Source organism: Streptomyces sp. M2CJ-2, from assembly GCF_016757295.1.
In the GTDB taxonomy this organism is placed as follows: Bacteria; Actinomycetota; Actinomycetes; order Streptomycetales; family Streptomycetaceae; genus Streptomyces.
In genome coordinates this window covers 1-56,985 of sequence record NZ_JAESIF010000043.1, presented here as the reverse complement: position 1 = coordinate 56,985, position 56,985 = coordinate 1, and the positions used below count along the sequence as shown (strand labels likewise).

The 56,985-nt window shown below is 71.1% G+C and carries 51 protein-coding genes and 2 pseudogenes (1 of these 53 only partly in view); 38 read left to right on the top strand and 15 right to left on the bottom strand.

What is annotated here, in order from left to right; all coding sequences use genetic code 11:
• The 6 genes from JL475_RS26715 to JL475_RS26690 form a co-directional block, all read left to right on the top strand.
• Nucleotides 1-570 carry the final stretch of an acetoin utilization protein AcuC gene (locus JL475_RS26715; RefSeq protein WP_202280490.1) on the top strand. The gene continues 603 nt to the left of window position 1, outside the view, so only the last 570 of its 1,173 coding nucleotides appear in the window; its start codon lies off the left edge, out of view; it ends in the stop codon at nucleotides 568-570.
• A 125-nt stretch (nucleotides 571-695) separates the two neighbouring features.
• Nucleotides 696-1,547, top strand: a complete 852-nt coding sequence (locus tag JL475_RS26710; RefSeq protein ID WP_307825170.1) for a phosphatase — start codon at nucleotides 696-698, stop codon at nucleotides 1,545-1,547.
• Between the two features lie 129 nt (nucleotides 1,548-1,676).
• Entirely contained in the window at nucleotides 1,677-1,889 is a 213-nt protein-coding gene (locus tag JL475_RS26705) for a helix-turn-helix domain-containing protein (RefSeq protein WP_157842153.1), read from the top strand.
• 155 nt (nucleotides 1,890-2,044) lie between these two features.
• Nucleotides 2,045-2,143 (top strand): AURKAIP1/COX24 domain-containing protein, encoded by a 99-nt coding sequence (locus tag JL475_RS26700; protein ID WP_003948845.1) that lies wholly within the window; start codon nucleotides 2,045-2,047, stop codon nucleotides 2,141-2,143.
• A 186-nt stretch (nucleotides 2,144-2,329) separates the two neighbouring features.
• Nucleotides 2,330-3,394 (top strand): NAD-dependent epimerase/dehydratase family protein, encoded by a 1,065-nt coding sequence (locus JL475_RS26695; RefSeq protein ID WP_202280489.1) that lies wholly within the window; start codon nucleotides 2,330-2,332, stop codon nucleotides 3,392-3,394.
• Between the two features lie 14 nt (nucleotides 3,395-3,408).
• The gene (locus tag JL475_RS26690; RefSeq protein WP_202280488.1) at nucleotides 3,409-4,548 is read left to right on the top strand and encodes a lysophospholipid acyltransferase family protein; all 1,140 of its coding nucleotides are present in this window, start codon (nucleotides 3,409-3,411) and stop codon (nucleotides 4,546-4,548) included.
• Between the two features lie 114 nt (nucleotides 4,549-4,662).
• Here JL475_RS26690 and JL475_RS26685 read toward each other — a convergent pair whose 3' ends face one another.
• The 3 genes from JL475_RS26685 to JL475_RS26675 form a co-directional block, all read right to left on the bottom strand.
• Complete coding sequence (locus JL475_RS26685; protein WP_202280487.1) at nucleotides 4,663-5,910, bottom strand: DUF5667 domain-containing protein; 1,248 nt, start codon at nucleotides 5,908-5,910, stop codon at nucleotides 4,663-4,665.
• 253 nt (nucleotides 5,911-6,163) lie between these two features.
• On the bottom strand, nucleotides 6,164-6,973 hold the full coding sequence (locus tag JL475_RS26680; protein ID WP_202280486.1) for an ECF subfamily RNA polymerase sigma factor, BldN family: 810 nt from the start codon (nucleotides 6,971-6,973) through the stop codon (nucleotides 6,164-6,166).
• A gap of 458 nt (nucleotides 6,974-7,431) precedes the next feature.
• A complete protein-coding gene (locus JL475_RS26675; RefSeq protein WP_202280485.1) occupies nucleotides 7,432-8,343 on the bottom strand; it encodes an HAD family phosphatase in 912 nt (303 codons plus the stop codon).
• 198 nt (nucleotides 8,344-8,541) lie between these two features.
• Between JL475_RS26675 and JL475_RS26670 the strand changes: the two genes are divergently transcribed.
• From JL475_RS26670 to JL475_RS26650, 5 genes are all read left to right on the top strand, one after another.
• Nucleotides 8,542-8,820 (top strand): glutaredoxin family protein, encoded by a 279-nt coding sequence (locus JL475_RS26670; RefSeq protein ID WP_202280484.1) that lies wholly within the window; start codon nucleotides 8,542-8,544, stop codon nucleotides 8,818-8,820.
• Nucleotides 8,821-9,159: 339 nt separating this feature from the next.
• The gene (locus JL475_RS26665) at nucleotides 9,160-9,960 is read left to right on the top strand and encodes a redox-sensing transcriptional repressor Rex (protein WP_202280483.1); all 801 of its coding nucleotides are present in this window, start codon (nucleotides 9,160-9,162) and stop codon (nucleotides 9,958-9,960) included.
• Nucleotides 9,957-11,768 (top strand): glutamyl-tRNA reductase, encoded by a 1,812-nt coding sequence (locus tag JL475_RS26660; protein ID WP_202280482.1) that lies wholly within the window; start codon nucleotides 9,957-9,959, stop codon nucleotides 11,766-11,768. Before JL475_RS26665 ends, JL475_RS26660 begins: the two co-directional genes overlap by 4 nt.
• Nucleotides 11,765-12,724: a hydroxymethylbilane synthase gene (gene hemC / locus JL475_RS26655; protein WP_109377610.1), complete on the top strand. Its 960-nt coding sequence runs from the start codon at nucleotides 11,765-11,767 to the stop codon at nucleotides 12,722-12,724. The genes JL475_RS26660 and hemC overlap by 4 nt, the downstream gene beginning before the upstream one ends.
• Nucleotides 12,721-14,436, top strand: a complete 1,716-nt coding sequence (locus JL475_RS26650) for a bifunctional uroporphyrinogen-III C-methyltransferase/uroporphyrinogen-III synthase (RefSeq protein WP_202280481.1) — start codon at nucleotides 12,721-12,723, stop codon at nucleotides 14,434-14,436. Before hemC ends, JL475_RS26650 begins: the two co-directional genes overlap by 4 nt.
• A gap of 143 nt (nucleotides 14,437-14,579) precedes the next feature.
• Here JL475_RS26650 and JL475_RS26645 read toward each other — a convergent pair whose 3' ends face one another.
• Genes JL475_RS26645 through JL475_RS26635 form a run of 3 tightly spaced genes read right to left on the bottom strand, consistent with a single transcriptional unit; the run spans nucleotide 14,580 to nucleotide 16,312 of the window.
• Entirely contained in the window at nucleotides 14,580-15,197 is a 618-nt protein-coding gene (locus JL475_RS26645; protein ID WP_202280480.1) for a nucleotidyltransferase family protein, read from the bottom strand.
• A gap of 60 nt (nucleotides 15,198-15,257) precedes the next feature.
• A complete protein-coding gene (locus JL475_RS26640) occupies nucleotides 15,258-15,482 on the bottom strand; it encodes a DUF397 domain-containing protein (RefSeq protein WP_202280479.1) in 225 nt (74 codons plus the stop codon).
• Nucleotides 15,479-16,312: a helix-turn-helix transcriptional regulator gene (locus tag JL475_RS26635; protein WP_202280478.1), complete on the bottom strand. Its 834-nt coding sequence runs from the start codon at nucleotides 16,310-16,312 to the stop codon at nucleotides 15,479-15,481. Before JL475_RS26635 ends, JL475_RS26640 begins: the two co-directional genes overlap by 4 nt.
• A gap of 153 nt (nucleotides 16,313-16,465) precedes the next feature.
• Here JL475_RS26635 and JL475_RS26630 point away from each other — a divergent pair, with 153 nt between their 5' ends.
• The 3 genes from JL475_RS26630 (at nucleotide 16,466) to JL475_RS26620 (ending at nucleotide 17,831) form a co-directional block, all read left to right on the top strand.
• Entirely contained in the window at nucleotides 16,466-16,897 is a 432-nt protein-coding gene (locus tag JL475_RS26630; protein ID WP_202280495.1) for an ATP-binding protein, read from the top strand.
• A 228-nt stretch (nucleotides 16,898-17,125) separates the two neighbouring features.
• Nucleotides 17,126-17,326 carry a helix-turn-helix transcriptional regulator gene (locus JL475_RS26625; protein WP_237408358.1) on the top strand — a complete coding sequence of 67 codons (201 nt, stop codon included), beginning with the start codon at nucleotides 17,126-17,128 and terminating at the stop codon, nucleotides 17,324-17,326.
• A complete protein-coding gene (locus tag JL475_RS26620) occupies nucleotides 17,319-17,831 on the top strand; it encodes a hypothetical protein (protein WP_202280476.1) in 513 nt (170 codons plus the stop codon). The genes JL475_RS26625 and JL475_RS26620 overlap by 8 nt, the downstream gene beginning before the upstream one ends.
• Before the next feature lie 220 nt (nucleotides 17,832-18,051).
• Here the strand turns inward: JL475_RS26620 and JL475_RS26615 are convergent, their stop codons facing one another.
• Both JL475_RS26615 and JL475_RS26610 read right to left on the bottom strand, forming a co-directional pair.
• On the bottom strand, nucleotides 18,052-18,579 hold the full coding sequence (locus JL475_RS26615) for an SMI1/KNR4 family protein (RefSeq protein WP_202280475.1): 528 nt from the start codon (nucleotides 18,577-18,579) through the stop codon (nucleotides 18,052-18,054).
• A 75-nt stretch (nucleotides 18,580-18,654) separates the two neighbouring features.
• Nucleotides 18,655-19,269: an RraA family protein gene (locus JL475_RS26610; protein ID WP_202280474.1), complete on the bottom strand. Its 615-nt coding sequence runs from the start codon at nucleotides 19,267-19,269 to the stop codon at nucleotides 18,655-18,657.
• A 529-nt stretch (nucleotides 19,270-19,798) separates the two neighbouring features.
• On the opposite strand from JL475_RS26610, the gene JL475_RS26605 reads away from it, so the two are divergent.
• Nucleotides 19,799-20,419, top strand: coding sequence for a lamin tail domain-containing protein (locus JL475_RS26605; protein WP_202280473.1), 621 nt, complete (start codon nucleotides 19,799-19,801; stop codon nucleotides 20,417-20,419).
• A gap of 93 nt (nucleotides 20,420-20,512) precedes the next feature.
• Here the strand turns inward: JL475_RS26605 and JL475_RS26600 are convergent, their stop codons facing one another.
• Nucleotides 20,513-21,847: an NAD-dependent succinate-semialdehyde dehydrogenase gene (locus tag JL475_RS26600; RefSeq protein ID WP_202280472.1), complete on the bottom strand. Its 1,335-nt coding sequence runs from the start codon at nucleotides 21,845-21,847 to the stop codon at nucleotides 20,513-20,515.
• A gap of 126 nt (nucleotides 21,848-21,973) precedes the next feature.
• On the opposite strand from JL475_RS26600, the gene JL475_RS26595 reads away from it, so the two are divergent.
• Both JL475_RS26595 and hemB read left to right on the top strand, forming a co-directional pair.
• On the top strand, nucleotides 21,974-22,612 hold the full coding sequence (locus JL475_RS26595) for a TetR/AcrR family transcriptional regulator (RefSeq protein WP_202280471.1): 639 nt from the start codon (nucleotides 21,974-21,976) through the stop codon (nucleotides 22,610-22,612).
• Nucleotides 22,613-22,675: 63 nt separating this feature from the next.
• Complete coding sequence (gene hemB, locus JL475_RS26590; RefSeq protein WP_202280470.1) at nucleotides 22,676-23,671, top strand: porphobilinogen synthase; 996 nt, start codon at nucleotides 22,676-22,678, stop codon at nucleotides 23,669-23,671.
• Nucleotides 23,672-23,867: 196 nt separating this feature from the next.
• Here the strand turns inward: hemB and argS are convergent, their stop codons facing one another.
• The gene (gene argS / locus JL475_RS26585) at nucleotides 23,868-25,625 is read right to left on the bottom strand and encodes an arginine--tRNA ligase (protein ID WP_202280469.1); all 1,758 of its coding nucleotides are present in this window, start codon (nucleotides 25,623-25,625) and stop codon (nucleotides 23,868-23,870) included.
• A 276-nt stretch (nucleotides 25,626-25,901) separates the two neighbouring features.
• Between argS and lysS the strand changes: the two genes are divergently transcribed.
• Complete coding sequence (gene lysS, locus JL475_RS26580) at nucleotides 25,902-27,647, top strand: lysine--tRNA ligase (protein ID WP_202280468.1); 1,746 nt, start codon at nucleotides 25,902-25,904, stop codon at nucleotides 27,645-27,647.
• Nucleotides 27,648-27,723: 76 nt separating this feature from the next.
• Here lysS and JL475_RS26575 read toward each other — a convergent pair whose 3' ends face one another.
• From JL475_RS26575 to JL475_RS26560, 4 genes and pseudogenes are all read right to left on the bottom strand, one after another.
• Nucleotides 27,724-29,145, bottom strand: a complete 1,422-nt coding sequence (locus JL475_RS26575; protein ID WP_202280467.1) for a DUF2637 domain-containing protein — start codon at nucleotides 29,143-29,145, stop codon at nucleotides 27,724-27,726.
• Between the two features lie 149 nt (nucleotides 29,146-29,294).
• Nucleotides 29,295-29,837: pseudogene (locus tag JL475_RS26570) on the bottom strand (DUF3558 domain-containing protein); the annotation flags it as partial.
• Nucleotides 29,838-29,887: 50 nt separating this feature from the next.
• Nucleotides 29,888-30,544, bottom strand: a pseudogene (locus JL475_RS26565) (transposase family protein); the annotation flags it as partial.
• Between the two features lie 46 nt (nucleotides 30,545-30,590).
• The gene (locus JL475_RS26560; protein WP_202280466.1) at nucleotides 30,591-31,346 is read right to left on the bottom strand and encodes a 4'-phosphopantetheinyl transferase superfamily protein; all 756 of its coding nucleotides are present in this window, start codon (nucleotides 31,344-31,346) and stop codon (nucleotides 30,591-30,593) included.
• A 591-nt stretch (nucleotides 31,347-31,937) separates the two neighbouring features.
• On the opposite strand from JL475_RS26560, the gene JL475_RS26555 reads away from it, so the two are divergent.
• The 19 genes from JL475_RS26555 (at nucleotide 31,938) to JL475_RS26465 (ending at nucleotide 48,922) form a co-directional block, all read left to right on the top strand.
• Nucleotides 31,938-32,426, top strand: coding sequence for a response regulator transcription factor (locus JL475_RS26555; protein WP_202280465.1), 489 nt, complete (start codon nucleotides 31,938-31,940; stop codon nucleotides 32,424-32,426).
• Nucleotides 32,427-32,696: 270 nt separating this feature from the next.
• Nucleotides 32,697-33,617: an ACP S-malonyltransferase gene (locus JL475_RS26550; RefSeq protein ID WP_202280464.1), complete on the top strand. Its 921-nt coding sequence runs from the start codon at nucleotides 32,697-32,699 to the stop codon at nucleotides 33,615-33,617.
• 19 nt (nucleotides 33,618-33,636) lie between these two features.
• Nucleotides 33,637-34,389, top strand: a complete 753-nt coding sequence (locus tag JL475_RS26545) for a thioesterase II family protein (protein WP_202280463.1) — start codon at nucleotides 33,637-33,639, stop codon at nucleotides 34,387-34,389.
• A 226-nt stretch (nucleotides 34,390-34,615) separates the two neighbouring features.
• A complete protein-coding gene (locus tag JL475_RS26540; RefSeq protein ID WP_202280462.1) occupies nucleotides 34,616-34,870 on the top strand; it encodes an acyl carrier protein in 255 nt (84 codons plus the stop codon).
• Between the two features lie 61 nt (nucleotides 34,871-34,931).
• Nucleotides 34,932-36,197, top strand: coding sequence for a beta-ketoacyl synthase (locus tag JL475_RS26535; protein WP_202280461.1), 1,266 nt, complete (start codon nucleotides 34,932-34,934; stop codon nucleotides 36,195-36,197).
• Entirely contained in the window at nucleotides 36,194-37,336 is a 1,143-nt protein-coding gene (locus tag JL475_RS26530; protein WP_202280460.1) for a beta-ketoacyl synthase N-terminal-like domain-containing protein, read from the top strand. The genes JL475_RS26535 and JL475_RS26530 overlap by 4 nt, the downstream gene beginning before the upstream one ends.
• Before the next feature lie 2 nt (nucleotides 37,337-37,338).
• Nucleotides 37,339-38,286 (top strand): beta-ketoacyl synthase N-terminal-like domain-containing protein, encoded by a 948-nt coding sequence (locus JL475_RS26525; RefSeq protein ID WP_202280493.1) that lies wholly within the window; start codon nucleotides 37,339-37,341, stop codon nucleotides 38,284-38,286.
• A 65-nt stretch (nucleotides 38,287-38,351) separates the two neighbouring features.
• Nucleotides 38,352-39,131: an alpha/beta fold hydrolase gene (locus JL475_RS26520; protein ID WP_237408342.1), complete on the top strand. Its 780-nt coding sequence runs from the start codon at nucleotides 38,352-38,354 to the stop codon at nucleotides 39,129-39,131.
• Nucleotides 39,128-40,099 (top strand): hypothetical protein, encoded by a 972-nt coding sequence (locus JL475_RS26515; RefSeq protein WP_202280458.1) that lies wholly within the window; start codon nucleotides 39,128-39,130, stop codon nucleotides 40,097-40,099. The genes JL475_RS26520 and JL475_RS26515 overlap by 4 nt, the downstream gene beginning before the upstream one ends.
• Nucleotides 40,100-40,211: 112 nt before the next feature.
• On the top strand, nucleotides 40,212-41,315 hold the full coding sequence (locus tag JL475_RS26510; RefSeq protein ID WP_202280457.1) for a beta-ketoacyl synthase N-terminal-like domain-containing protein: 1,104 nt from the start codon (nucleotides 40,212-40,214) through the stop codon (nucleotides 41,313-41,315).
• A gap of 54 nt (nucleotides 41,316-41,369) precedes the next feature.
• A complete protein-coding gene (locus JL475_RS26505) occupies nucleotides 41,370-41,609 on the top strand; it encodes an acyl carrier protein (RefSeq protein WP_202280456.1) in 240 nt (79 codons plus the stop codon).
• Nucleotides 41,609-42,034: a 3-hydroxyacyl-ACP dehydratase FabZ family protein gene (locus JL475_RS26500; protein ID WP_202280455.1), complete on the top strand. Its 426-nt coding sequence runs from the start codon at nucleotides 41,609-41,611 to the stop codon at nucleotides 42,032-42,034. Before JL475_RS26505 ends, JL475_RS26500 begins: the two co-directional genes overlap by 1 nt.
• Complete coding sequence (locus JL475_RS26495) at nucleotides 42,031-42,510, top strand: 3-hydroxyacyl-ACP dehydratase FabZ family protein (protein WP_202280454.1); 480 nt, start codon at nucleotides 42,031-42,033, stop codon at nucleotides 42,508-42,510. The genes JL475_RS26500 and JL475_RS26495 overlap by 4 nt, the downstream gene beginning before the upstream one ends.
• 10 nt (nucleotides 42,511-42,520) lie before the next feature.
• Nucleotides 42,521-43,267, top strand: coding sequence for a 3-oxoacyl-[acyl-carrier-protein] reductase (gene fabG / locus JL475_RS26490; RefSeq protein ID WP_202280453.1), 747 nt, complete (start codon nucleotides 42,521-42,523; stop codon nucleotides 43,265-43,267).
• A gap of 79 nt (nucleotides 43,268-43,346) precedes the next feature.
• Nucleotides 43,347-43,982 (top strand): 2-hydroxychromene-2-carboxylate isomerase, encoded by a 636-nt coding sequence (locus JL475_RS26485; RefSeq protein WP_202280452.1) that lies wholly within the window; start codon nucleotides 43,347-43,349, stop codon nucleotides 43,980-43,982.
• A 31-nt stretch (nucleotides 43,983-44,013) separates the two neighbouring features.
• Nucleotides 44,014-44,235: an MbtH family protein gene (locus JL475_RS26480; RefSeq protein WP_202280451.1), complete on the top strand. Its 222-nt coding sequence runs from the start codon at nucleotides 44,014-44,016 to the stop codon at nucleotides 44,233-44,235.
• Between the two features lie 157 nt (nucleotides 44,236-44,392).
• Complete coding sequence (locus JL475_RS26475; RefSeq protein ID WP_202280450.1) at nucleotides 44,393-45,091, top strand: thioesterase II family protein; 699 nt, start codon at nucleotides 44,393-44,395, stop codon at nucleotides 45,089-45,091.
• Between the two features lie 14 nt (nucleotides 45,092-45,105).
• On the top strand, nucleotides 45,106-45,930 hold the full coding sequence (locus JL475_RS26470; protein ID WP_202280449.1) for an SDR family oxidoreductase: 825 nt from the start codon (nucleotides 45,106-45,108) through the stop codon (nucleotides 45,928-45,930).
• 82 nt (nucleotides 45,931-46,012) lie between these two features.
• Complete coding sequence (locus JL475_RS26465; protein ID WP_202280448.1) at nucleotides 46,013-48,922, top strand: amino acid adenylation domain-containing protein; 2,910 nt, start codon at nucleotides 46,013-46,015, stop codon at nucleotides 48,920-48,922.
• A gap of 160 nt (nucleotides 48,923-49,082) precedes the next feature.
• Here the strand turns inward: JL475_RS26465 and JL475_RS26460 are convergent, their stop codons facing one another.
• Nucleotides 49,083-49,619 carry a hypothetical protein gene (locus tag JL475_RS26460; RefSeq protein WP_202280447.1) on the bottom strand — a complete coding sequence of 179 codons (537 nt, stop codon included), beginning with the start codon at nucleotides 49,617-49,619 and terminating at the stop codon, nucleotides 49,083-49,085.
• 136 nt (nucleotides 49,620-49,755) lie between these two features.
• On the opposite strand from JL475_RS26460, the gene JL475_RS26455 reads away from it, so the two are divergent.
• The coding region (locus JL475_RS26455; protein ID WP_202280446.1) for a non-ribosomal peptide synthetase at nucleotides 49,756-56,985 on the top strand (7,230 nt) is incomplete at its 3' end.

Sequence of the window (56,985 nt, the reverse complement as noted above, 5' to 3'; positions counted from 1 at the left end):
GGCTGGCCGGAGGAGACGGGGGCGGACAGCGCGGAGGGCAGCGCGGTCAATGTGGCCCTGCCGGCCGGGACCGGGGACGCCGGGTGGCTGCGGGCGTTCCACGCCGTGGTGCCGGAGCTGCTCGAGGACTTCCGGCCGCAGGTGCTGGTGACCCAGCACGGCGCCGACACGCACTTCGAGGATCCGCTGGCGCATCTGGCGGTGTCGCTGGACGCACAGCGCGCGGTGCAGGTGGCGTGCCACGAGCTGGCGCACGAGCACGCCGACGGGCGCTGGGTGGCCCTGGGCGGCGGCGGGTACGCGGTGGTGGAGGTCGTGCCGCGGTCCTGGACCCATCTGGTGGCGATCGCGGCCGAGCGACCGATGGACCCGGCGACGGTGATCCCCGAGAGCTGGCGGCAGGAGGTGTACGCCCGGACCCGGCAACTGGGTCCGGCGCGGATGACCGACGGCCGGTGGCCCGTGTCCTGGGCGCCCTGGGAGGCCGGCTACGACCCGGCGGACCGGCTGGACCAGGCGGTACTGGCGGCCCGCCGAGCGGCGTTCCCGCTGCGGGGGCTGCTGGCGTGAACGGGGCGGAGCCGGGCTCCGCGGCCTGGCTCCGAAGCGGATCCCGCTCGGGGCTCTTACGCCGACCGTGCGGTGTTTCCCGTTTCCCGGGGCGCCCGGGCTCCGGGTCGCGCACCATCGCTCCCGTGCCGACCACCACCGACCTCATCGACCCCATCGACTTCGCCGATCGCGCCGACCTCCGCAGGCATCTGCTGGCCGCCGGGCTGGCCGGGATCGTGGCCACCACGCGGGAGGAGAGCCTGCGGAGTTACCGGCTGTTCGCCGCCCGGGATCCACGCCTGCTGATCGGCCTGGACCCGGAACGGGTGTGGAGCCAGCGGGAATTGATCGAGTTGATGGCGGACAGGTGTGGTGTTTCGGCCGATCCTCACCACGTTTCCGGGCATGATGTGATCGACCCGGAGCGGACCCTGGCGGCCCTGGACGTCTGTGCGGAGCGTCTCGCGGTCGCCGCCCGAAGCGGTGTGCCCGTGCTGCTCGGCACCGGCCACCCGCACCGGCTGCTCGGTTTCTACGCCGCTCTGGCAGACGCCCTGTCGGCGGCGGGATGTGACGTCCTCACCCCGGCGCGGGGTCGCTCTGTCGACATAACGACCCGGTTCGGTCTACGCACGCACCGCCTCGACTACGTCCGGGGAGTCGCGCTCGTCCGGGGCGCGGATCCCGAACACCCCGGTGGTGAGCCCGGCGCACACACGCACTCCCCGCTCCCGGTTCGGACCGCGCTCGCCGGGGCCGCCGAGGCCGGCGGGCCGCTTCCCGGGCTGGTGATCGGAGACCACGGCTGGGCCTGCGGGGCAGGTCAGCTGGGGTTCGAGGTCATCGCGCTGGCCGATGTGAACGACCCCGCCCCGTTCGTGGGGGAGGCCGAGGGGTGTGTGTCGGTGGTGGTTCCACTTGATGACGGCGTGCGGTCCGATCACTATGCGCCGCTGAGCCGCTACGTACTCAATCGGGCCCGTCTGTCACAGTAGGCCGCCGATGGGTACACCTCTTCCCCACTCGCATCACCCGCCCCTACATTGGGGAGTGAGCACGCAACGACGAAGAGTCACCGGAAGGGGAAGCCGGTGGCCGTCGAGTGCGGAAGGTTCAGGTGTGTCATGGCTGCAGCTGGCGAAAGGCCTCTGAACGAGGTTCAGTTCCTTACCGTGGCGGAGGTCGCCTCGGTGATGCGAGTGTCGAAGATGACCGTGTACCGGCTGGTGCACAGCGGTCATCTGCCCGCGATCCGGGTGGGGCGGTCCTTCCGCGTCCCGGAGCAAGCGGTTCACGAGTACCTCCGCGAGAGCTATGTGGGGGTGGACACCGCCTGACGGCGAACCGGGGAGGACCCGTACGGGACACTCGCGGGCCTCCCTGATCTCCTCGATTACGACCTCAGCGCTCGGGCGGGTAGGCTGGCCCCTCGTAGGTCGTGTGGGCCCATGGCGCCCAAACACCGAGTGATGAGAAGTGAGCGAGGGTAGTCGTGGGCTCTGTTATCAAGAAGCGGCGCAAGCGGATGGCCAAGAAGAAGCACCGCAAGCTGCTCAAGCGCACGCGCGTTCAGCGTCGCAACAAGAAGTAAGCGACGTCGCGGAAGCGTGTCCAGTGGCCCCCCACCGGTGAGGTGGGGGGCCGCTGTCTTTACGTCTGGCCGGGTCTGTTCGCCTCTCCCCGGTCGTCGTCACTTCAGGTATCGAGTGGGTACCACAGAGCGACCTCGACCCGTTAGGTTGGCGGGCAGGACGTAGGCAAGAGGAAGGCGCTGGTCTTGGGAAAGGTCGTGCTCGTGACGGGAGTGGCCCGCCCTTTGGGGGGCCGTTTCGTCCGACGGATCCAGCGTGACCCGGATGTGGAACGGGTCGTCGCCGTGGACGCGGTCCGGCCCGCGCACCATCTGGGCGATGCCGACTTCGTCCAGGCCGACATCCGGCAGCCCACCGTCGCGCGTGTGCTCGCGGAGGCCGGCGCCGACACCGTCGTGCACCTGGACGTCACGGGCACGCCGCTCGGCAGCGGCAGCAGCCGGACGGCGCTCAAGGAGACCAACGTCATCGGCACCATGCAGCTGCTCGGCGCCTGTCAGAAGTCCCCGCGCGTCGAACGTCTGGTGGTGAAGTCCAGTACGAACGTCTACGGCTCCGCGCCCCGCGACCCGGCGGTCTTCACCGAGACGACTTCGCCCAAGTCCCTGCCCAGCGGCGGGTTCGCGAAGGACGCGGTCGAGGTCGAGGGTTATGTGCGGGGCTTCGCGCGCCGCCGCCCGGACGTCGCCGTGTGCGTGCTCAGGTTCGCCAACATCCTGGGCCCCGCCGCGGACAGCCCGCTCGCCTCGTACTTCTCGCTGCCGGCCCTGCCGACCGTGTTCGGCTACGACCCGCGGCTGCAGTTCGTGCACGAGGACGATGTGCTCGAGGTGCTGCGCCTGGCCGCGCGCGAGCCCCGGCGCTCCACGCTCAACAGCGGCACCTTCAACATCGCCGGCGATGGTGTCCTGCTGCTGTCCCAGTGCGCGCGGCGGCTCGGCCGGCCCACCGTGCCGCTGCTGCTCCCGGCGGTCACCTGGGCGGGCTCGCTGGTGCGTACGCTGGGGATGTCGGACTTCTCACCGGAGCAGATCCGGCTGCTCACACACGGCCGGGTGGTGGCGACGGACCAGATGCGCGAGACACTGGGTTTCACACCGAAGTACACGACTGCAGAAACGTTCACGGACTTCGTGCGCAGCCGTGGCCCCGGACTGCTTCCGCCGGAGGTCCTCGCGAGGACCGTCGACCGGATCGCCGCACTGCCCCTGCCGGGCAGCGGTCACCCCCCGAAGCAGAGCGCCAACTGAGGAGCGCAGCAACGATGGCGGACGCCAAGGTCATTCCGTTCGACGACGACCGTTCCCGCGGGGGTGCGGGGGGCACAGGCGGTGCCGGGGACGCGGCGCAGCGCCCGTCGCGCCGCCGTGGCGCGGGCAGCCGACGCAAGGGCGCCGGGGCCGCCTCGATGGGCGAGGTCCAGCCCCTGCCGGGCCGGGCGTCCGCGAAGGACGACGCTCCTATGCCCGGCGAACACCGTGAACCCCGCGAACACCGGCCCCGGGAGCCGGTCACCGGCGGCGGTGACGCGGGCGACGGCGCACGCCCGGACACAGGCGACGGAGGCGACCTGGACCGGCGTGTCGCCAGTGGCCTGGCCTTCCTGCGCCGCCGGCTCACGGGGGACTACGCGGTCGACGACTTCGGCTACGACGAGGAACTCACCGACCAGGTTCTGATGTCGCTGCTGCGTCCGGTGTACGAGAAGTACTTCCGGGTCGAGGTGAAGGGCATCGAGAACATCCCCTCGGAGGGCGGCGCCCTGATCGTCGCCAACCACTCCGGGACGTTGCCGATGGACGGTCTGATGATGCAGGTCGCCGTCCACGACAGCCACCCGGCCGACCGGCATCTGCGGCTGCTCGCGGCGGACCTGGTGTTCATGCTGCCGGTGGTCAACGAACTCGCCCGCAAGCTCGGCCACACCCTGGCCTGTGCCGAGGACGCGGCACGGCTGCTGGAGCAGGGGGAGCTGGTCGGGGTGATGCCGGAGGGCTTCAAGGGCCTCGGCAAGCCCTTCGCCGACCGTTACAAGCTCCAGCGCTTCGGGCGCGGCGGTTTCGTGTCCACGGCGCTGCGCGCGCGGACGCCGATCATCCCGTGCTCGATCGTCGGGGCGGAGGAGATCTACCCGATGATCGGCAACGGCCGGACCATCGCCCGGCTGCTCGGCCTGCCGTACTTCCCGCTGACACCGACCTTCCCGTGGCTCGGCCCGCTCGGCGCGATCCCGCTGCCGACGAAGTGGACGATCCAGTTCGGCGAGCCGATCCACACGGAGAACTATCCGCCGGAGGCGGCCGAGGACCCGATGCTGATGTTCAACCTGACCGACCAGGTCCGGGAGCAGATCCAGCACACCCTCTACAAGCTGCTGGTCCAGCGGAGGTCGGTGTTCTTCTAGAGAGCGGACGGACGTGCGTACGCGGATGGACGTGCGTACGTGGTCGGGGGCCCTTGTCGCAAGGGGCCCCCGACCACGTACGGCCTGCCGCTCAGTCCGCTGCGGTCGACGGTCCTAGTCGACGGTCTCGCCGTCGATGCCCAACCCCGGGAGCAGGCCCGGCAGGAGGGGCGGGAGGGTGACGTCGGGCCGGGCGGGCGAGGTGGTGCCGCCGGTGGACGGCGGTGTGGTGCTGACGCCGGTCTCCTCCGGCGGGTCGAGCAGCCCGCCGCTGCTGCCGCCGAGCAGGCTGTCGCTCTCGTCTTCGGAGTCGGCTGACCTGCTGGGGTCGCTGCTGCTGGTGCTGTCCTGGTCGGGGCTGTCGGTGCCGGTGCCGGGCGCCTGGGAACGGTCGGCACCGGACGGGGCGCCGGGTGTGGCCCCGGAGTCGTCCTGCGTCTCGCCGTTGTCGCCGCTGTCCCGGGCCGGTGGGCGGGGGAGCAGGGACTGCAGCGGGGCGACGTCCTCGTCTATGGCGTCGAACACCGACGACACCTGCTCGCTGACGTCCCCGAGCTGCGCGGGCAGTCTGTCGCGCAGGGAGCCCCAGGTCTGCCGGTGCGAGTGGGAGAAGGAGGAGAGGGCCTGCATGGGACCCAGGGAGTCCGGGTCGAGGCGGTACGCCTCGCGCAGCAGCCGATGGCCCTCGGACGCGTCGTGCCGCATGCCGGACAGGGCGCGGCGGATCTCGCCGACCGATTCGTGGTCCAGGGAGCCGCTGCGTTCGCGCTCCATCAGTCGGCGGGCCTCGCTGAGCCGGGTGGAGGCGTGGTCGAGGAGGACGCGGCCACGCTCGTCGTTGCCGTCGGCCAGGCCGAGCTTGACGTCCTCTATGCCGCGCTTGAGGCCGTAGAGCGAGTCACCGGGCAGGGCGTCGGAGCTGGCGGCGGAGACTCCGCCGAGGGCGCCGGCGGCCACGGTGATGCCGAGCCCGCCCGCGGTGAGCCCCTTGGCCAGCCGTGAGCGCGGTCTCAGCTTCCCCAGGGGGGTCGCCCGGTGAGCACCCCGGGCGCGGTGTGAACGCTGTTCGGGCGCGGACGTATCCGCTGCCTCGCCCGCGGCGCTGCCTTCCTGGAGCATGGCCTCGAAGGCGGCCACCAGTCGGGCCCGCTGGACGACCTTCACCTCGGGATCCAGCTCCGGCTTGGGCAGCGCGCCGAGACCGGCGGCGAGCGTGAGCAGCCGCTCCTGTTCCGTCTCCGCGGCGGCCGGTCCCGGTGCCGATCCTTCGGGCTGCTCGGCCGCTGTGACCCGGTCGGACTGCTCCTCCAGGGCCTGGGCGAAGGCGTTCGCCCGCCGGTGCGCCGATACCTTCGCGATCACTGGCGGCACCTCCTCTCGTCATGACGATCGACTCCCCAGGGGGTCCTGAGGGTTCCGCTCCCCGACCATGTCCACACGATCGAGTGATCGGAGTCGGTGGGGGAGCGACCACAGGGAGCCTGTATCCCGCACAACGAGCGGCGCGGTACTTGGGTTACGCGTGCCGGAGGATCGGTTGGGGGAGTCAACGGGGTATCACTGAAGGTGAGTTGGCTGTCACGGAAGGTGCTTCGTCGATGCGGGTCCGTTCCGCTCAGCGCGCGTCCTCCGGGAGGAGCCGGGCGAGGGTGCGGACGGCCCGGTACTGGAGGGTCTTGATCGCCCCCTCGTTCTTTCCCATCACGCGGGCGGTCTCCGCGACGGAGAGGCCCTGGAGAAATCGGAGCGTGACGCATTCGCGCTGTTGGGGGTTGAGTCGTCGTACGGCATCGAGGAGGGCGGCGTTGGAGAGGTATTCGAGGACGGAGTCCTCCGGGGAGCGTTCGACCTCGTTGGCGTCGAGCATCTCCCCGGTGGTGACCTCGAGGCGGAAGCGGCTGGACTTGAAGTGGTCGGCGACCAGGTTGCGGGCGATGGTGACGAGCCAGGCGCCGAAGTCGCGCCCCTGCCAGGTGAAGGTGCCGATGCGGCGGAGCGCCCGCAGGAAGGTCTCGCTGGTGAGGTCCTCGGCGGTCGCCTTGTTGCCCACGCGGTAGTAGATGTAGCGGTACACGGTGTCGCTGTACTGGTCGTAGAGCCGTCCGAAGGCGTCGGCCTCGCCGGCCTGGGCGCGCTCCACGAGGTCCATCATCCGGGCGCTGTCGCTGTCCGCGGCGGGACGGCGCGCGGTGGCCGCGCCGGACGAGCGTCCGCGCCCGGCCACCGCGGCGCTGTCGTCGGTGAGGGCGTAGCTGGGGCCGACGGGCGGGTCGGCGAGTGCGTAGCAGGGGCCGACGGTGGCGGTGGCGAAAGCGGGGACGGCGTACGCGGTGGGGACGAAGCCGCGCAACAACTCCCGGGCCGTGACGACTGCGGTGCGCAGTGCGGTCAGGCCCGAGTCGTCAACCCCGACGTGTGGGTACACGGGACTCCCAGAGGCAGAGCTTCCATCACGTGCAGTACGGGCCGTTCACCCGTCGTAGCGACGGAGGGGTGCCCGAATGCGTCTGAGGAGAATAACGCTTCGTGCAGGCACTGCTACACCGGGTTGCTCAAATCACCGATTACGTCGCTTCCGTGGCCTGTTGACGCACATTCAAGTAACCGATGTTGACCGAATGCTGACTGAAAAGCTTCGCTTCCCGGTTCGGTACGGGGCATGTTGTGGCCGTGTGCAGCCAAGAGGACTGGGCAGCGAGGTTCCGGGGTACAGCAGCTGGATTGGCCGGGTTGCGGGCGGGGCGCCACTTTTGTTCCCCACTGATCAGGCCTGCGGCCGTACGGGTGTCCGTCGCCGCCGAGTTGACCGGTCACCCGGTGCGCGCGGGAGCACCGCCGGGCTCGGAGTGGCCGGGAGCACCGCCGGGCTCGGGGCGGCCGGGCTCAGCGCCGGCGGCGGTGCATCGCGATGGCCGCCGCCGTGCCGCCGGCCACCGCGCCCACACCCGCGGCCGCCGGGATGCCGACCTTCGCCGCCTTGCGGCCCGTCCGGTAGTCGCGCAGGCGCCAGTCCATCGCGCGGGCGTGCTTGCGCAGCTTGGAGTCCGGGTTGATCGCGTACGGGTGCCCGACCAGCGAGAGCATCGGGATGTCGTTGTGCGAGTCGCTGTACGCGGCGCAGTGGTCCAGGTCCAGGTTCTCCGCCGCCGCCAGCGCGCGCACCGCCTCCGCCTTCGCCGGGCCGTGCAGCGGCTCGCCCACGAGTTTGCCGGTGTACACGCCGCCGATGGACTCGGCCACCGTCCCCAGCGCCCCGGTCAGGCCCAGGCGCCGCGCGATCACCTGGGCGATCTCCACCGGCGCCGCCGTGACCAGCCACACCCGCTGCCCGGCGTCCAGGTGCGCCTGGGCCAGTGCCCGCGTACCCGGCCAGATCCGCCCGGCCATGTACTCGTCGTAGATCTCCTCGCCGATGGACTTCAGCTCGGAGACCCGGTGGCCCTTGACGATGGAGAGCGCCGAGTCGCGCGCGTCCTGCATGTGCTCGGGATCCTCGACGCCGGCCAGCCGGAACCACGTCTGCTGCCACGCGAACCGCGCGAGGTCGCGCGTCTCGAAGAACTTCCGCTTGTACAGGCCCCGCCCGAAGTGGAACAGGGCCGCGCCCTGCATCACCGTGTTGTCCAGGTCGAAGAACGCGGCGGCCCGGTCGTCGCCGTGAACCGGGAACTCCGGTTCACGGGCGGAAACCTCCTGAGTGGATTTGCGGGCAGCCTCCGCCGAGGCCTCGCCTGCCAACACGCTCCGCGCCGTGGCGGAGCGCCTACGGGGGGTGAGCCATCCGAGAGCGGCCATGGCGTTGAGCATAACCAGTCCGGTCGACGGTTCCGGACCCGAGAGGTTTGGACACCGTGAACTCTGCACGTCCGTGTCGTTGAAGTACCCCTCCCGGCGGACGGGACCGGCCCTGGGCGGTCCGCGGCGCGGGCCCCGCGCCGCACTCGGCGTCACAGTGGCCGCAGAGGGGTTCCCCTGCACCGCCGCAGGGTGAGAATGGCTGGCATGAGTCCGCTCTTTCGCCGTAAAGCCCCGCAGGATCGCCTCGTCACCCTCATCCGCAAGCCCGGCTGTCACCTGTGCGACGACGCGCAGGCCGTGGTGGAGAAGGTGTGCGGTGATCTCGGGGTCGCGTGGGAGGGCAAGGACATCACCGAGGACCCGGAACTGCACGAGCGGTACTGGGAGCAGATTCCCGTCGTTCTCGTCGACGGCCGCCAGCACACGTTCTGGCGCGTCGACGAGGGCCGCCTTCGTAAGGCCCTGACCGGCTGACCGGCTGACCGGCCGGCCGGGGGTGGCCAGGACCACTGATCGACAACTGACCGACCAGTCCAAATTGGCGGAAAAGTCGCTTAGAATCGATGGCGGCTTGGTCTCGGGGGCGGGATACACAGAGGAGGGTGTGCTGTTTTGCCCCCAGAACAAAGGGAGCGATGGTGCTCGTGCGCCGGTTCCATGTGGCTGTGCCGGGGACGCGTGACCCCGGTCACGTTGGGTGGGCAAATCGGACACCATCTTTGTGCACGCGTTCACAAAGACATAGCCTGCACTCGACGGGGCGGTCCGGGGACGTATGACCGCCTGAAGCCCCGCTCTACCCGCAGGAGCACCGTGGCAACTGGCCGATCTCACCGACCGGCGACCCGTAGCCGAGGGATTCCCGAGGCCACCGTCGCCAGGCTTCCGCTGTACCTCCGCGCCCTCACCGCGCTCTCCGAGCGCTCGGTGCCCACAGTCTCCTCGGAGGAGCTGGCGGCGGCCGCGGGCGTCAATTCCGCGAAGCTTCGTAAGGACTTCTCCTACCTGGGTTCCTACGGGACCCGGGGCGTGGGCTACGACGTCGAGTATCTCGTGTACCAGATCTCGCGTGAACTCGGCCTCACCCAGGACTGGCCGGTTGTGATCGTCGGTATCGGTAACCTCGGTGCCGCGCTCGCCAACTACGGCGGGTTCGCCTCCCGCGGTTTCCGGGTCGCCGCGCTCATAGACGCCGACCCCGCGATGGCCGGAAAGCCCGTCGCCGGCATCCCGGTGCAGCACACCGACCAGCTCGAGGAGATCGTCCGGGGCGAGGGCGTGTCGATCGGCGTGATCGCGACCCCCGCCGGTGCCGCCCAGCAGGTCTGCGACCGGCTGGTGGCCGCCGGTGTCACCTCCATCCTGAACTTCGCGCCGACCGTGCTGTCCGTCCCGGACGGTGTCGACGTGCGCAAGGTGGACCTCTCCATCGAGCTGCAGATCCTCGCCTTCCACGAGCAGCGCAAGGCCGGCGAGGTGGCCGCCGGGACCGTCGTCCCGCCTGACGGTTCCCGCCCGGAGCCCGTCGCCGCGCGCCGGGCATCCGCCGGCGGACAGGAGTCCGCCGCGGACCAGGGGCCCGACGGGGACGTACCCGCGGTGATGCCGACATGAGCCTCCTCGTCGTCGGACTGAGCCACCGCAGCGCGCCGGTCAGCGTGTTGGACCGGGCCTCGCTGAGCGTGGACGCGCAGGTCAAGCTGCTGCAGGACACGGTCGCCGCCGAACCGGCCACCGAGGCCGCGGTGCTCGCCACCTGTAACCGCATCGAGCTGTACGCCGACGTGGACAAGTTCCACGCCGGTGTCGCCGAGCTGTCCACGCTGCTGGCCCAGCACAGCGGGGTCGGCCTGGAGGAGCTCACGCCCTACCTCTATGTGCACTACGAGGACCGCGCCGTCCACCACATGTTCTCGGTGGCCTGCGGACTGGACTCGATGGTGGTGGGCGAGGGGCAGGTCCTCGGCCAGATCAAGGACGCCCTGGCGCGTGCGCAGGAACTGCACACCGCCGGGCGGCTGATGAACGACGTGTTCCAGCAGTCGCTCCGGGTGGGCAAGCGCGCCCACACGGAGACCGACATCGACCGCGCCGGGCAGTCCCTGGTCACCTTCGGCCTGGAGCAGCTGGCCGCCGGCTCGCCCGTCGACAGCTGGGCGCGGGGCAAGAGGGCACTGGTCATCGGTGCCGGATCGATGTCCTCGCTGGCCGCGGCCACGCTCGCGCGGGCCGGTGTCGCCGAGATCGTGATCGCCAACCGCACCGCCGACCGCGCCGAGCGCCTCGTGCAGATCCTCACTGAGGCCGCGAACGCCGAGAACGCCGAGAACACGGGCTTGTCGGCCCGCGCGATACCGATGGGGTCGGTGGCGGACGAACTGACACGTGCAGACGTCGTCGTCTCCTGCACCGGCGCGACCGGCCTCGTCCTCACGGCCGACGCGATCGCCGCCGGTGTCGAGGGCCGCGTCGGACAGCAGCCGGAGACGGTACGCGCCGGAGCCACCCCCGGGACCGTCGGAGCCACGGAGGCGTCGGCGCACGACGTGCGCAAGGCGCCGACCGCGCGGACGACGCCCCTGCCCCCCGCCCCCATGGCCGCCACCAGCACCGACGAGGACTACCCGCTGGACCTGGCCTCCGTACCGCCCGGTTTCTCCGTGATGGGCGAGGCTGCCGTCGCCGGTATGGACGCGGCGACGCTGGAGCAGCACGCGGCATGGACCGTGAGCGGCACCGTCGACCGCCGCCAGGGCGGCCGACGCGGTGCCGAGGTGGACACCGAACTGATCGGCGCGCTGGCCGCGACCGCGGCGAGCGCCGGCCGGATCCCCGAGCGGCGCCGTCCGGAGCCGGTGGTCGAGCCGCCGCGCCCGGAGCCCGTGCTCTTCCTGCTGGACCTCGCGATGCCGCGCGACATCGACGCGGCCACGCACCGCATCCCCGGGGTGCGGCTGGTCGACATCGAGGCGCTCGCGGAGGCGTCGGCGGACGCTCCGATGGCTGCCGACGTGGACCAGGTCCGGCGTATCGTTTCCGACGAGGTCGCGGCATTCGGGGCGGCACAGCGGGCCGCGCACATCACGCCGACCGTGGTCGCCCTGCGCACCATGGCCGCGGACGTGGTGGCCGGTGAGATGGCCCGCCTGGAAGGGCGGCTGCCCGGCCTGGACGACAAGCACCGTGCGGAGATCACCCAGACCGTGCGGCGGGTGGTCGACAAGCTGCTGCACTCGCCGACCGTGCGGGTCAAGCAGCTCGCGGCCGAACCCGGCGGCGCCGGCTACGCGGACGCGCTGCGCACCCTGTTCGACCTCGACCCGGAGACGGTGGCCTCCGTCTCCCGCGCCGGGGAAAGCACCGAGAAGAACGCGAAGACCGCAGAGAACGCGGCCGACGCAGAAAACCGAGGGCCGGCATGACTGAGAAGGCACTGAGGCTCGGGACCAGGCGGAGCAAGCTCGCCATGTCCCAGTCCGGGCAGGTGGCGGATGCCGTGAGCCAGGTGACCGGACGGCCTGTCGAGCTCGTTCCGATCACCACGTACGGCGACACGTCACGCGAGCATCTCTCGCAGATCGGCGGCACGGGCGTCTTCGTGGCCGCGCTGCGCGAGGCACTGGTGCGCGGCGAGGTGGACTTCGCGGTGCACTCGCTGAAGGACCTGCCGACCGCACCGCACGACGAGCTGGTCCTGGCCGCCGTACCGGAGCGCGAGGACCCGCGGGACGTGATCATCGCGCGTGACGCGCTCAAGTTCACCGACCTGCCGCGCGGCGCCCGCATCGGCACCGGTTCGGCGCGTCGCATGGCCCAGCTGAACGCGTACGCACGCGGCCACGGCATGGAGATCACGACCGTGCCGATCCGCGGCAACGTCGACACCCGGATCGGGTACGTCAAGAGCGGTGAGCTGGACGCCGTCGTGCTGGCCGCCGCAGGGATGAACCGGGTCGGCCGCAGCGACGAGGTGACCGACTTCCTGTCGGTCGACACGATTTTGCCCGCTCCCGGCCAGGGGGCCCTGGCGGTCGAGTGCACCGTGCGCAACACGGAGCTGACCGCCGCGCTCGCCGAACTCGACGACCCGTTCACCCGGGCCGCCGTGACGGCGGAGCGGTCACTGCTCGCCGCCCTGGAGGCCGGCTGCACCGCCCCTGTGGGGGCGCTGGCCGACCTTTTGGCCGACGGGCCGATTGTCAAGGAAATGCGCCTGCGGGGTGTCGTCGGCACGACCGACGGCACCACGCTGGTGCAGCTGTCCACCACCGGTCCCGTGCCCGAGACGCATGAGGCGGCGATGGCGCTCGGTCGCGAACTCGCCACCGAGATGCTCGCGCAGGGCGCGGCCGGTCTGATGGGGGAGCGAGCACATTGAGCCCCACCACCCTTCCACCCCCTCCGGAACACGGGCACGTCACCTTCCTCGGTGCCGGACCCGGGGATCCGGGACTGCTCACTCTGCGCGCCGTGGAGGCGCTGGCGAACGCGGACGTTCTCGTCGCCGAGCACGATGTGCTCGACGTCGTACGCCGGCACGCCAGGCAGGGCGTGGCCGAAGTGCCGACGGACACGGACGCGGCGGGTTCCTCCGCGCCGTCCGCTCCGGGCACAGGCACGCCTCAACTGAAGGTTGTTGACAGCACGTCAACAACCGTCGGCGCCCCCGCGGTGCGGGATGCCGCACATCTTGTCATGGAGGCCGCGCGGGGCGGCAGGCGGGTCGTGCGTGCGGTGTCCGGTGATCCCGGCCTCGACGCGTACACCGCCGAGGAGATGCTGGCGTGCGCGGCGGCCGGGGTGACCTTCGAGGTCGTCCCCGGTATCGCTGCCGCGGTCGGCGTGCCCGCGTACGCCGGTGTGCCGCTGCGGGACGCCGAGGGCGCGGACGTGCGGTTCGTGGACGCGCGTACCGCGTCGGACCGGTGCTGGACCGAGGTCGGGGCGTCGGACGGCACGGTGGTCGTCTCCGCCACGCTCGACTCGGTGGCCGCCGCGGCGGGCGAACTGGTGTCCGCCGGTCGCAAGCCCGACACACCCCTGACGGTGACCGTCGCCGGTACGACGACCCGGCAGCGGACCTGGACGGCGACGCTCGGCACGATCGCGCAGACGCTGAAGCAGGCGAAGGCGCTGCCGTCGCCCGACGGCGGCCGGCCGGTGATAGCCGTGGTCGGTGAGCGTTCCGCCCCCGCCCAGCGCGACCGGCTCGCGTGGTTCGAGTCCAAGCCGATGTTCGGCTGGAAGGTGCTCGTGCCGCGTACCAGGGAGCAGGCGGCGTCGCTCTCCGACCAGCTGCGGTCCTACGGCGCGGTGCCGCACGAGGTGCCGACCATCGCCGTCGAGCCCCCGCGCACCCCGCAGCAGATGGAGCGCGCGGTCAAGGGCCTGGTGACGGGCCGCTACGAGTGGATCGCCTTCACCTCCGTCAACGCGGTCAAGGCGGTGCGGGAGAAGTTCGAGGAGTACGGCCTCGACGCCCGCGCCTTCGCCGGGATCAAGGTCGCCGCGGTCGGCGACCAGACCGCCAAGGCGCTGATCGACTTCGGCGTGCGGCCGGACCTGCTCCCGAGCGGTGAGCAGTCGGCCCGCGGGCTGGTGGAGGACTGGCCGCCGTACGACCCGGTCTTCGACCCGATCGACAGGGTGTTCCTGCCCCGCGCGGACATCGCCACCGAGACGCTGGTGGCGGGTCTCATCGACCTGGGCTGGGAGGTCGACGACGTCACGGCGTACCGGACCGTGCGCGCCTCGCCGCCGCCCGCGGAGACGCGGGAGGCCATCAAGGGCGGCGGCTTCGACGCGGTGCTCTTCACCTCGTCGTCGACGGTCCGGAACCTGGTCGGCATCGCGGGCAAGCCGCACAACGTGACGGTCATCGCCTGCATCGGTCCGGCGACGGCGAAGACGGCCGAGGAGCACGGGCTGCGCGTCGACGTCATGGCCCCGGAGCCGTCGGTGCACAAGCTGGCGGCGGCCCTGGCGGACTTCGGTGCGCGGCGCCGGCTGGCGGCGATCGAGGCGGGCGACCCGGTCACCCGGCCGAGCGAACGCCGCCCGGGAGCCCGGAGACGCCGGTCGACGACGTGAGGCCGTGCGGCGGCGTCAGGTAGGACGCGTGAGGTGGTGGCGGGGCGCGCCGTGGGCTGCGCACCGCCACCGCGCGTTGCGGCCGGGCCCGGCCGCCGGACGCACGACGGTGGGGCATGCCGAGCGCGGTTCCGCTCACGGGCTCAGCCCGAGGGCCACTCCAGTACGGTCAGCTCGGGCCACTGTTGACGCCAGCGTGCCGCCTTGGCCTCGTACACGGCACGCGGCGCGAGCACCGGATTGGGACGCACGACGAGCCGGAACACGTCGGAGAGTCCGTGCGGCGCGTAGACACGCCACCGGCCACCGGGCTCCAGACGCACGCCCAGGCAGCAGGTGGTCGCGGCGAAGCTGTCGATCGCTGCCTCGGTCGACGTGTGCGGGGGACACGGGACGCCGAACTTCCGCTCGTACCAGAGGTGGACGCGGGCCTCGTTGCGGAGCTCGACATCGACCTTGCCCGCGGTCTCGGTCGGCAGGTCGGCGAAGGCCCGCGCCGCCGCGCTGATCACCGCGTCCTCCGCCTCCCACGACAGGTCGCTGTCGTCGAAGTAGAAGACGTCGTAGTCCTTGATCCCCTCGGTGGGAGGCCTGCCCGTGACGACGTTCCACACGGTCTGGAAGAGACAGCCCGCCGTCAGGTACCAGCCGGGCAGGTTCAGTGCCGCGGTCCGGTCGAGCACCTCCAGCAGGGTCTCGTTGCGGGACAGCGTGGTTTTCAGGGCAGCGAGTTGCTCGTCCAAGGGGAGGCGACCGGTCACCGCACATGCCTACCACGACGAAAGAGGGTGCCCTGCGGGCGGCAGGGCGGCCCGTGCGCGTCAGCCCTCCGAGGCATCCGAGGCATCCGAGGCGTACGGCAGGAAGGTCACCCAGGTGGTGGGGGTGAGGGCGAGGCGGGGGCCGTTCGGAATCTTGGAGTCGCGGACGTGGATGATTGCCGGAGTGGTGGCGACCTCGACGCAGGACGGACCGTCGTCCGAGCTGTAGCTGCTCTTTATCCACTCCAGCTTGCTATCGGCTCCGTCAGAGGGCTTGAGGGTCATGACTCTCCCAGCACTTTCTCGATGAAGGCCAGCGACTCTCGTGGTGTGAGAGCCTGCGCCCGGATGATCCCATAACGCATGTCGAGGACCGTGGTCTCCTTGGGCTCGGTGATCACCCGGTTGGTGAGCTGGATTTCGTTCAGACCCACGGCCGCTCCGTCCTTGAGCTTGAGCAGTCGGAAGGGGCCGCCGAGACCTGAGTTCTCCTCCCGACTCAGAGGCAACACTTGTAGATCGACGTTCCGTAGCCGGGCCACTTCCGACAACCGTTCGAGCTGATTGCGCATCACCATCTTGCCTCCGATCAAGCGGCGTAGCGTCGCTTCGCACAGCACAAAGCTGAGGAGTGGACGAGTTGTTGGAGCGCAAAGGATCTCTTGACGATCCAGGCGAGCGGCTACACGCTGCTCCAACTCCTCTTCCGCGAACTGCGGTCGCCGGGAGCCGAACACAGCTCGCGCGTATGCCTCGGTCTGCAATAGCCCGTCGACGACGGAGTTGTTGTAGGAGCAGATCTCGACGGCTTCCGCCTCCAGGCGCTTCACGTCCCGCACCTTCTTCGGGTACCGGGCTTCCGCCACGTCTCCCTTCATCGCAGCGATCTTGCCGCCCGCGCCCAATACCTCATCCGCTGCGTCCAGGTACTCCGGCCGGGGAATCCTCCGCCCCCGCTCCACCGAGGAGACCAGTTCCTCCCCGTACCCGATGGCCGTACCGAACTCGGCCTGGGTGAGGCCGGCTGCCTCGCGCCACAGCTTCAACTGCCGTGTGACAGTGCGCATCACAGCCCCGGCTTCTTCGTCGTCCGGTCCCGCTTCCCACTCGCTCATGTCCGCCGCCTCCCGCCTCGCGCCCTTCCCCGGACCAACTCCGGCCGTCCGTGCCCGGTCACCCCGGGCAGCCCGGACGGAACCGGACACCTCACGGACAGCCGCCGGTCGCACGGGCCGTCCGACTTCACACGGTACGCATGTGTGAACACGCTGGGTGACGTGAATCGGGAAATCGCCGCTCCGAGCGCCTCGCTCCGCCAGTTCACCGTGCCGCTCTCCACCACACGTCGGGGCGCCCGTCTCGCCCGGTTGCTCGCCACGGAGCAACTGCGTTCCTGGGGGCTGCCGTTGGATCCGGCCCGGTTGATCGTCGCCGAACTCGCGACGAACGCCGCCGTGCACGGCCGCGTCCCCGGCCGCAGCTTCCGGCTCGGCCTCACCGTCACCGCGCGCGGGGTGTTGCGCATCGAGGTGACCGACACCCGGGGCGAGCACCTGCCCGCGCGCCGGAGCGCCCCTGTGGAGCCCGCCGAGTCCGGCTACGGACTGCTGCTGGTCGAGGAGCTGGCCGACCGCTGGGGCGTACGCAGCGGCCCGGTGCCGGCCAAGACGGTGTGGGCGGAACTGGACCTCACCCGGTGACGGCCGCTCGGTCGCCCGTGGGAAGAGCCCTGCCGGGGCGGTGCGCCATGGGCACGGGTTCCAGGTCCGGTCCGGCCCTGTCGCCTGCGGTTCCGTGACGGCGCCCGACTGCGTGACCACCCCGGCCCGTCCTCAAGGAGTGTCTTGTATATGCGACATCGTGTCGGGTATACATGACACATGGCCGCGACTCGAAGCGCCCGCGAGCCTCGGCGCGTGAACACGCGCATGAAGCTCAAGCGGGTGGCACTCGGCATGACCCAAGCCGACCTGCCCGGACAGGTCGGGGTCACCCGGCAGACGATCTCCATGATCGAGGCGGGTACTCACAACCCGACCCTCAGCCTGTGTGTCGCCATCTGCCGGGCACTGGACACCGATCTCAACTCCCTGTTCTGGGAAGAAGGAGCGCACGGACACCATGGATGAGCGTCAGCACCTCAAGGCGGGCAGGTCAGCCCTCGTCGCCCTGGGCGCCGTCATGTTCGCAGCCCTCGGGGTGCTCGTCTGGGAGTACATCCGGACCAAGGAGGTGACGAACACCGCGGCGATCCTGGTCCTCGTCGGCGGCGCGGGAGTGTTCGCGCTGGTGCAGCGCGTGCTGGGCGCCGAGGCCCCCCGCTCCCTCATGGGGGTCGAGCTTCCCACCGGCGCGGACGCACCCAGCCGTCGCCAGAGGCGGCGCGCCTACCTGCGCGGGGCGCTCCTGTTCGCCGCGGTTCTCACCGGCCTCAGCCTTGCCGGCCTGGCGCTCGGGGACACGCAGGAGCTGACCTCCGCCCTCCCCTTCGCGGTCCAGGGCACGCTCGGGCTGGTGGCCCTCCTCGGTGTCGAGTTCCTGGCGCTGTTCGCGGTTTCCTATGCGATCGACTGGGCGCTGGGAGAGTGGAGCGCGAAGGCCGTCGAGCGGCAGTACGCGCGCCTGGAGGGCTGACCGTCGAGCCCCGTCGCCCACGTCGGCGTCGAGTTGCCGCTCGGCCCGGGCGCCGACGCCCACTGCATCGGCTGCGTCGCCACCTGGGGCGAGGGGAACCTGACATTGGCGTGTACGGCCGGGGGCGAGTACCTCTTTGGAAAGCGTGAGCAGTTGGCAGGAAAGTGTCACGTGCTCGGGTGGTCACAGGCGGGCACCTCGTGCGAGGTTCCTCACCGGCTCAGCGGCAGAGTTCGTCGATGTCGTCGGTGAAGGTGGGGAATTCGGTGCGGGCCCCGGTGATGATGTCCCGGGCCGGGCGGCGCGGGGTGGTGGCGTGGCGTTCGGCGAGTTCGGTGAGCTCCGGGTTCGGGCGTGCCTCGTGGTCGTCGTACAGCACGGACTCCAGCGGTCCGATGCCGTCGGCCAGCACCCACAGGAATTCGGACAGGTTCCCGGCCACCACGCCGCACTGGCCCTCCGAGCCCATGAACACCACGGGTTGCTCGGTGAGGGGTCGGCCGGGCCGCCCGTACCAGACGGCCGCGAGACCGCCGGTGCCGTCCTGGCCGAAGACCCGGTAGGCGTCGCCGTCGAGTTCGGGGTTTCCGGTCCACTGGCGCAGCCAGTCGGTGGTCTCCTCGGCCGAGCAGAAGGCGTGGTAGGGCTCGAAGTCGATCCCGTCACCATCGGCGTAGTCGAACGCGACGCGGGCCACGTCGGCGAGGGCGGGCGGAAGGCGGCGGTCGTCACCGGTCGTCTCGTTCACAGGCGTACCGTAGCCGCCCGCACTGACATTCGACCTTTGCATCGGTGCGCCGGGCGGGCGGCCCATCGGGGCCGGTCAGCCGGTGAAGCCCTGGGCGGTCAGGGCTTTTTCTATGCGGGCGCGGTGGTTTTCCTGCCAGGTGTCGAGGGATTCCTCGGCCTCCTGGGCCAGCTTCGTCCGAGCTGCCGCGAGGATCTCCTCCTCGCGTGCGGCGGGGACGACGACGATGCCCTCCTCGTCGGCGACCACGATGTCCCCGGGGTGCACCAGGACACCGCCGACCCGGGCCGGCTCACCGAGCGCACCGATCTTCTCCTTGGTGCCGGGGATCGGGATGACGCCGCGCGCGAAGACCGGGAAGCCGGCCTCGCGCACCTCGCCGAGGTCGCGGATGACGCCGTCGACCACGAAGGCCGCGACGCCCCGGCGCTGGGCGACGGCACAGACGTTGCCGCCGGCGAGGGCGTGGTCCACGTCGCCCGACTCCACGACGATGACCGAGCCAGGCTCGGCCCGGTAGATCGCGGCGTGCAGCATCAGGTTGTCGCCGGGCTCGCACCGCACCGTGTACGCGGGCCCCGCGACGCGCGGTGAGTCCCACAGCGGGCGGATGCCGATGTCCATGACCTGCGCGCGGCCCAGCAGGTCGGCGAGGGTGGTGGGGGGAACGTGCGTGAATGCCTGGTTCATGGATTCCTCTGTTTCCAAGACGCCGCGGTCAAGGATCGGAGCGTACGGGAACCGGTCACGGCGTCAGGTGGGGATGACGGGTTGTCGGGTGTCCGGGACGACGAGGACCGCCAGGTCGAACTCCAGGCTCTGGGACAGTTCCGAGGGCAGTGACCGGACGTGGGGCGTGGACCGGAACGTGGGCCTGTGCCCTGTCGGCCCCGTTACCCACTTTCGGGCGAAGGGCGGGGTGGCGCGTGTGGTGGCGTGCCGGGGCGTGAGTCTGGCTGAACGGTGGCGGACCCGGACGGGACACGGGTCGATGCGTGATGCACCGATTCTGACTCCGTATTCGAACGGTATGTGTGCATCCGGCAACCGACTGTTCCGGACATGTCTGTATTGAGTCACCCGTGGAGGGACTTCCTGCGAAAGGGCCTGTCGCGGCGGCAGGGTGTGAGACCTCGGCAGCCAGCCGGGACGTACCACTCGGAGAGCGCCGCCCGCCCGTACCCGGGGTGGGCCGGCGCACGAATGCGAAGGGGACCGCATGTCTGCTTCTTCCGCCGCTCGCCGTCTGACCGCTGTCGCCCTGGTGACCGGTTCCGTCGTGGCGGCCGCCGCCCTGCCGGCGTCCGCCGTCCAGGACAGGAACCCCGATCGCCGGCAGGTCGTCATCAGCGACGTCCAGTACAACGCTCCCGGCCCGGACACCCGCAGCAACCGTTCGCTGAACGGCGAGTGGGTGAACATCACCAACCGGTCCCGCCACAGCGTCGACCTGAGGGGCTGGACCCTGCGCAACAGCAAGGGCGACAAGTACACCTTCCGCCACCTGCGGTTGAACGGCCGCTCGACGGTCAAGGTGCACACGGGATCCGGCCGTGACACCCGCCATGACGTCTACCAGGACCGCCGCCACCACATCTGGGACAACCGCTCCGACCGGGCCACCCTGTCGGACCGCCGCGGCTCGGTCGTCGACACCGAGAGCTGGGGTCGTGGCCGCGGCCACGACCGTGACCGTGACCGCGGCTACGACCGTGACCGCGGCTACGACCGTGGCCACGACCGTGACCGCGGCTACGACCGTGGCCACGACCGTGACCGTGGCCACGACCGTGGTAACGACCGCGACCGTGGTAACGACCACGGGCGCCACCAGCGCTGACTCACCGCCCCGAGGGCGTGTCACGGCAGCCGGCCGTGACACGCCCTCGGGCGTTTTCCGGGCCGGGGCCCGGGCCCACGGCCGGCAGCGTGGTCAGGCCACTGTGCGGATCAGCTTCTTGTTGACGAACTCCTCGGTGCCCGGGCGGCCGAGTTCGCGGCCGAAGCCGGAGCGCTTGATGCCGCCGAAGGGGAGCTCCGCGCCCTCGGCGCCGACGCCGTTGACGAAGACCATGCCGGCCTCGATGCGGTCGGCGACGCGTTCCGCCTGGGCGGGGTCGGTGGTGAAGACGTAGGAGCCGAGGCCGTAGGGGGTGTCGTTGGCGATGCGTACGGCGTCGTCCTCGTCGGTGGCCGGGAAGACCATGGCGACCGGGCCGAAGAGTTCCTGGCGGGCGGCGGTGTGGTCGGTGGTGAGGCCCGTGAGGACTCCGGCGGGGAAGTACGCGCCGCGCCGCTCGCCCTCGGTGTGCAGGACGGCCCCCTCGGCGACGGCCCCGTCGACCTGGCAGCCCAGGTTCTCGGCGGCGGCGGCCGACGACAGGGGAGCGCCCGTCGCGCCGGCGAGCAGGCGGGCGGTGAACTTCTCGACGAACGCGTCGTAGAGGTCCTGGACGACGACGAACCGCTTGGCGGCGTTGCAGGCCTGGCCGGTGTTGTCCAGGCGGGCGGCGACGGCGGCGTCGACGACCGCGTCGAGGTCGTCGGTGGACAGCACGATGAACGGGTCCGAGCCGCCGAGTTCGAGGACGACCTTCTTCAGGTGGCGTCCGGCGATCTCGGCGACGGCGGAACCGGCCCGCTCCGAGCCGGTGAGCGAGACGCCCTGGACGCGCGGGTCGGCGATGACCCCGGCGATCTGCTCGTTGGTGGCGTAGACGTTGACGTACGCGCCGGAGGGGAAGCCCGCCTTGGTGAACAGCCGTTCCAGCAGCGCCGCGGTGGCCGGGCACTGCGGGGCGTGCTTGAGGACGATGGTGTTGCCGAGGGCGAGGTTCGGGGCGGCGAAGCGGGCCACCTGGTAGGCCGGGAAGTTCCACGGCATGATCCCGAGCAGGACGCCCAGCGGGCTGCGCCGGATGACGGCGCTGCCCGGGCCGGAGGCGACGTCGAGCGGTTCGTCGGCGAGGAACTCCTCGGCGTGGTCGGCGTAGTAGCGGTAGATGTCGACGCAGAAGTCGATCTCGCCCTCGGCTTCCGCGAGCGGCTTGCCCATCTCGCGCACGATGCTCGCCGCCAGCTCGGCCCGGTGCTCCGCGTGGAGGTCGCCGAGCCGGCGCAGCAGGGTGGAGCGTTCGGCGACGGTGCTGGTACGGCCCCACCCGGTGGCGGCGTGGGCGGCGGTGACGGCCGCCTCGACCTCGGCGTCACCGGCGGTCGGGTAGAGCTCGGCGACTTCGCCGGTGGTGGGGTCGGTGACGGCGTACATCAGTGCTCCAGTGCTCCGGGGAAGAGTGGGGTGCGGGTGGGGGTAGGGCTTTCCGGCCGCACGCGGTGGGCGCGCGCCTCATTGCCCGATTGTCTTATTGGCCGCTCACTCAATAACATCCCCGGCATGACGTCAAGGGGTCCGGAAAAGCGTGTTCGCAAGGCGCCGGCCGAGCGCCGCAGCGAGATGGTCACCGCCGCCGCGCGGGTCGGGCTCGCCGAAGGACTGGAGTGCGTCACCCTGCGCCGGGTCGCCGACGAGCTCGGCGTCCGGCCCGGACTCGTCGGCCACTACTTCCCCGCGGCCGACAGGCTCGTCGCCGAGGCCTTCACCAGTGCCACCGGGGCGGAGCTCGACAGTCTGCTGCCGGAGCTGCCCGCCGACCCCGGTCCCGGCGGTGCGGTGCGTGCGCTGCGGCGGCTCTTCTCGCTCACCTCGAGCGCCGACTTCGACGACGTCAGCAGGCTCTGGCTCAACGCCCGGCACCTGGCGCGCTACCGGCCCGTGCTCCGCGAGCACGTCGTCGAGCAGGACCTGCTCTGGTGCCGGCGTATCGAGCGGGTCGTCGCCGCCGGGGTGGCGGCGGGGGACTTCCGCTGCGCCGACCCCTGGGCGGCCGCCGTCCGCATCCACGTCGCGATCGACGGGACCAGCGCCTACGTCAACACCGGCGTGGGGCACCGTGCCGCCCCGATCGCCGACATGGCCCGCACCTTCGCGGAGGCCGAGCTGGGGCTGGCGTCCGGAACCCTCGGACCGCGCTGACGGCGGGCCGGCCCGACTCGGCGTCGGCAAAGGCACGGGTGGGACGGGCGTAGCGTGGGAGGTATGACGACGTACGGATCTTTTCCCGGTACCCGGCCCCGGCGTCTGCGGACCACCCCCGCCATGCGTCGGATGGTCGCCGAGACGCGGTTGCACCCCGCCGACCTCATCCTCCCGGCCTTCGTCCGCGAGGGGGTCGGCGAGCCGGTGCCGATCGAGGCGATGCCGGGCGTGGTGCAGCACACGCGCGACACCCTGAAGAAGGCGGCGGCCGAGGCCGTGGCGGCCGGGATCTCCGGGATCATGCTGTTCGGGGTTCCGGAGGAGTCGAAGAAGGACGCCCTGGGCACGGCGGGCACCGACCCGGACGGGATTCTCCAGGTCGCCCTGCGGGACGTGCGGGCCGAGGTCGGCGACGACCTGCTCGTCATGTCCGACCTCTGTCTCGACGAGACGACGGACCACGGGCACTGCGGGGTGCTGGACGAGCAGGGGCGGGTCGACAACGACGCGACGCTCGAGCGGTACGCCGAGATGGCGCAGGTGCAGGCCGACGCGGGCGCCCACGTCGTGGGGCCCAGCGGGATGATGGACGGGCAGATCGGCGTCATCCGTGACGCCCTCGACCAGATCGGCCGCGAGGACGTCGCGATCCTCGCCTACACCGCCAAGTACGCCTCCGCCTTCTACGGGCCGTTCCGCGAGGCCGTCGGCTCGTCGCTCCGGGGCGACCGCAAGACGTATCAGCAGGACCCGGCCAACGTCCGTGAGTCGATGCGGGAGTTGGCGCTGGACCTGGCGGAGGGCGCCGACCTGGTGATGGTCAAGCCGGCGGGTCCGTATCTGGACATCCTCGCCCGGGTCGCCGACGTGGTGGACGTGCCGGTGGCCGCGTACCAGATCTCCGGTGAGTACTCGATGATCGAGGCCGCCGCGGAGAAGGGCTGGATCGACCGCGACCGGGCGATCCTGGAGACCCTGACCGGCATCAAGCGGGCCGGCGCGCAGAACATCCTCACCTACTGGGCCACCGAGGTCGCCCGGAAGCTGGGGGCGTAGCTCAGCGCACGGTGGCCTCGAAGCAGGACCGGCTCCGCTGCGTCCGGCCGGACGCAGCGGCCGACGGTGAGCGCCCACAGGCGGTTCGCCGACGGCAACCCCACCTGACCGACCGCCGGTCGGCCGGCTGACCGCGTGAACGGATGCGGCCCGCCCCCCGATGGGGGCGGGCCGCATCCGTGCCGTCGGTACGGGATCAGAGCCGCTCGGGCGTCCGGATGCCCAGCAGGGCCATGCCCCGGTGCAGGGTGCGGGCCGTGATGTCGCACAGGAACAGGCGGTTGGCCACCTGGTCCGGCGACTCGGCCTTCAGCACCGGGCACTTGTCGTAGAACGACGTGTACAGGGACGCCAGTTGGTACAGGTACGCGGCCAGCTTGTGCGGGGCGTACTCCCGCGCCGCGTCCGCCACCGTCTCCGCGAACGCGTCCAGGTGCAGGCCCAGCGCCCGCTCGGCCTCGTGCAGGGTCAGCTCCGGGTGCGCCGAGGGGCGTACGCCGTCGGGGGCCTTGCGCAGGATCGACTGGATACGGGCGTAGGCGTACTGGAGGTAGACCGACGTGTCGCCGTTCAGGGAGACCATCTGGTCGAGGTCGAACTTGTAGTCCCGGTTCGCCGACGTCGACAGGTCCGCGTACTTCACGGCTCCGATGCCGACCTGCGCGGCCCGCTCCCGGATCTCGTCCTCGGTGAGGTCCCGCGCCTTCTCCCGTACGACCTGCGCGGCCCGCTGCACCGCCTCGTCCAGCAGGTCCTCCAGCCGTACGGTCTCGCCCTCACGCGTCTTGAACGGCTTGCCGTCCGCGCCGAGCACCGTGCCGTAGCCCATGTTGTGCGCGGTGACGTCGTCGCTGAGCCAGCCGGCCCGGCGGGCCGTCTCGAAGACCATCCTGAAGTGCAGCGACTGGCGCACGTCGACGACGTACAGCAGCGTGGTCGCGTGCAGGTCGACGACGCGGTTGCGGATCGCCGTCAGGTCCGAGGCCGCGTAGCCGAAACCGCCGTCGGCCTTCTGCACGATCAGCGGGACCGGCTGGTCGTCCTTGCCGCGGATCTCGTCGAAGAACACCACGAGCGCGCCCTCGGAGCGCACCGCGACGCCCATCTCCTCCAGGAGCCGGGCGGTCTCGGGCATGCCCTCGTTGTACGCGGACTCCCCGACGATCTCCTCGTCGCGGATCTCCATGTCGAGCTTCTCGAAGACGGAGTAGAAGTAGACCTTCGACTCGTCCACGAACTGCTGCCACAGCTCGAGCGTCTCCTTGTCACCGGACTGGAGGGCGACGACCCGCTTGCGGGCCCGCTCCTTGAACTCCTCGTCCGAGTCGAAGAGCACGCGCGACGCCTTGTACACGCGGTTCAGGTTGCTCATGGCCTGCTCGCCGTCGACCTCGCCCGCGGGGGCCAGCTCGCCCGGGTGCTCGAACAGGTACTGGATGAGCATGCCGAACTGGGTGCCCCAGTCGCCGATGTGGTGCCGGCCGATCGTCTTCTCGCCGGTGAAGTCGAGCATGGCGCGCAGGGCGTCGCCGATGACCGCCGACCGCAGGTGACCGACGTGCATCTCCTTCGCCACGTTCGGCTGGGCGTAGTCGACGACCGTGACGCCCGCGTTCTCGTTCAGCGGCACGCCGAGGCGCTCGCCGTCCGCGTGCCGCGCGGCGAGGTTCTCGGTGATCGCCCGGTCGGCGACGGTGATGTTGAGGAAGCCGGGGCCGGAGACCTCGACGTCCTTGATCAGGTCACCGGTCGTGATGTGCGCGACGACCTCGGCGGCCAGCTCCCGCGGGTTCGCCTTCGCCTTCTTGGCCAGCGCCAGGATGCCGTTGGCCTGGTAGTCCGCCCGGTCGCTTCGTCGCAGCAGCGGGTCCGCGGACGCCTCCGGCCGGGTGGCGGAGATGGCGGACGCGAGCTGCTGGTTGACGAGATCGGTGAGCGATGTGACCGAGGCCATAGGAGTGGGTGCCGTTCTCCTCGTGGGTTCAGATAGACCAGCCCAGTATCCCACGGGTGGCAAAGCGGTTTCCTGGCCGCGGGCCGGCGGGGGGCTCGTCGCGTCCGAGCGGCGGAGGCGGGGGTCCGTCGCGCCCGAGCGGCGGAGCCGCGTGTCGACACGGCCCCGCGTTCCCGGGGCGCCGGTGAAAAGCGGTTTTCGCGGATGCGGTCCGGACTGGGAGAATGGAAGGGTCAGCCGTGCGACCGTACCGGCTGCCCGAGCAGAAAGAAGGACGTGCCGATCGTGGCTCAGAGCACCGAGACCACCGACTGGGTCTCCCGTTTCGCGGATGACGTCATCGAGGAATCGGAGCGTCGGGCCCCGGGCAAACCCGTCGTCGTCGCGTCCGGACTGTCGCCGTCGGGCCCGATCCACCTCGGGAACCTCCGCGAGGTCATGACCCCGCACCTGGTCGCCGACGAGATCCGCCGCCGCGGCCACCAGGTGCGGCACCTGATCTCCTGGGACGACTACGACCGGTACCGCAAGGTCCCCAAGGGCATCGACGGCGTCGACGAGGAGGAGTGGGCCGGGCACATCGGCAAGCCGCTCACCTCGGTCCCGGCCCCCAAGGGCTCGGCGCACCCGAACTGGGCGGAGCACTTCAAGGCCGCCATGATCGAGTCGCTCGCCGAGCTGGGCGTGGAGTTCGACGGGATCAGCCAGACGGAGCAGTACACCTCCGGTGCCTACCGCGAGCAGATCCTGCACGCCATGAGGCACCGCGGCGACATCGACGCGATCCTCGCGCAGTACCGCACCAAGAAGGCCCCGGCGAAGAAGCAGCAGCAGAAGCCGGTCGACGAGGCCGAGCTGGAGGCCGCCGAGGGTTCCGGCGCCGCCGCCGAGGACGACGGCAGCCTCGGCTCCGCCGGCTACTTCCCGTACAAACCGTTCTGCGGCAACTGCGAGAAGGACCTCACCACCGTCACCGCCTACGACGACGACTCCACCGAGCTGACCTACGCCTGCACCGAGTGCGGCTTCTCGGAGACGGTCCGGCTGAGCGAGTTCAACCGCGGCAAGCTGGTCTGGAAGGTCGACTGGCCGATGCGCTGGGCGTACGAGGGCGTGATCTTCGAACCGTCCGGCGTCGACCACTCGTCGCCGGGTTCGTCGTTCCAGGTCGGCGGGCAGATCGTCGGGATCTTCGGCGGCAAGCAGCCGATCGGCCCGATGTACGCCTTCGTCGGGATCAGCGGCATGGCGAAGATGTCGTCCTCGCGCGGTGGCGTGCCGACCCCCGCCGACGCGCTGAAGATCATGGAGCCGCAGCTGCTGCGCTGGCTGTACGCCCGCCGCCGGCCCAACCAGTCCTTCAAGATCGCCTTCGACCAGGAGATCCAGCGCCTCTACGACGAGTGGGACCGGCTCGACGCCAAGGTCGCCGAGGGCACCGCGCTGCCCGCCGACGTCGCCGCGCATTCCCGCGCGGTGGGCACGGCGAGCGGCGCGCTGCCGAGGACGCCCCGGCCGCTGCCGTACCGCACCCTCGCCTCCGTCGCCGACATCACCGGCGGGCACCCGGACCAGGCGCTGCGCATCCTCAGCGACTTCGACCCCGCGAACCCGCTCGCCTCGCTCGACGAGGCGCGGCCGCGTTACGACAAGGCCGAGGCGTGGATCTCCCTCCACGTCCCGGCCGACCAGCGCACCATCGTGCGTACGGAGCCGGACGAGGAGCTGCTGAAGTCCCTGGACGAGGAGGGGCGCCGGTCCCTGCGGCTGCTGGTCGACGGGCTGGCCGAGCACTGGTCGTTGGACGGGCTCACGCACCACGTGTACGGGGTTCCCAAGGTGCAGGCCGGTTTCCCCGCCGACGCCACGCCGAAGGAGCTGCCGGCGGAGATCAAGACCGCGCAGCGGTCGTTCTTCGCGTTGCTGTACCACCTGCTGGTCGGCCGTGACACCGGTCCGCGCCTGCCCACGCTGCTGCTCGCGGTGGGGCAGGACCGGGTGCGGAGGCTGCTCGGTCACTGACCGGCACATCGATGCGTACGGCGGGGGCGCCCGGTGAAACACCGGGCGCCCCCGCCGCCGTCCTACCGTGTGCGGGTCACGCGATGTGGTCTTCCTCCAGCTCGAGGGAGTGGCGGTTCTGGAAGTCCAGGACCATGCGCTTGGCATCGGCGTCCAGCAGGGCGTGGCCGTACGTCGCCTCGACGTATTCGCCGAACTCGCGCGGAGTCGGGTAGCCGCCGCCACCTATCGACTGCTTGAACAGCCGGTAGTACTCCTCCTCGTCCGGAGCCGGGGGCTCAGGAGGGCCGCCGCCCTCGCCCAGTTCACGGGTGCGGCCCGGACCGACCGGGATGGGGAAGGTGCCGGTGTCCTCCGGGGACGGCTCCTGCAGCGGGGGCGCCTCATCGAACTGCCGGCGGTACTGCTCGGCCTGCTCCTGCTCCGCGTACCACTGGGCGTACGCGGCGTCCGGGTCGTACGTGGGGTCGTAGCCGCCGTGGTACTCGACGGTCTGCGGGTGACGGGCGTGCAGCCACTGGTTCTGGTCGGGAGCGGGCTGCCGGTCGTACGGGGGCCGCGCCGTGGGCTCCTGCGCGTCCGGGGACTTGCGGAGGCTCTGGGGGGTCTGGGAATTCCGGGGGCCCTGGGAGTCCTGAAGGGCTTGGGGGTCCTGGGAGCTCCGGGGGTCCGCGGTGCCGGGGTCGTCCGTCAGCTCGGGGCGCCGCTCGGCGGGAGGGGCGGCCTGCTCCAGGGCGGGCGCCGGCGGCGCCACGGCAGGGCCGTCCACGGCCGTCCGGTGCTCGGGGGCCGGCGGGAGTACGGCCGGTTCGATGCCGGCCGCCGCCAGACCCGCCGGGGCCGTCTCGGCGAGGGGGACGCCGTACTTGGCCAGGCGCAGCGGCATCAGGGACTCCACCGGGGCCTTGCGGCGCCAGCTCCGGCCGAAGCGGGAGCGCATCCGGGCCTGGTAGACGAGACGTTCCTGCTCCAGCTTGATGACCTGCTCGTAGGAACGCAGCTCCCACAGCTTCATCCGCCGCCACAACAGGAACGTGGGGATCGGCGACAACACCCACCGGGTGAGACGGACGCCCTCCATGTGCTTGTCCGCGGTGATGTCGGCGATCCGGCCGACCGCGTGCCGGGCGGCCTCCACCGCCACCACGAACAGGACGGGGATCACGCTGTGCATCCCCACGCCGAGCGGATCGGGCCAGGCCGCCGCGCCGTTGAAGGCGATCGTGGCCGCCGTCAGCAGCCACGCCGTCTGACGCAGCAGCGGGAAGGGGATACGGATCCAGGTCAGCAGCAGATCCAGGGCCAGCAGGACGCAGATGCCGGCGTCGATGCCGATCGGGAACACGTAACTGAAGTTCCCGAAGCCCTTCTGCAGGGCCAGCTCACGGACGGCCGCGTACGAACCCGCGAAGCCGATCCCGGCGATGATCACGGCTCCGGCGACGACCACGCCGATGAGAACCCGGTGTGTCCGTGTCAGCTGAATGGGCGCGGCCACCCGTACTCCCCTCCTCTTGCGTGTTGTTGCGCGCAACAGAGTGGCACATGTGTGTGGAGGGCGGGTGGCCGGTTCCGTGTCGGAGCCTCACCGCACGTTCCCGTGCACGCCTTCGGGTACGTCTTCGTGCACGCTTCTGTGCCTGTTCGTCAGCTCTTCGACGCCGAGGGGGACGCCGGCTCCAACGACGCACCGCTCCCGGGGGCCCCGCCGTCTCCGTCGCCCTTGTCGCCCTTGTCGCCCTTGCTGTCCTTGTCGCCCTTGCTGTCCTTGTCGGCCTTGGTCCCGGTCACGGACGTCACCGCTTCGGCGGCCGCCTTCTTCGCGTCCTTCATCAGGTCGTCGGCGTTCGGCGTCTTGTCCCCGGCGAGGCCCGCCCCGTTGTAGTCGAGGGTGACGACCACGTTCTCGACGTGTGCCACCACCGTCTGCTGCTTGAAGGTGCCTTCCTTCTTCTTCAGGTCGTAGCGCACGGCCGTCGCCTCGTCGCCGGTGCCGGAGAGCGGCTCCGCCTCGACATCCTTGGCGCCGTCGGTGGCCTGGGCGTCCTTGACCTGCTTGTCGTAGTACTCCTTGGCCAGTTCGTCGCCCGCGCCGCGTGCGGTGTCCGAGTCGAAGCGCAGCATCGACACGTTCAGCCAGCGGAACTGTGAGCCGTCCACACCGTTGTCGGTGAGGCTGTCCCAGGAGCAGCGAGTACACGAGCAGTGAATTCCGTCGCGAGATAAGGGCTCGCAGAAAATCAACACGCTGGTTTGATCTTTGTTCCGTCGTTGGCTGTGGCGAGGAATGCGGCCACGTCGGCGGGTGTTCGGAATCTGGCCGTTGAGGGCGGGACGGTGCGGCCGCGTTCGGCGAGGAGTGGTTGAACCTGGTGGATTGACCTGATGAGGGTGCTGCCGGTGATGTCGAAGAGCTGGGCCGGCAGGTCTCGGGGGCCGAGTCTGCGCAGGTAGAGCACGGTGGCCAGGACTCTGTCGGCCGTGGCCAGTTTGTCTTTGGCGCCTGCTCCGGGAGTGCGGCGTCGTTCACTGCCGCGTTGGCGGAGCCGTTGCCGTTCACGTAACTCGGCCAGTTCAGCTGCCAGTTCGTCGACGAGACGGTCCAGTCCCGCTTCGGGCATGCCGGTCAGTCCCGGGCTGCGCAGGGCTGCAGCCTCAGGCCGCCGCGGTGCCGCTGCCGGCCAGGTGGCCGGGGCTGTGCCCCGCGCGTTCGCGGTGCCGTGCCGGTCGGGATGGAGGGTGCGGTTCCAGTCGCCGTGGAAGCGGTGCCGGGTCATGGGCAGGGCGTCGATCTCGGCGTCGGTGACCTTCACTCCGGTGTGGCAGGTGCCCGTATCGAGTTCGGCATGGACTTTCAGTCCGGTGCGGGTGGTGGTCGCGGTGATGCTCTGTATGAGCGGCTGGGCTGGGAACTGCTGGCCGCTGTCGAACAGCAGCGGATGGTCACGGCAGGCTCACTGTCCGCACCGAGGTCGACGAGTCGGCCGGGAGAGCCACGGAAGCCACCCAGGGAGCGGGCAGCGGAAGGTCTGAGACGGACCAGGCTGCGGGGGTACCGGGGACGCCGGCGTTCATGACGGCGGTGCCGGGGGAGCCGGGGTGGCTCTCCAGGGCGCCGAGATCGGTGCTGATGCCCACGCCCACCGCCTTGAGGACGGCTTCCTTACGGGTCCAGCACCGAAGGAACGCCGCGGTGCGCGCGGTTCTGTCGGGAAGGAGACGCAGGAAGGCGCCTTCGGAAGGGGTGAGAGCGGTGTCCGCGAGTTCCTCGATCCGCACGTCCCTCATCCGTTCGACGTCGACGCCGACAGGGACCGAGGCCACCGCGAGCATGCCGCACCCCGCGGTGTGGGAGATGCTGATCCACCATGGGGTGCTGGGCCGCAGGACGGTGGGCGGGCCGTGACGCGGGTCGCCGCAACCGGGGCACGGCCTGGTCCCGAGGCGGATTTCGTCCGGCGGGGTGTCGAGCAGGCCGGAGAGGATCCGGCGCACGGATGCCCGGCAGCTCACGAACTCGGCGGTCTTGGCAGCGGATCGTATGCGGTCGGCCCGTTCCCGCTCGTGGTCGTCCAGGAGGGCGATGTCGGCCGGGGCTGCGGCGCTTGTGGGCCACCACCAGGCGGCGGCGTCACCGGGGCCTGGTGTGGGGTCGTCGCTGAGGCGTGGGCCGGACAGCCGGATGCTGGACCTGGTCATGACGAGAAAGAGTAAGACGATCCCTGGGATTGCTTTGGGGGATGACCGGTAGCGGACATCCGTGCAGGAAGCAATCACTGCATGTGATCGAGCGAATGCTTTGAGTGTGTGAAACGGGGAGGTGCGCCGGGCGTTTTGGTCCTGCCGCGTGCAGCTTGCTGACACCGGGTGAGAACCACGGCTTCCGCGGCAATCGAAAGCGGGGGCATTTGTCGATGTCTGGCCGGAAGGGCCGGAAGGGCCGGAAGATGAATTCGAGACGGCGCTCATGGCGGTCCGGAGCCTGATAGAGTTGACAGTCGTCAAGCGTCGCGATTCCATTCTCCAGGAATAGCTGATAACCGTGGTCAGGGCTGATCGCGAAGAATTCACCCAAACGGTCTTTCGGATGGTTTCGGAAGCTGAGGAGAGCGTTGATTTCCTGATCGCGGATGCCAGGTTTCCGACCGCGGTGCACGCCGCGTCCGAGGAGTTGCTGTCCGCGCACGAGCGGTCAGGGATACGGCTGCTGTGCACCCAGACCATCATCGACCAGGGGCTGGTGCGGGTCGAGGAGTGCAGGGGGAGCGGATCGAGGTCCGGATCGCACGGATGCCGATGCTCCAGGCCCTGATCGTCGACGGTCGAACGGCCCTGGTCGCCGCCACGTCCTCCGGCGTCCTCCAGGCTTCCGTCATCCGGTCGATCACGGTGATCCGCACCCTGCAGACCATGTTCGAAGGGGCGTGGCGGAACGCCGCTCCCGTCTCGGAGCGGATCAGCTCCAGCAACCACCCCCGCACGGAGGTGGTGCGCCAGATCCTCTGCTGTCTCTGCGCGGGGGTCACCGACGAGGTCGCCGCACGCCAACTGTCCGTCTCGGTCCGCACCTACCGCCGCTACGTCGCGGAGATCATGTCGATGCTCGGTGCCAGCTCCCGCTTCCAGGCCGGGGTCCGCGCCGCCGAACTGGGACTCCTGCCCGCCGATGGGTTCACGGCGGGTGCGCACTCCGGCGTCGGCGGTGCCTTTCGGCCGGGACTGCCGGCTGCCGGCCGGGGCGGGCAGCCGCGGCGGCCGGGCGCGGGCCCGCGGCAGTAGCGGCCCCGCCGCCGGAGACTGGCAGCTTCCTGAAGCAGTTGTTGCCCTGGGTTTCCGACGGCGGCTAGACATGGCGCCAGGAACGGGGACTCCGCCTTCCACCGACCCCGGCCGCGCCGGGTCGGCGTCTCCTGGGACCTCCAGCGCCGCGATGCGCGCTGCCGCTCCCCGGAACGCGGGGCGCCCCACCGGCGAGGGCGGCCCTGGAGCCGCCGCCCCGTGTCCTGTCGGGCCCGCCCCCCGGGGCGGGCCGTTGCGGAAGGTGGAGTAATGGAACCGTTGCCGGTCGGCCTGGTGTTCCCCGGGCAGGGAACGCAGCGTGAGGGAATGGGGCTGCCCTGGCGGGACAGCGAGTCGTGGGCACTGGTCGCCGAGGTCTCGGAGCACGCCGGCCAGGACATCGAGGAGCTGCTCCTTCGCACCTCGGCCGACACGCTGCGCCGGACCGACCTGGCCCAGTTGTGTGTCTACACCGTGGCGATGATGGCCCACGGGGAGGCCCTGCGGCGCGGTGCCCTCGAGGGGGCCGTCGCCTGTGCCGGCCACAGCCTGGGCGAGTACGCCGCACTGACCGCGGCGGGCGCCCTGACCCTGCCGGACGCCGTGACTCTGGTGGCGGCCCGGGGCCGGGCGATGCGTGAGGCGGCGGAGCTCCGTGAGGGCACCATGGGAGTGCTGGTGGGTGCGCCCCTGGAGGAGGTCGAGGGGCTGGTCCGCACGGTGCGGGCCGACGGGCTCCTGGTGTGGGTGGCCAACATCAACGCGCCGGGCCAGGTGGTTGTCTCGGGCACCGTGGACGGTATCGAACGAGTTTTCGCGGACGCGCCGGGTATCGGGGCGAAGTTGATCCGGATGCAGGTGGGCGGTGCCTTCCACAGCCCGCTCATGGAACCCGCCGCCGAACGGCTGGCCGCCGCCCTGAGGGGCGTCTCCTTCGCTCCCCGCCACACTCCTGTGGTCGCCAACGTGGACGCCGAACCGTACTCGGGCGACTGCGACTGGCCCGGGGTCGCAGTCCGTCAGCTCGTCTCGCCGGTCCGGTGGGAGCAGAGCGTACGGACACTCACCGACCGGCTCGGCTGCCGCCGGCTGGTCGAGCTGGGACCGGGACGCACCATGGCCGGACTGATCCGCCGGATCTCCCCCGACACCGAGGTCGTGTCGGTGGACGACCCCGGCGTCCTGAACTGACGACGACGAGGAGAGACCGATGTCCACTGGGGGAGGGAGTACGTGGTTCCGCAGGTACGAGCTTGCGGCGCCCCCGCGCGCACGGCTGCTCTGTCTGCCTCACGCAGGCGGCTCGGCGAGCTTCTTCCACAGCTGGGGGCACGCTTTCGGTGACGACGTCGAGGTCCTGGTGGCCCGTTACCCGGGGCGGCAGGAGCGGATCGCCGAACCGCTCCTGGAGAGCATGGACGAGCTCGCGGACGCTGTCACCGAGGAGCTGTTGCCCTTCCTGGACATCCCGTTGGTGGTGTTCGGTCACAGTATGGGCGCCTCCTTGGCCTACGAGGTGGCCCTGCGCCTGCAGGAGCTGCACGGTGTGCGGATCGCCGGTCTGTACGTCTCGTGCCAAGTGCCGCCGCAGCTGAAGAAGCCGAAGACGGCGTACCTCGGAGGGGACGCCGAGGTGATCGACGAGGTCCGCCGCCTCGGCGGCACCGACCGGGCTCTCCTGGACGACCCCGACCTGCGGGATCTCGTACTCCCGGCGATTCGGGCGGACTTCCGGATCGTCGGCGGGTACGGGCTCCGGCCGGGCGTTCCCCTGCGCTGCCCCGTCGCCGGGTACCTGGGCGGGGAGGACCCCGACATCACCGAGGCCGAGATGGAGGCGTGGTCCGAGGTCGCGCCGGCGGGGTTCGAGCTGCGCGTGATGCCGGGAGACCACTTCTACCTGGTGCAGCAACGGGACGCGCTGATCGACGACCTGACCAGGCGTCTGTCACGCATCCGGTGAGTGCCCCGGGCGCCTGCGGATCCGGTGCCGCCGTCGAATTTCGCAGCGCGCACGATGACGCATTGCTGCATTCCCTGGGAGGTTCCGCAGGCTGCGGCCGACGTTCCGTCACTTCGCCTGGCAGCTTGCTGCAGTACGCGTTGTCGTGTCTGGTTAATCGTCGCTAGAAATCTCGTGAGAGCTGCAAAGAATTGCCTCTCTGTGGCCCCTGGAAGGAGCATCCGGCGTGAGCAACGAAACGTACGAAGAGCGTTTTGAGACCATCAAGGACATTGTTTGCGACATTCTCGAGATCGAGGATGACGAGGTCTCGGAGACGAGCCTTTTCAAGGAGGACCACAACGCGGACTCGCTGCGCTCCATCGAAATCCTGGCGGCGCTGGAGAAGGAGTTCGGTGTGGTGATCAACCAGTCCGAAATGCCGCGCATGGTGCATCTCAAGGGCGTGTACGAGGTCGTCTCGGAGTCGGCCGGCTGGTAGTCGCCACCCGCTGCCTGAAGGGGTGACGGGCCGGTTCGGGACGGTGGATTGGGAGGATGGCATGTCGGCAGTGCAGAGTGCAGGTCCGGGGGAGGCGAGACCTCATCGCGTGGTCCTCACCGGGCTCGGTGTGGTCTCCAGCATCGGGCTGGGAGTGACGGAGTTCCTCCAGGGACTGCGCGAGGGGCGAAGCGGGGCGAGGCCCATCACGGTCTTCGACACCGAGGGTTTCGACTACGCCAACGGCTGCGAGGTCGTGAACTTCGACCCGCTGGATTGGGTCCGCACCCAGGACGCGGACCGGCTCGGCAGGGCGGCGCAGTTCTCGGTCGCCGCCGCCAGGATGGCTCTGGAGGACGCCGGGCTGGACGTCGCAGAGTTGCGCGACCGGCGCGGGCTGGTCTCCGTCGGGACCACCGACGGGGAGTCCTACGACCTCGACCAACTGGTCGAGCAGGAAATCACCCGCGGGCCCGACACATTCGACCCGATGGCTGTCCGGCGGGTGCCCGCCGCGAGGCTGTCGGTGGCCATCGCCCAGGAACTGGAGTTGGCCGATGTCGAGGCGGTCACCGTCCCGACCGCCTGCGCCGCGGGCAACTACGCCATCGGCTACGGTTTCGACGTGGTCCGCTCCGGCGAGGCGGACTATGCCCTGTGCGGCGGTGCGGACGCGATGTGCCGCAAGAACTTCTCCGGTTTCTACCGGCTCGGCACCATAGCACCGGACCGCTGTCAGCCCTTCGACGCGGAACGTAAAGGCATCCTCACCGGTGAGGGCGCCGGGGTGCTGGTGCTGGAACGGCTAGAGACGGCCCTCGCTCGCGGTGCGAGGATCTACGCCGAGGTACTCGGCTACGGCCTCAACTGCGACGCCTACCACCAGGTCGCGCCCAACCAGGACAGCGTCGCCCGGTGTATGGAACTGGCACTGGAGAACTCCGGCGTCAAGCCGGACGAGGTGGACCTGATCTCCGCCCACGGCACCGGGACCAAGGCCAACGACGTCACCGAGGCGGGTGCCATCCGCCAGGTGTTCGGGGACCGGACGCCCCGCACCGTCTCCTTGAAGTCGATGCTCGGGCACAGCATGGGCGCTGCCAGCGCCCTCGGGGCGATCGGCTGCGCGCTGGCGATCGACAACCGGTTCATCCCGCCGACCATCAACCACGTCACCACCGACCCGGAGTGCGACGTCGACTGCGTGCCGAACCACGCGATCGAGGCCGACCTGAGGATCGTCCAGAACAACGGCCTGGCGTTCGGCGGCAACAACGCGGTGGTGCTGCTCGGCCGGTACGACGGGGCTGAGGAGGAGACGCGGTGAGCTTTCCGATCACGGGAATGGGCGCCGTCGCCAGCACCGGCAGGGGCGTCGACGACTTCTTCGAAAGCCTCTGCAGGGGCGACAACGGGTGCGCCGAACTGCGCGGTTTCGACCGCGGCCTCTACCAGGCCCAGCACGCGTACGAGGTGGACAACCGTCCCGCCGAGGGCCGGGACGTTCCCGCCCGCGCCACCGGGCTGCTGCTCGACGCGGTCGGCCAGGCCGCGGCCGATGCCGGCCTCGGCGAGGACCTGAGCGGCATCCCGGTGCTCGTCGGCACGGGCCTGGGCGAGCTGCGTTCGATGGAGCTGTGGTGGCGGGAGGGGACGCCGTTCGACGCCACCGGCCTGTCCTTCGGACCCGCGCTGCGAGAACGTTTCGGCGCGGATGTGACCCACACCTTCTCCAACGCCTGCTCCGCCTCCCTGTACGCCCTGGCACTCGCCTACGACCTGTTGGCACAGGAGGACGACGAGGCACCCGACGCGGTGATCGTCGCCGGAGTCGATGTGCTCACCGAGAGCATGTACGGGCTGCTGGAGCGGGTCCAGCCCGTACCGCCGGAACGGGTGCGGCCCTTCGACCGCGACCGGGTGGGCGTGCTCATGGGCGAGGGCGCCGCCGCAGTCGTGCTGCGCCGGGAAGCCGACGGCCGGCCCGTCCACGGCCGGCTGCGCGCCGTCGCCACCGACTGCGACGCGTTCCACGTCACCGCCCCCTCCGCCGAGCGCATCGCCCGGACGATGCGTGCAGCGCATTCCCTGTCCGGAACCAAGCCGGAGGACATCGACCTGGTGATGCTGCACGGCACCGGGACCGCGCTCAACGACCCGGCCGAGGCCGTGGCGCTGGCCGACGTCCTGGGCCCCCACGCGGACCGTCCGCTGATGACGGCCGTCAAGGGGATGACCGGGCACACCTCCGGGGCGTCCGGACTGCTGAACCTGGTCGCGGCCCTGAAGACATTCGGCGAAGGGCGGGTGCCGCCGACCGCGGGCCTGGACAACCCCATCGACGAGGCTGCGGAGTTCCGCTTCGTCAGCGGCGGGCCGGCCACCGCGTCGCCGAACGTCGTGCAACTCAACGCGTTCGGTTTCGGCGGGGTCAACGCCGTGGCAATCGTGGAGGCAGCACTGTGAGCGTGAACGTCTTCGTGAGCGGCGCCGGGGTGGTGCTGCCGGGAGCCGGTTCGGTGCAGGCCCTGGTCGGGGGCCCGGAGGCCGACGCCCCGCCGGTGTCGCCGGCGGATCTGGTCGGCCGCAAGGGGCTGCGGTACAAGAACCGGGCAACTCAGCTCGGCTACTGCCTGGCGGCGGCCGCCCTGCGCGACGCGGGACTGCTGGACGACGACGGACTGACGGTGCCCGGTGAGAGCGTCGGCGTGGTCGTCAGCTCCAACTTCAGCAACCTGGACACGGTGGCCCGGGCGCTGGACACGATCCGCGAGGAAACCGCCGCGGCGGCCAGCCCGATGGACCTGCCCAACGCGTCCAGCAACGTGATCGCCTCCTCGATCGCGATCAGGTTCGGGCTGAACGGCCCCAACCTGCTGGTCTGCAACGGCGCCACCTCCGGCCTGGACGCGGTGCACTGGGCACTGACGATGATCAGGGCCTCCCGGGTGGACCGGGTGCTCGTCGTCGGCGTCGAGCCCGACAACGACGTGGTGCGACGCCTCCTGGACGGCGGACACGCCGTCGACGGCGGTGCGGCGGTCGTCCTGGAGAACGGGTTTGCCGCGCGGGAGCGCGGCGCGACGGCGCGGGCCGTGATGGGCCGGTACGTCAGGACCGCCCGGACGGCCGACGTCCTCGACCGGCTCGGGGGCCCGGGTCGGCCGGAGCCCGCCCGGTGGCAGCTTCCGGACAGTGCCGGCCCGGCACCGGCCGAGGAACTGCTGCCCGGTGTGGAGCGCGTTTCCCTCCCGCCGCACTGCGGCAACGCCTCGGGAGCGCTCGGTGTCCTCCAGTGCGCCGCGGCCGTCGGCTGGTTCGACGGTGGGGGGACCGGCCCTGTCTACGCGACGGCGGGCAGCGGGGATGACGACGCGAGCGCCGGACTCGTACTGCTGGCGCCCGGGGCAGCGTGATGTACCAGGACGACGACCAGCGGCCCGTGTCGATCAGGCGGCGCACCCGAGGCAGCGGACCCCGGATGTTGCTGCTCCACGGCCTGGCGGAGAACGACAGCGTCTGGGACCGGTGCGTCGAGGGCCTGGAGGAGTACGAGGTGTGGTCCGCCCGTCTCCCCTGGCGCAGCGAGCGCACCAACGAATGGGCCCGGGAGCGGGACCTCGCCGTCCCGCTGGCCGAGGCGCTGGAAGCGGTGCCCGGCGGGCCTCAGGTCGTCGTGGCGCATTCCATGTCGTCCAACCTCCTGCTGGACCTGTTCGACCGGGAGAGCCGCGCCGGCCGCGACCCCTTCGCCCGGTTCGGCGTCCGCGCCGTCGTCCTGGTCTCCCCGTTCTACCGGCGTACCGCCGAGGAGTTCGTCTGGGAGAACCTCAGTTCCTCCCTCGACGGATTCCTCCTGATCATGGAGGAGGGCATCCGGGTCCACTCCGCCGGCCGGCTGCCCTCCGAGATCCAGCTCGCCATGGCCCAGCGGGTACGGGACCGCGTGGGGCCGCACGGCTGGCTGCGGTTCTTCGAGTCGTACCTGCGCACCCCCGAACTGGAGCCGGTCCGGATGACCGTTCCGTGCCTGGTCCTGGGGGGAGAGAACGACATCGCGGCCGTGCCCGCGGAGAGCGAGACACTCGCCGCCGACCTGCCGGACGCCCGGGTGCGCATCCTGCCCGGCTGCGGGCACTTCCCGATGATCGAGGAGGCCGAGCGCTTCGCCTCCGAGATCCGGGCATTCGTCAACTCCCACACCACCGAGGCGCCGCAGTGCGGGCCTGCCGCTCACACAGTCCTGGAGCATCGCCGATGACCACTGTCACCGAGACCGCCGTCGAGGCGCTCCTCACCGACACGACCACCACCCGGGTGCGCCCCCGCTACGAGGGCTCCAACATCAGCACCTGGATCGGCTTCAAACACATCAACTACATGGTCGAGGAAGTCGTCCTCGAGCACTTCCGCCAGGCGGGGCTGTCGGCCCGAGGCCTGTACGAGGAGCACGGGCTCGGACTGGACATCGTCGGCCTGGACACCCGCATCCTGCAGTCCTTCCACATGGACGACCTGGTCGACGCCGAGGTCGTGCCGAACACCAAGGAGGGCGACCACACCTTCGGTTTCAAGGTCACCCTCTCCGTCGAGCGTGACGGAGAGGTTCAGAAGGCCTCCACCTCCAAGGTGCGTGTCTCCCTGCGCGTCGACACCTACCTCGAGGAGGCCGGGGAGATCCCGGCCGCGCTGTCCCGCTTCGCCGTGGACCGGCTCGGCACGGACTCGGAGCGGGAGCCGGCCGCGGACGCCGGACCGCGGGACGAGGTCCTGGAGCGGCTGCTCGAGGGGAAGAACGCCTACGGGTGGAAGTGGACCATTCCCTACCCGTACTGCCACTTCACCGAGCGCCTGCAGATGTCCGGCTACCTGCGGCTGATGGAGGAGGCCAAGGACCGCTTCGTCGCCGACCGCGGCATCTCCATCAAGACGCTGCTGGACGAGCGGCGGTGGATCCCCGCGGTGCCGCGCTCCGACATCCGCATCCTCGACGAGGCGCTGATGGAGGAGGACCTCTACACCGTCTACGAGGTGGAGGAGATCTTCAAGGACTTCACCTACACCTCCCGGGTCGACTGGTATGTCGTCCGCGACGGTCGGCTGCTCAAGACCGCCACCGGCCGGATCGTCCACGGCTACGCGGTGATCGCCAACCGGCGCGACTGGAGCCTGGAGCACTTCGACCAGCGCGTGATGGACGCCCTCAACAACAAGGCGCAGCAAGGGTGACCGACTTCCCAGGAGCGAGCGGCGGCAGGGCCGCGGGCCACGGACCCGCGGGCCTGCCGCCGCGAGCACCGAAGGCCCTGTCACCTGTGAACCGAAGGGAATCGTGGCGGTCATGAGCACCACCGCAACGGGCGCCGGGCGCCCGGTCATCACCGCATGGTCCGCCGTGTCGCCGTTGGGCATCGGCCGGACCGCTTTCACCGAGGGAGTACGGGAGGGGCGGTCCACCGCTGTGCCGCTCGGCCCCGAGGCCGGGAACGTGCCCGAGGACACCGCGTGCCTCGTCCCCTCCTTCGACATCCGTGCGCTCCTCGGACGCAAGGGCACGCGCTCCATGGACCGCGTGACCGGCCTCGTCGTCACCGCGGTCGGAGCGCTGCTGGACGACACCGAGCGCAACCGCGCCGTCGGCACCGGGGAGGCCGCGGCGCTCGCGCTGGGCACCACCACCGGCAGCGTCCAGAGCATGGTGGACTTCACCCGGGACTCGCTCACCGGTGAGAGGCCCTACTTCGTGGACCCCGCCCGCTTCCCCAACGCGGTGATGAACTGCGCTGCGGGCCAGAGCGCCATCCGGTACCAGCTCAAGGGACCGAACACCACTCTCGCGGGCGGCCGCACCTCGGGACTGCACGCCCTCAACTACGCGCGTCGCCTGCTGGCCGCGGGGCGGGCGCAGACCGTGCTGTGCGGGGCCGCCGAGGAATACTCCGCCTCCCGGGCCTGGCTCGAGCACCACTCGGGCGACGGCACTCCCACCCCGCCGCTCGGGGAGGGCTGCGCGATGCTGCTCGTCGAGCCGGCGCGGGCCGACGACGGCGACCAGCCGGTGCTCGCCGAACTCCTCGCGGTGGAGCTGGGCGTATGCCTGGGCGGCGACGTCCAGGAGGCGCTTGCCCGCTGCCTCGGCAGAGCGCTGGAGCGGGCCGGCGCCGGACCCGAGGACGTGGCGGTCCTCGCCCGGTCCGGCGCACCCGGCCCGGAGGGCGACGGCGAGGTCGCGGCGGTGCGGGAGGTGCTGGCGGAAGCGGAGTACGCCGACGTCACTCCTGCCGGACTGCTCGGTGACACCGGCGCCGCCGGCGCCGCGTTCCAGGTCGCCGCGCTGCTGACGTACGCACAGGACCGGCCGGACCAGGCGGCCGGCAAGGTCGGCGTGATCACGGCCGTCGACCGCGCCGGCACGCTCGGCTGCGCCCTGCTCCGCCTGCGCTGACCGCCGCACCGCACCAGAGAACGAGAACTCACCGGAAAGTTAAGGGGAACACCCGTGCTGGACAAGGAAGAACTGCGCGCCACGGTGGCTCAGGTCCTCGACGTCGAGGTGTCGGAGGTGACCGACGACGCCAACTTCGTGGAGGACATCGAGGTCGACTCGCTGATGGCGCTGGAGGTCGTGGTCGTCCTGGAGAAGAAGTACGGGGTGAGGCTCTCGGAGACCGAGCTCCGTCGCATCACCTGCCTGCAGAACGCCTACGACCTGCTGCTGGGAAAGCTGCAGGCCGCCTGATGGACGCCGCCGCGACTCCCTCCGGTCGCCGGGCGGCCGGGCCGGTCGCCGGGGACATCGAGGTCCTGCCGGCCGACGGGGAGCTGCGCACCTCCACCCGCTTCACCGTTTCGCGGGAGGAGACGGTGCTGCCGGGTCACTACCCGGGCTTCCCGATCTTTCCCGGGGTGTGCCTGGTGGAGTGCGTGCACCTGAGCGCGCTGGCGACGGCGCCCGCCGGGGCAGCCGCTCCGCAGCTCGTGACGGTGGAGTCCACCCGCTTCACCACCCCGGTCTACCCGGAAGACGAACTCCTCGTGACCATCGACTGGAAGCGACGCGACGAGACGACGTGGCAGTGCCGGGCGAAGGTCGCCTCCCAGCGGGGCGACGCCGCGTCGGTGCGGCTGCGCTACCGCTGCCGACCGGACGTAGGTGCCGCATGACCGGCCAGGTGGAGATACGCGGCCGGCTGCCGCACCGCTACCCGATGCTCCTGGTGGACCGGGTGACGGACCTGACACCGGGCGTGCAGGTCACCGCGCTCAAGGCGGTGACCTGCAACGAACCCTGGTACGCCGAGCTGTCCCCGGACACCCCGGAGGAGGGCTACGGCTACCCGCAGACCCTGCTGGTGGAGTCCTGGTGCCAGGCCGCCGGCGTCCTCGCGACCTGGGACGACCCCAACCCCGACGTGCTGCGGGGCAGGGTCATGCTCTTCGGCGGCATGTCCGACGTGGAGTTCCACCGGGCCGTGTACCCGGGGGACGTGCTGGAGCACCGGGTCAGGATCGGCCGCAGGGTCGACGACACCGTGATCTTCGAGGGCGAGAGCGTCGTCGGCGGCGAGCCGGTGATGACCGTCGGCCGGGCCGTCGTGACCTTCCGCCCCGCCGACGTCCTGCGCCCCACGACCGACTGACGGAGAACCGATGGAAGACAAAACCCCCCGGGTGGCACTGGTCACCGGCGGATCGCGCGGCATCGGCCGGGCGACCGTCCTGGCGCTCGCCCATGACGGATACGACGTGGCCTTCTGCTACCGGTCCGACGACGAGGCGGCCCGAGTACTGGCGAAGGAGGCGGCGGAGACGGGAGCGCGCGTCCTCGCCCGCCGTACGGACGTGACCGACGCCGAGTCCGTGCGGTCCCTGGTCGCCGAGGTCGAGAACGAGCTCGGACCCGTCGACGCGGCGGTCACGGCGGCGGGCATCACCCGCGACAACCCACTGGTACTGATGGACGACGACCAGTGGCACCAGGTCCTCGACACCAACCTGGACGGCGTCTACCACCTGTGCCGGGCAGTGGTCTTCGGGATGATGAAGCGCCGTCACGGGGCGATCGTCAACGTCTCGTCGGTCGCGGGCGTGTACGGCCACGCCAGCCAGACCAACTACGCGGCCTCCAAGGCGGGCATCATCGCCTTCTCCCGGTCCCTGGCCAAGGAGGTGGGCCGTTCGGGCATCCGGGTCAACACGGTGGCCCCGGGCTTCATCGCCACCGACATGACCGCGGTGCTGAACGACAAGGCCCGCAAGGAGGCGTTGTCGGCGATCCCGCTGCGGCGCATGGGCGAGGCCGAGGAGGTCGCCGACCTGATCGCCTACCTCGTCTCCGACCGGGCCTCGTACATCACCGGTTCCGTGCTCCAGATCGACGGCGGCATCACCATCTGAGCGGCGCCCGCCCCGAACGTCCGCACACCCACCCTGCCCGGAATCCGGGTGACACCCCGAAACGACCTTGGAGGCGGTGATGGCCCGACGGAGGCCGCGCTGGTACTTCTCCTTCCGCAGCCCGTACTCGTGGATGGCCTACCGCGACCTGATGGCGGACCACCGCGACGTGGCGGAGCAGATCGACTGGCTGCCCTGCTGGGAGCCGGACGATCCGACCGAGAAGACCCTGGAGCAGTCCGGCGTACGACTTCCCTACGTCCCCATGTCCCGGGAGAAGCACCTCTACATCCTCCAGGACGTGCGCCGGCTCTCCCGGGACCGCGGCCTCACCGTGGTGTGGCCGGTCGACCGGGAGCCGCGCTGGGAGGTCTCCCACCTCGCCTACCTGGTGGCCGAAGAGCTCGGCCACGGGCGGGAGTTCATTGACCTGGTCTACCGGGCCCGGTGGGAGGAGGGCCGGGACATCTCCGACCCCGCGACGATCGCCGGGATCGCGGAGAGCCTGGGACTCGACCCCGCCCGGCTGGCCGGCGCCTGCGACGACCCCGAGGTGCGGGAGCGCGGCACGGAGGCGCTGAACGCGGTGCACCGCGACGGAGTCTTCGGCGTCCCCCTTTTCATCGACGGCTACGAGAAGTTCTGGGGCATGGAACGCCTGGAGGGGTTCGTTGCCTCGGTCCGGTCCCGCGCCGAACGCACCAGCCGGACCTGAGCACCTACTAGAGAGTGAAGGGAATCGACCAATGGCGACCAATCCTTTCGAGGACGACGACGCGACCTACTACGTGCTGGTCAACGAGGAGAACCAGCACTCCCTGTGGCCGGCGTTCGCCGAGGTGCCCGCCGGCTGGACCGTGACGCACGGTCCGGACAGCCGGCAGGCGTGCCTGGAGCACATCGAGAAGAACTGGACGGACATGCGCCCCAAGAGCCTGGCCATGGCCATGGACGCGGGCGCGAACTGACCAGGAATCTCCGGAAATTCCCCCGGGCAACGGCCGTTGGCAGCAATATGCAACGCCTGTTGCCCGGGAACTCCGGCCGGTGCGACGGTTGACCCGCCGGACCGGGTTCTTCTGAACACCGTTGTCCCCGTGACTTTCCGAGAAAGCGATGCGGTTCATGGACTACTCGTTGGTGTGCGTTCCTTTCGCCGGGGGCGGCGCTGGTTTCTACCGTGCCTGGAAACAGCTTCCGAGTGCTGCGCCGAGGATCGTCCCGATCCAGCTCCCCGGCCGTGAGGAGCGATTCGTCGACGAGCCCTTCCGCGACGCCGTCGAGGCGGCTGCGGCGCTCGCCCCGCTGGTGGTCGAGGCGACCCGCGGAGGCGGCCCGGTCGCCCTGTTCGGGCACAGCCTGGGCGCCGTCCTCGCCTACGAGCTGGCCCGCCGCCTGGAACAGGACGAGGCCTGTGACCTGCGGCACCTGTTCGTCAGCGGCTCGCCGGGCCCCTGGACCGGCCGCACCGACCGGGCAACCGGTCTCGACGACGAGGAGTTCCTCGCCCGGGTCCAGGAGTTCGCCGGCTACCAGCACGAGGCGCTGGCCGACCCCGACATGCGTGAACTGCTGCTGCCCATGCTGCGGGCGGACGTGGAGATGCACGAGAACTACAAGCCCGTCTCCGACGAGCCGCTCCGGATCCCGGTCACCTCGCTGCGCGGCGCCGACGACACCCTGGTGTCCGCGGAGCAGGCCGGCGAGTGGCGGTCCGCCACCGGCGGCCCCTTCCGCTACGTGGAGATGCCCGGCGGGCACATGTATCTGGTCGACTCCCCGCTGCCGCTGCTCGAAGCGGTCGTCCGGGCCGTTCAGGAGTGAGGAGGCACAGCGGCATGCTCCTGAAGGGCAAGACCGTCATCGTGACGGGAGCCGCCCGTGGGCTCGGGCGCGCGTGCGCCGTACGGTTCGCCCGGGAGGGCGCGGACCTGGTGCTCGTCGACGTGGCGGGGAACCTCGACGGCGTCCCGTACCCGCTCGGGTCGGACAGCCAGCTGGCGCACACCGCCGACCTGTGCCGTGAGCACGGGAGCTCGGTGGTCGCCACCGCCGCCGACGTCCGCGATCCCGGGGACGTCGAGCGGGCCGTGGGGCAGGCGCTCGACCGGTTCGGCACCGTGGATGTCCTGGTCAACGCGGCGGGCATCGCCGCGCCGTCGGGCAAGGCCGTCCACGAGATCACCGAGGACGAGTGGGGCCTGATGATCGACATCGACCTCTCCGGCGCCTGGCGCATGATGAAGGCCGTCGTCCCGTCGATGATCGAGCAGCACGCGGGCAGCATCGTCAACGTCTCCTCCACCGCGGGCCTGGTCGGCTACCGGCACTTCGCCGGCTACGTCGCGGCCAAGCACGGACTGATCGGCCTGACCAAGGCGGCGGCGCTGGACTACGCGCCGTACCGGGTGCGGGTGAACGCCCTGTGCCCCGGGTCCGTGCGCGACGACCCCGTCCACGAGGGCCGCATGCTGGCGGAGATCGCACGCTCCCTGGACGTCGCGGTCGACGAGCACGAGGAGATCTTCGTCCAGGCCCAGCCGATGAACGCGCTCATCGAGCCGCACGACATCGCGGGCGCGGCCCTCTGGTTGGCCGGTGACGACTCCCGCCAGGTGACCGGCACGACGCTCGCCGTCGACGGCGGCTTCAGCGCCCGCTGAACGCACCGCGGCCACCCCGTCCCCGATCCCGTCTGTCCCCGATCCCGATCCAAGCCTTTCCCCACCTTGCAGGAGACCGCCCATGGTGCCAGCCGCCCGCTACCGAGTGGCCGCTCCGATCACCACGGATCGGCGGCCGGGAAGTCAGGCCAAGGCCTGCCACAGTCTGGTGGTCCGGGTACGGGGCCCGGTCGACCCGGCCGCGTTGCATCGCCGCTTCCACGAGGCGGCGGCACGGTGGCCCGGGCAGACCGTGCCGCAACTGTGGGAGGAGACGCTTCCGACAGGCTCCACCGACCCGGCCGCGCTGGCCCGCGTCCGGCGGGAGGCCGGACGGCCGGTGTCCCCGGCAGCAGGCTTCCCGCTGCGGGCGGTGCTGCTGCGCTACGCCGACGGAGAAGCGGACCTGGTGCTGGTGGCTCTGCGCCCGGTGGTGGACGGACGGGCCCTGCACGGCCTGGCCGGCCTGCTGCTGGACGGATCGGCGGATCTGCCGGAGCCGGGCGTCGGAGAGATACCGCGCCACCAGGAAGCCGCCCGACGGGGAGCCGGCGGCACCCGGCCCGAACTGGAGTGGGGGCTCGGCGACCCGGCCCGCGCGGGGCGGACGGGCGAGGTGACGCTCGAACTGCCGGACGGGCTGCGGCCCGCGGACACGGTGCTCGTCGGCGCGGTGGGCCTGGTGCTCGCGCGCTACGAGTCGGCGGAGGCCACCGCGGTCGGCGTGTTCGACGCCGACGGGGCGGGCGGGGACATCTCGGTGCTCCGCGCCTCGGCCGACGGGACACAGCGCGTCGGTGATTACCTGGCGCAGTGGCACGGCCCGTACGGCGGCGAGCCCGTGGAGCGGCAGCCGCTGCCCGGGGTGGGCGTGGTGCTGGGCCGGTCCCGGCCCGGCTTCTGCCACCGGCCGTTCCTGGCGCCGGTCCTGCCGGTCACGCTTCACTGGGAGCGGGACCGGGACGACGCCGTCGCGGGGACCCTGCTGTACGACGAGGGCGCGGTGGCGCCGGAGGTGGCCCGCTCTCTCGCGTGCCACGTCGCCCACGTCGCTGTGCAGCTTGCCTCCGGCCCGGACCGCGGCCTCGACAGCGTCGAGCTGATGACCGAGGCCGAGACGCTCCAGACGCTGCGGGCGGGGGCCGTCCCCGCCACCGGCAGCGCCGTGGCCGCCGGGCGGACCATTCACGGACTGTTCGAGGACGTGGCGCACAGCCGGCCCGACGCCGTCGCCCTCACCGCGGGCGACACCGAACTGACCTATGCGGAGCTCAACGCGCGGGCCGGCCTGCTGGCGGCGGGACTGCGGGCGCTCGGCGTCGGACGGGGCGACCTGGTCGGCGTGGCACTGGAGCGCGACGCCGAGCTGGTCGTGACGCTGCTAGCCGTGCTCAAGGCCGGCTGCGCCTACGTGCCGATGGATGTCCGCTACCCCGAGGAGCGACTGCGGTACACGATGGAGAGCGCGGGCGCCGCGTTGGTCGTCGGCGCGGCCGACGCCTTCCCGGCTGTCGACGGCGTCCGGGTCGTGGGCCCGGACGAGCTGCGGGCGCTCGGCGAGGCCCGGTCCGACGAGGACGGGCCGGCGCAGGACACCGGGGACGGGGCGTCCGCCGCGTACGTCATCTACACCTCCGGCTCCACCGGCCGCCCCAAGGGCGTCGTGGTCCCGCACCGCAACGTCGCGGCGCTGGTCGAGGCCACACGGGAGGACTTCGGACTGGGCGCGGACGACGTGTGGACGCTTTTCCATTCCTGCGCGTTCGACTTCTCGGTCTGGGAGATCTGGGGCTGCCTGCTCACCGGCGGACGCCTGGTCGTGGTGCCGTACTGGGTGACGCGGGACACCGAGCTGTTCCACGAACTGCTGGTCCGGCAGCGGGTCACCGTGCTCAACCAGACCCCCTCGGCCTTCGCGCAGCTCGTCGAGACGGACCGCCGGTCGGCCGACGAGGTCGCCCTGCGGCTGGTCGTCTTCGGCGGGGAGCCGCTGGACGTACGGGTGCTCGCCCCCTGGTTCGCCCGGCACTCGCCCACGCGCTGCCGCCTGGTGAACATGTTCGGCATCACCGAGACCACCGTGCACGTCACCGCGCACACGGTGACACCCGCCGATGTCGTGGCCGGCAGCCGGTCGGTCGGCCGTGCGCTGCCCGGTTGGTCTCTGTCTGTGCGCGACCCGCACGGGCGGGTGCTGCCGCCGGGCGCCGCCGGAGAGATCTGCGTGGGCGGTGCCGGTGTCGCCGACCGCTACCTGGGACAGCCGGAACTCACCGCCGAACGTTTCGTCACCGACCCGTTCGGAGGCGGCCGGATCTACCGCAGCGGGGACCGCGGCCGACTGCGTCCGGACGGTCGGCTGGACCACCTCGGCCGGCTGGACAGCCAGGTGAAGGTGCGCGGGCACCGCATCGAACTGGACGAGATCCGCAACGTGCTGCTCGGCCACCCCGAGGTCGTGGGCGCCGCGGCCGTCCTCAACCACGAGGTCCCCGGGGACGCGGCCACCGCCCGCATCGACGCCTACGTGGTGCTGCGGAACGCCGTTGCCACGGTGGAGGTGCTGGCCCACGCCCGCGGAGTCCTGCCCGCCTACATGCTCCCCGCCTCGGTCACCGCGGTGCCGGCCATCCCGCTGACCATCAACGGGAAGCTGGACGCGGCTGCCCTGCCCGCGCCCGCCGTCGCGGTCCCCCGGCAGCAGGAGGCCACCACCGCGGCCCCGGTGGCCGACGGCACGGTGGACGGTGCGGCAGACGGCGGACAACACGACCCGGTCGCCGACGAGATCCTGAAGCTGTGGAGCCACGCTCTGAACACGGAGGTAGGCCTCGACGACAACTTCTTCGAACTCGGCGGGAATTCGCTCCTGGTCATTCGGCTGCTCCGCGAGATGCGGGACCGGGGCCTTCCCCGGATCGCCACCCAGGACTTCTACCGGAATTCGACTGCGTCCCGTTTCATCGAAATCGTACGGGAACAGAAGGGCTGACGGGGAATCCGGACCGCGCCGCTTCGGGGACTGCCCGGGGCGGCGCGGAACCGCCCGGAGGGTAATCCCCGGACAAGAAAAAACCGGAGACGGAAGGGCCCCGGGTGCCGAAATATCGGCACCCGGGGCCCTCGGCGTCCCGGAGTGGCGGGACCTCGGATCAGGCCGCGGCCCGGACACGCCGCTGGACGGCATGCAGAAGCGAAAGGCGGGTCATCCCGCTCGGTATCCGGATGATGCGCCAGTACCGGCCGAACTGACGCTTTCTTTCTTCGTCCGTCAGGAAGACGCGGGTCTCGGTGAACAACCGTCCGTCGAGATATCGGAAATTGAACACGATCTTGGTGTGACCGGGCTCGTCGAACTCGCGGAAGATCTCTGACAAGGGACGATCCGACTCGATCGGGCCCGCGTCGGTTCCGATCCCCCCGTAGACCAACTCGCTCTCGCCGATCTCCAGGGTGTTTTTCCCATCCTTTGCGAAATCGTCGACGATTCGACTGTCGCTGGATATCTGGTTCTTGGTGAAGAGGAGGAGGAATCGGGCCGCCGGGGCTTCCTTCCAGGTTGCTTCTTTCGTGACTCGAAGAACTTCTTCGCGCGATGCTTTCACGGGCACTGAATGGACTTCCCGAAAATGCCATACCGGCATGTAATGGTCCAGACGGGTGGCCGCGGATTTTTCTTCCTCGTTCATGGTCCGACGCTAGCACGGGGCCTGTACGGGTGAGGTGGCAACTTACTGCAACTTCGGTTGTGGGGGCAGATCGACCGCTGTTAGACACGCCTAGGACGCCATGCAGGGCTCCGCTTCCGTCTTTTAATGAGGGTGAATGGTTGTGTCTGACCGCCGGGGCGCCCATCTACCGCTGACCGCCGCCCAGACCGGTGTCTGGTTCGCGCAGCAGTTGAACCCGCAGAACACGGTCTTCAATATCGGCCAGTTCTTCGAGGTCGACGGCCCGGTCGACCAGAGGCTGTTCGAGACCGCGCTGCGCCGAGTCGTGGCGGAGGCCGAGACCCTGCGGGTGAGGTTCGCGGAACTCGACGGGACCCCGGTGCAGTACGTGGTGCCGGCCGAGGAACTCGACTGGCAGCCGCACACCGTGGACGTCAGTGAGGAGCCCGACCCCTGGGCCGCCGCCCGTGACTGGATGGACCGGGACCTGGCCCGCCCGCTGGACCCGGCGCACGACCTGCTGTTCCTCTTCGCACTGTTCAAAGTCGCCGAGGACCGCTACATCTGGCTGCACCGCTACCACCACCTGCTGGTCGACGGATTCACCATCGCGCTGATCGCCGAGCGGGTCGCGGCCGTCTACTCGGCCCTCGCCGCGGACTCCCCGGTGCCCGACAGCCCCTTCGCGCCCCTGGAGACCCTCCTGGCGGAAAAGGAGTCCTACCGAGGCTCCGAGAGGTTCGCCGAGGACCGGGCCCACTGGCTGGAGCACCTCGACGACTGCCCGGAACCGGTGAGCCTGAGCGGCCGTCGGCCGGCCCTGGCCCGCTCCCTCCTCCGCCGGACCGCGTACCTGAGCCCGCAGGAGACCGACCGGCTGCGCGATCTGGCGAGCGGGGCGACCGTGCCCTGGCCCCCGGCGCTGATCGCCGCGGTCGCCGTCCACCTGCAGCGACTCACCGGCGTGCCCGAAGTCGTCCTCGGACTGCCGGTCTCCACCCGCCTGGGCCGCACTGCCCGCAGTGTGCCCGGCATGGTCGCCAACGTGCTGCCGCTGCGGATCGCCGTCGACCCCGAGGTCACCGTCGCCGGACTGCTGCAACAGGTCTCCGCCGAGATGCGCGCCGCGATGCGGCACCAGCGCTACCAGTTCGAGGACCTGCGCCACGACCTGGGCATGCTTGCCGACGAGCGGCGACTGGTCGGCCCGCATGTGAACATCATCATGTTCGACCGGGCCCCCACCTTCGGCGGGCACAGCGCCCGGCCGCACAGCCTGTCGATCGGCCCGACCGACGACATCTCCGTGGTCGTGTACGACCGGGGCGCCGGATCCGGACTCCAGATCGACTTCGACGCCAACCCCGAGCTGTACGAGGACACCGAACTGGCCTCCTACCAGCAGGGGTTCATGGACTTCCTGCACCGGCTCGCCGAGGCCGGCCCGAACCTGCCGGTGTCCGGCATCAGGATCGAGGGCGCCGGGCAGGCGGCCCCGGGTACCGCGGAGCGGCCCGACCGCCCCGCCGCGCAGCGGACCGAGCCCGAGCCGCCGCCCGCCCCCGCACCCGACCGGGCCCCCCGCACCCCGCAGGAGAAGGCCCTGTGCGGCCTGTTCGCCGAGGTGCTGGGGGTGGAGAAGGTCGGCATCGACGACAACTTCTTCAAGCTGGGCGGAAGTTCGCTCCAGGTCACCCGTCTGGTCAGCCGGGTCCGTTCCGAACTCGGCGTCGAACTGGTCCTGCGCACCGTCTTTGAGAACTCCACCGTCGCAGCCCTCGCCGAACGGCTCGGCCTCGCGGGTGACGCCCGCCAGGCCCTGACCGCCCGGGAACGGCCGGCACAGCTCCCGCTGTCACCCGCCCAGAACCGGCTGTGGTTCCTCAACCGGATGGGCAACACCGACGTCGCCTACACCGACGGACTGCTCGTCGAACTCTCCGGCGAACTCGACGCCGAAGCGCTGCGCACGGCCTTCATCGACGTCACCGCACGCCACGAGAGCCTGCGTACGGTCTTCCCCGAGACCGACGACGGACCCTGCCAGATGGTCCTCGCCCCCGAGGACGTCCGGCTCGAACTCGAGGTCACCGACGTCACGGCCGACGAGGTGGAGGCGGCCGTCGCGGACGCGGCCCGCCGGGGCTTCGACATCGCCACCCGCATCCCGCTGCGCGCCCACCTGTTCAGGCTGGCGCCCACTGAGCACGTCCTGCTGGTCGTCATCCACCACATCGCGGGTGACGGCTGGTCCGTGGCGCCCTTCACCCGCGACCTGTCGGCGGCCTATGCGGCCCGCTGCGCGGGCACCGCCCCGCAGTGGGCGCCGCTGCCGGTGCAGTACGCGGACTACACGCTGTGGCAGCGCGAGATCCTCGGCGACGAGGAGGACGCGGACAGCGTCCTCGCCCAGCAGATCGACCACTGGAGGACCGCGCTCGTCGGCCTGCCCGAGGAACTGACCCTGCCCGCCGACCGGCCCCGCCCGGTGGTGGCGAGCCACCGCGGCGGCCGGGTGCCCTTCCGGCTCTCCCCGCAGACCCACCAGCGGCTCGCCGGGATCGCGAACGAGACCGGCGCCAGCCTGTTCATGGTGGTGCAGGCCGGACTGGCGGCGCTGCTGCACCGGCTCGGCGCGGGTGAGGACATCCCGGTCGGCACCGTGATCGCGGGGCGTACGGACGAGGCGCTGGACGAGCTGGTCGGGTTCTTCGTCAACACCCTGGTGCTGCGCACCGACGTCTCCGGTGACCCGACCTTCCGTGAGCTGGTGGAGCGGGTGCGGGAGGCGGACCTGGCGGCCTACGCCAACCAGGACGTGCCGTTCGAGCGGCTGGTCGAGGTCCTCAACCCGGCCCGCTCCCTGGCCCGCCACCCCCTCTTCCAGGTCACCCTCGCTCTCGAGGACAACGCCCGGCCCGAACTCGGACTCCCCGGCCTGACGGCCGTGCCAAGGCCCCTGGAGAACGACACCGCCAAATTCGACCTCTCCTTCCGGCTGGGCGAGCGGTTCGGCGTGGACGGCACCGCCGCCGGCATCGAGGGCGGCATCGAGTTCGCCCACGACCTCTTCGACGAGGGCACCGTCCACACGCTGGGAGAACGGCTGGTCCGGTTCTTCGACGCGGTCACCGCCGCCCCCGACACCCGCGTCGGAACGGCGGACGTACTGTCCTCCCAGGAGCGGTACCGGATCCTCGAGCAGTGGAACGACACCGCCCGCGAGGTACCGGTCGGCACGCTGCCGGGGCTGTTCGAGGCTCAGGCGGCACGTACTCCCGACGCGGCCGCGGTGGTCTTCGAGGAGACTGTGCTCACCTACGCGGAGCTGGACGCGCGGGCCGACCGGCTGGCCGAGGTGCTGCGTGAGCGGGGAGCGGGCCGCGGTCGGTTCGTGGCCGTGGCACTGCCGCGCTCGGTGGATCTGATCGTCTCGATGCTCGCCGTGATGAAGACCGGGGCGGCGTACCTGCCGGTGGACCCGGACTATCCGGCCGACCGGATCGCCTACATCCTCGACGACGCCCGGCCCGCCCTGGTGGTCACCGTCGGCGAGGCGGCCGAAGCGCTGCCCGCCCCGGTCCAGGACGGTCCCGTCCTGCTGCTGGACCACCTCGCGGACACCGCCGACCGGGTGACGGACGGCCAGGCGGACCCCGCCGGTGCCTCTCCGGCCGACGCCGCCTACGTGATCTACACCTCGGGGTCGACCGGGCGTCCCAAGGGCGTGGTGGTCACCCACGCGGGTATTTCCAGCATGGTGGCCGCATACGCCGAGCGGTTCGCGGTGGACGCGTCGAGCCGGGTGCTGCAGTTCGCCTCGCCGAGTTTCGACGCCTCGGTGTGGGAGATCTCCCCGGCACTGCTGTCCGGGGCGACGCTGGTGCTGGCTCCGGCCGAGCGGCTGGCGGCGGGCGAGCCGTTGGCCGAGTTGCTGGCCGAACAGCGGGTGACCCATGCGACGCTGCCGCCGGTGGTGCTGGCGGCCATGGGTGACGCGGTCCTGCCGGAGGGGATGGCGCTCACGACCGCGGGCGAGGCCTGTTCGGCCGAGCTGGTGGAGCGCTGGTCGGCGGGCCGCCGGATGGTCAACGCCTACGGGCCGACCGAGTCCACCGTGTGCGCGACGATGAGCGCGCCCCTGGCCCCTGGCGGCGGGGTGCCGCCGATCGGCCGGCCGGTCATCAACACCCGGGTGTATGTGCTGGATGGTGGGTTGCGTCCGGTGGCGCCGGGGGTGGCCGGTGAGCTGTATGTCGCGGGGGCGGGTCTGGCGCGCGGCTATCTGGGGCGTGCGGGGCTGACCGCGGAGCGGTTCGTGGCGTGCCCGTTCGGCGCGCCGGGGGAGCGGATGTACCGCACCGGCGACCTGGTCCGCTGGACCGCCGACGGTGAGCTGGAGTACCTGGGCCGGGTCGACGATCAGGTCAAGCTGCGCGGTTTCCGCATCGAGCTGGGCGAGATCGAGTCGGTGCTGCGCTCCCACGAGCGGGTGGCGCAGGCCGTGGCCGTCGTCCGCGAGGACCGGCCCGGCGACCGGCAGCTGGTCGCCTATGTCGTCCCCGACGGCGACGGGGTGCCCAAGACGGCGGAGCTGCGCGGCCATGCGGCCGTCACCCTGCCCGACTACATGGTGCCGTCGGCGTTCGTGGTGCTGGACGCGCTGCCCGTCACGGCGAACGGCAAGCTGGACCGCAGGGCCCTGCCGGCCCCGGACTTCTCGGCGCTGGCCACGGGCCGGGAGCCGCGCACGGCGCTGGAGAAGGAGCTGTGCGGGCTGTTCGCCGAGGTGCTGGGCCTGGAGAAGGTCGGCATCGACGACAGCTTCTTCGACCTGGGCGGGCACTCGCTGCTCGCCACCCGCCTGGCCGGCCGGGTCCGCTCCGTACTCGGTGCCGAACTGCCGGTGCGGGCGCTGTTCGAGGCGCCGACGCCGGCCGCGCTGGCCGCCGAGATCGACACGACGGGAGACGCCCGGCCGGCGCTGCGTCCCATGGAGCGGCCGGAGGAGATCCCACTGTCGTCCGCCCAGCGGCGGCAGTGGTTCCTCGGTCACCTCGAGGGCCCCAGCGGCACCTACAACCTGGGGTTGTCGCTGCGGCTGACCGGCGGGCTGGACGTGGAGGCGCTGGCCGCGGCACTGGCCGATGTGGTGGCCCGGCACGAGTCGCTGCGTACCGTCTTCCCCGAGAGCGACGGCCGGCCCCGGCAGCTGGTGCTGGACGCCGAGGCCGCCCGGCCCGAACTGCGCGTCACCGAGACCACCGCCGGGGAGCTGGACGCGGTGCTGGCGGAGGCCGCCGCCACCGGCTTCGACGTGTCCGTCGAGACGCCGCTGCGGGCCCGGCTGTTCGCCCTGGGCCCGGACGAGCACGTGCTGCTGGTGGTGGTGCACCACATCGCGGGTGACGGCTGGTCGATGGCCCCGCTGGCCCGGGATCTGTCGGCCGCGTATGCGGCCCGCTGTGCGGGTCAGGCGCCGGTGTGGGCGCCGCTGCCGGTGCAGTACGCGGACTACACCCTGTGGCAGCGCGAGGTCCTCGGCGACGAGGAGGACGCGGACAGCGAGCTGGCCCGCCAGGTGGGCTACTGGCGGGACACGCTGGCCGGCCTGCCCGAGGAGCTGGCGCTGCCCGCCGACCGGCCCCGCCCGGCGGAGGCGAGCCACCGCGGCGACAGCGTCCCGTTCCGGATCGGCGCCGGCCTGCACCGTTCGCTGGCCGCCCTGGCCCGCGAGACCGGCACCAGCCTGTTCATGGTGATGCAGGCCGGACTGGCGGCGCTGCTGCACCGGCTCGGCGCGGGCGAGGACATCCCGATCGGTTCGCCGATCGCGGGGCGGACCGACGAGGCGCTGGACGAGCTGGTCGGGTTCTTCGTCAACACCCTGGTGCTGCGCACCGACGTCTCCGGTGACCCGACCTTCCGCGAGCTGGTGGAGCGGGTGCGGGAGGCGGACCTGGCGGCCTACGCCCACCAGGACGTGCCGTTCGAGCGGCTGGTCGAGGTCCTCAACCCGGCCCGCTCCCTGGCCCGCCACCCCCTGTTCCAGATATCGCTGTCGATGCAGAACATCCCCGAGAGCGAGCTGGACCTGCCCGGCGTGCAGGTGCGCACCCAGCCGGTGCGGCTGGACACCGCCAAGTTCGACCTCACCGTGCTCCTGGCGGAGCAGTTCGGCGCGGACGGCAGCCCGGCCGGCATCGCCGGCACCCTCGAGTACGCCATTGACCTGTTCGACCGGGAGACGGTGGAGGAGCTGGCGGCCCGGCTGGCGCGTGTCCTGGAGGCGGCCACCGCCGACCCGGCGGCGCGCGTCGGCGCACTGGAGGTGCTCTTTGACGAGGAGCGGCACCGGGTGCTGGAGGAGTGGAACGACACCGCGCGGACGATCCCGCCGGCGACCTTCCCGCAGCTGTTCGAACGGCAGGCGGCCCGCACCCCCGGGGCCCCGGCGGTGGTCTTCGGCGACGAGGTGCTGACCTACGCCGAGCTGAACGCGCGGGCCAACCGGCTGGCCCGCCGGCTCGTCGAACAGGGGGCCGGCCCGGAGCGGGTGGTGGCGCTGGTGCTGCCGCGATCGGTGGAGATCGTGGTGGCGCAGCTCGCGGTCGTCAAGGCCGGTGCCGCCTACCTGCCGGTGGACCCCGACTATCCCGCCGAGCGCATCGACTACATGCTCACCGATGCCGCCCCCACGCTGGTGATCCGGGAAGACACGGTCTTCACCGACCTCACGCGCCACCTCGACCACGACCTCGCGGATGAGGAGCGCGGCGGCCCGCTGCGGCTGTCCCACCCGGCCTACGTGATCTACACCTCCGGGTCGACCGGGCGTCCCAAGGGCGTGGTCGTCACCCACGAGGGGCTGGCGAGCTTCGCGGCCGCCGAGGTCGAGCGGTTCGCGGTGGACGCGTCGAGCCGGGTGCTGCAGTTCGCCTCGCCGAGCTTCGACGCCTCGGTGCTGGAGCTGTGCATGACCTTCGCGGCCGGAGCCGCTCTGGTGGTTCCCCCGCCCGGTCCGCTGGCCGGCGAGGTGCTCGCCGATGTGCTGGCCGGGAACCGGATCAGCCACGCGCTGATCCCACCGGCGGCGCTGGCGAGCGTGCCGGCCGGGGACTTCCCCGACTTCCGGTCGCTCGTCGTGGGTGGTGACGCCACCTCCGCCGAGCTGGTGGAGCGCTGGTCGGCGGGCCGCCGGATGGTCAACGCCTACGGGCCGACCGAGTCCACCGTCGCGGCGACGATGAGCGCGCCCCTGACCCCTGGCGGCGGGGCGCCGCCGATCGGCCGGCCGGTCATCAACACCCGGGTGTATGTGCTGGATGGTGGGTTGCGTCCGGTGGCGCCGGGGGTGGCCGGTGAGTTGTATATCGCGGGGGCG

Excerpts from the sequence above, each read along its gene's own strand:
- JL475_RS26705 (WP_157842153.1), top strand. The coding sequence starts at position 1,677 with ATGGCTGCAGCTGGCGAAAGGCCTCTGAACGAGGTTCAGTTCCTTACC.
- JL475_RS26690 (WP_202280488.1), top strand. The coding sequence starts at position 3,409 with ATGGCGGACGCCAAGGTCATTCCGTTCGACGACGACCGTTCCCGCGGG.
- JL475_RS26675 (WP_202280485.1), bottom strand. The coding sequence starts at position 8,343 with ATGGCCGCTCTCGGATGGCTCACCCCCCGTAGGCGCTCCGCCACGGCG.
- JL475_RS26670 (WP_202280484.1), top strand. The coding sequence starts at position 8,542 with ATGGCTGGCATGAGTCCGCTCTTTCGCCGTAAAGCCCCGCAGGATCGC.
- JL475_RS26660 (WP_202280482.1), top strand. The coding sequence starts at position 9,957 with ATGAGCCTCCTCGTCGTCGGACTGAGCCACCGCAGCGCGCCGGTCAGC.
- hemC (WP_109377610.1), top strand. The coding sequence starts at position 11,765 with ATGACTGAGAAGGCACTGAGGCTCGGGACCAGGCGGAGCAAGCTCGCC.
- JL475_RS26640 (WP_202280479.1), bottom strand. The coding sequence starts at position 15,482 with ATGACCCTCAAGCCCTCTGACGGAGCCGATAGCAAGCTGGAGTGGATA.
- JL475_RS26635 (WP_202280478.1), bottom strand. The coding sequence starts at position 16,312 with ATGAGCGAGTGGGAAGCGGGACCGGACGACGAAGAAGCCGGGGCTGTG.
- JL475_RS26625 (WP_237408358.1), top strand. The coding sequence starts at position 17,126 with ATGAAGCTCAAGCGGGTGGCACTCGGCATGACCCAAGCCGACCTGCCC.
- JL475_RS26620 (WP_202280476.1), top strand. The coding sequence starts at position 17,319 with ATGGATGAGCGTCAGCACCTCAAGGCGGGCAGGTCAGCCCTCGTCGCC.
- JL475_RS26610 (WP_202280474.1), bottom strand. The coding sequence starts at position 19,269 with ATGAACCAGGCATTCACGCACGTTCCCCCCACCACCCTCGCCGACCTG.
- JL475_RS26605 (WP_202280473.1), top strand. The coding sequence starts at position 19,799 with ATGTCTGCTTCTTCCGCCGCTCGCCGTCTGACCGCTGTCGCCCTGGTG.
- JL475_RS26600 (WP_202280472.1), bottom strand. The coding sequence starts at position 21,847 with ATGTACGCCGTCACCGACCCCACCACCGGCGAAGTCGCCGAGCTCTAC.
- JL475_RS26595 (WP_202280471.1), top strand. The coding sequence starts at position 21,974 with ATGACGTCAAGGGGTCCGGAAAAGCGTGTTCGCAAGGCGCCGGCCGAG.
- hemB (WP_202280470.1), top strand. The coding sequence starts at position 22,676 with ATGACGACGTACGGATCTTTTCCCGGTACCCGGCCCCGGCGTCTGCGG.
- argS (WP_202280469.1), bottom strand. The coding sequence starts at position 25,625 with ATGGCCTCGGTCACATCGCTCACCGATCTCGTCAACCAGCAGCTCGCG.
- JL475_RS26560 (WP_202280466.1), bottom strand. The coding sequence starts at position 31,346 with ATGACCAGGTCCAGCATCCGGCTGTCCGGCCCACGCCTCAGCGACGAC.
- JL475_RS26555 (WP_202280465.1), top strand. The coding sequence starts at position 31,938 with ATGCCGATGCTCCAGGCCCTGATCGTCGACGGTCGAACGGCCCTGGTC.
- JL475_RS26550 (WP_202280464.1), top strand. The coding sequence starts at position 32,697 with ATGGAACCGTTGCCGGTCGGCCTGGTGTTCCCCGGGCAGGGAACGCAG.
- JL475_RS26545 (WP_202280463.1), top strand. The coding sequence starts at position 33,637 with ATGTCCACTGGGGGAGGGAGTACGTGGTTCCGCAGGTACGAGCTTGCG.
- JL475_RS26535 (WP_202280461.1), top strand. The coding sequence starts at position 34,932 with ATGTCGGCAGTGCAGAGTGCAGGTCCGGGGGAGGCGAGACCTCATCGC.
- JL475_RS26520 (WP_237408342.1), top strand. The coding sequence starts at position 38,352 with ATGTTGCTGCTCCACGGCCTGGCGGAGAACGACAGCGTCTGGGACCGG.
- JL475_RS26515 (WP_202280458.1), top strand. The coding sequence starts at position 39,128 with ATGACCACTGTCACCGAGACCGCCGTCGAGGCGCTCCTCACCGACACG.
- JL475_RS26510 (WP_202280457.1), top strand. The coding sequence starts at position 40,212 with ATGAGCACCACCGCAACGGGCGCCGGGCGCCCGGTCATCACCGCATGG.
- JL475_RS26500 (WP_202280455.1), top strand. The coding sequence starts at position 41,609 with ATGGACGCCGCCGCGACTCCCTCCGGTCGCCGGGCGGCCGGGCCGGTC.
- JL475_RS26495 (WP_202280454.1), top strand. The coding sequence starts at position 42,031 with ATGACCGGCCAGGTGGAGATACGCGGCCGGCTGCCGCACCGCTACCCG.
- fabG (WP_202280453.1), top strand. The coding sequence starts at position 42,521 with ATGGAAGACAAAACCCCCCGGGTGGCACTGGTCACCGGCGGATCGCGC.
- JL475_RS26485 (WP_202280452.1), top strand. The coding sequence starts at position 43,347 with ATGGCCCGACGGAGGCCGCGCTGGTACTTCTCCTTCCGCAGCCCGTAC.
- JL475_RS26480 (WP_202280451.1), top strand. The coding sequence starts at position 44,014 with ATGGCGACCAATCCTTTCGAGGACGACGACGCGACCTACTACGTGCTG.
- JL475_RS26475 (WP_202280450.1), top strand. The coding sequence starts at position 44,393 with ATGGACTACTCGTTGGTGTGCGTTCCTTTCGCCGGGGGCGGCGCTGGT.
- JL475_RS26470 (WP_202280449.1), top strand. The coding sequence starts at position 45,106 with ATGCTCCTGAAGGGCAAGACCGTCATCGTGACGGGAGCCGCCCGTGGG.
- JL475_RS26465 (WP_202280448.1), top strand. The coding sequence starts at position 46,013 with ATGGTGCCAGCCGCCCGCTACCGAGTGGCCGCTCCGATCACCACGGAT.
- JL475_RS26460 (WP_202280447.1), bottom strand. The coding sequence starts at position 49,619 with ATGAACGAGGAAGAAAAATCCGCGGCCACCCGTCTGGACCATTACATG.